51 protein-coding genes, 2 tRNA genes and 1 pseudogene (1 of these 54 running past the window's edge) are annotated in these 57,671 nt (G+C 43.5%); 10 read left to right on the forward strand and 44 right to left on the reverse strand.

From position 1 onward, the window contains the following. Positions 1-211 (forward strand): annotated as a pseudogene (locus E7204_RS04675) (peptidase M42); the annotation flags it as partial. A 688-nt stretch (positions 212-899) separates the two neighbouring features. Here the strand turns inward: E7204_RS04675 and E7204_RS04680 are convergent. From E7204_RS04680 to speC, 8 genes are all read right to left on the reverse strand, one after another. Then, positions 900-972: transfer RNA gene (locus tag E7204_RS04680), tRNA-Asn, on the reverse strand. A 347-nt stretch (positions 973-1,319) separates the two neighbouring features. Continuing rightward, positions 1,320-2,576, reverse strand: a complete 1,257-nt coding sequence (locus E7204_RS04685; RefSeq protein ID WP_295182097.1) for a Glu/Leu/Phe/Val dehydrogenase — start codon at positions 2,574-2,576, stop codon at positions 1,320-1,322. Positions 2,577-2,898: 322 nt separating this feature from the next. Beyond that, positions 2,899-3,654, reverse strand: coding sequence for an exodeoxyribonuclease III (locus E7204_RS04690; protein ID WP_295182099.1), 756 nt, complete (start codon positions 3,652-3,654; stop codon positions 2,899-2,901). A gap of 82 nt (positions 3,655-3,736) precedes the next feature. After that, on the reverse strand, positions 3,737-4,033 hold the full coding sequence (locus E7204_RS04695; protein ID WP_295182102.1) for a hypothetical protein: 297 nt from the start codon (positions 4,031-4,033) through the stop codon (positions 3,737-3,739). 117 nt (positions 4,034-4,150) lie between these two features. Next, on the reverse strand, positions 4,151-4,789 hold the full coding sequence (locus E7204_RS04700; RefSeq protein ID WP_295182105.1) for a DUF421 domain-containing protein: 639 nt from the start codon (positions 4,787-4,789) through the stop codon (positions 4,151-4,153). Between the two features lie 8 nt (positions 4,790-4,797). Next, a complete protein-coding gene (locus tag E7204_RS04705) occupies positions 4,798-5,253 on the reverse strand; it encodes a DUF3290 domain-containing protein (protein ID WP_295182107.1) in 456 nt (151 codons plus the stop codon). 15 nt (positions 5,254-5,268) lie between these two features. Then, positions 5,269-5,859 carry a TIGR01440 family protein gene (locus E7204_RS04710; protein ID WP_295182109.1) on the reverse strand — a complete coding sequence of 197 codons (591 nt, stop codon included), beginning with the start codon at positions 5,857-5,859 and terminating at the stop codon, positions 5,269-5,271. Beyond that, positions 5,859-8,072 (reverse strand): ornithine decarboxylase, encoded by a 2,214-nt coding sequence (gene speC / locus E7204_RS04715; RefSeq protein ID WP_295182149.1) that lies wholly within the window; start codon positions 8,070-8,072, stop codon positions 5,859-5,861. Before speC ends, E7204_RS04710 begins: the two co-directional genes overlap by 1 nt. Before the next feature lie 182 nt (positions 8,073-8,254). Between speC and hydA the strand changes: the two genes are divergently transcribed. Further along, on the forward strand, positions 8,255-9,703 hold the full coding sequence (hydA, locus tag E7204_RS04720) for a dihydropyrimidinase (RefSeq protein ID WP_295182152.1): 1,449 nt from the start codon (positions 8,255-8,257) through the stop codon (positions 9,701-9,703). Between the two features lie 220 nt (positions 9,704-9,923). On the opposite strand, the gene E7204_RS04725 is transcribed toward hydA, so the two are convergent. The 4 genes from E7204_RS04725 to E7204_RS04740 all read right to left on the reverse strand — a co-directional run bounded on the left by E7204_RS04725 (position 9,924) and on the right by E7204_RS04740 (position 14,648). After that, positions 9,924-10,727, reverse strand: a complete 804-nt coding sequence (locus E7204_RS04725) for a MetQ/NlpA family ABC transporter substrate-binding protein (RefSeq protein ID WP_295182156.1) — start codon at positions 10,725-10,727, stop codon at positions 9,924-9,926. 336 nt (positions 10,728-11,063) lie between these two features. Continuing rightward, a complete protein-coding gene (locus tag E7204_RS04730; RefSeq protein ID WP_295182159.1) occupies positions 11,064-12,524 on the reverse strand; it encodes an amino acid permease in 1,461 nt (486 codons plus the stop codon). 89 nt (positions 12,525-12,613) lie between these two features. Beyond that, entirely contained in the window at positions 12,614-13,828 is a 1,215-nt protein-coding gene (gene ilvA, locus E7204_RS04735; RefSeq protein WP_295182162.1) for a threonine ammonia-lyase, read from the reverse strand. 4 nt (positions 13,829-13,832) lie between these two features. Next, entirely contained in the window at positions 13,833-14,648 is an 816-nt protein-coding gene (locus tag E7204_RS04740) for a nitroreductase family protein (RefSeq protein WP_295182165.1), read from the reverse strand. A 637-nt stretch (positions 14,649-15,285) separates the two neighbouring features. On the opposite strand from E7204_RS04740, the gene E7204_RS04745 reads away from it, so the two are divergent. Together E7204_RS04745 and E7204_RS04750 are read left to right on the forward strand one after the other, a co-directional pair. Beyond that, on the forward strand, positions 15,286-15,915 hold the full coding sequence (locus E7204_RS04745; protein ID WP_295182168.1) for an ATP-binding cassette domain-containing protein: 630 nt from the start codon (positions 15,286-15,288) through the stop codon (positions 15,913-15,915). 69 nt (positions 15,916-15,984) lie between these two features. Next, on the forward strand, positions 15,985-16,752 hold the full coding sequence (locus E7204_RS04750; protein ID WP_295182171.1) for an ABC transporter permease: 768 nt from the start codon (positions 15,985-15,987) through the stop codon (positions 16,750-16,752). A gap of 285 nt (positions 16,753-17,037) precedes the next feature. On the opposite strand, the gene E7204_RS04755 is transcribed toward E7204_RS04750, so the two are convergent. The 3 genes from E7204_RS04755 to E7204_RS04765 all read right to left on the reverse strand — a co-directional run bounded on the left by E7204_RS04755 (position 17,038) and on the right by E7204_RS04765 (position 19,321). Further along, positions 17,038-17,691, reverse strand: a complete 654-nt coding sequence (locus E7204_RS04755; RefSeq protein WP_295182174.1) for a hypothetical protein — start codon at positions 17,689-17,691, stop codon at positions 17,038-17,040. Between the two features lie 13 nt (positions 17,692-17,704). Beyond that, complete coding sequence (locus tag E7204_RS04760) at positions 17,705-18,355, reverse strand: hypothetical protein (protein ID WP_295182177.1); 651 nt, start codon at positions 18,353-18,355, stop codon at positions 17,705-17,707. 288 nt (positions 18,356-18,643) lie between these two features. Then, positions 18,644-19,321 carry a Crp/Fnr family transcriptional regulator gene (locus E7204_RS04765; protein ID WP_295182180.1) on the reverse strand — a complete coding sequence of 226 codons (678 nt, stop codon included), beginning with the start codon at positions 19,319-19,321 and terminating at the stop codon, positions 18,644-18,646. 72 nt (positions 19,322-19,393) lie between these two features. Between E7204_RS04765 and E7204_RS04770 the strand changes: the two genes are divergently transcribed. Further along, on the forward strand, positions 19,394-20,284 hold the full coding sequence (locus tag E7204_RS04770; protein ID WP_295182182.1) for an arginase family protein: 891 nt from the start codon (positions 19,394-19,396) through the stop codon (positions 20,282-20,284). A gap of 138 nt (positions 20,285-20,422) precedes the next feature. Here the strand turns inward: E7204_RS04770 and E7204_RS04775 are convergent, their stop codons facing one another. From E7204_RS04775 to E7204_RS04800, 6 genes are all read right to left on the reverse strand, one after another. After that, on the reverse strand, positions 20,423-22,804 hold the full coding sequence (locus E7204_RS04775; RefSeq protein WP_295182185.1) for an autotransporter domain-containing protein: 2,382 nt from the start codon (positions 22,802-22,804) through the stop codon (positions 20,423-20,425). A gap of 125 nt (positions 22,805-22,929) precedes the next feature. Then, complete coding sequence (locus E7204_RS04780; protein ID WP_295182188.1) at positions 22,930-24,702, reverse strand: hypothetical protein; 1,773 nt, start codon at positions 24,700-24,702, stop codon at positions 22,930-22,932. A 328-nt stretch (positions 24,703-25,030) separates the two neighbouring features. Beyond that, positions 25,031-26,461, reverse strand: a complete 1,431-nt coding sequence (locus E7204_RS04785) for a cation:dicarboxylase symporter family transporter (protein WP_295182191.1) — start codon at positions 26,459-26,461, stop codon at positions 25,031-25,033. Positions 26,462-26,755: 294 nt separating this feature from the next. Then, complete coding sequence (locus E7204_RS04790; protein WP_295182193.1) at positions 26,756-27,466, reverse strand: lactate utilization protein C; 711 nt, start codon at positions 27,464-27,466, stop codon at positions 26,756-26,758. 12 nt (positions 27,467-27,478) lie between these two features. Continuing rightward, positions 27,479-28,915: a LutB/LldF family L-lactate oxidation iron-sulfur protein gene (locus E7204_RS04795; RefSeq protein ID WP_021841971.1), complete on the reverse strand. Its 1,437-nt coding sequence runs from the start codon at positions 28,913-28,915 to the stop codon at positions 27,479-27,481. Between the two features lie 19 nt (positions 28,916-28,934). Next, positions 28,935-29,672, reverse strand: a complete 738-nt coding sequence (locus tag E7204_RS04800) for a (Fe-S)-binding protein (protein ID WP_127058967.1) — start codon at positions 29,670-29,672, stop codon at positions 28,935-28,937. A gap of 434 nt (positions 29,673-30,106) precedes the next feature. Between E7204_RS04800 and E7204_RS04805 the strand changes: the two genes are divergently transcribed. The 3 genes from E7204_RS04805 to E7204_RS04815 all read left to right on the forward strand — a co-directional run bounded on the left by E7204_RS04805 (position 30,107) and on the right by E7204_RS04815 (position 34,945). Further along, positions 30,107-31,585, forward strand: coding sequence for an S-layer homology domain-containing protein (locus tag E7204_RS04805; protein ID WP_295182198.1), 1,479 nt, complete (start codon positions 30,107-30,109; stop codon positions 31,583-31,585). Positions 31,586-31,602: 17 nt separating this feature from the next. Further along, on the forward strand, positions 31,603-33,321 hold the full coding sequence (locus tag E7204_RS04810) for a glycosyltransferase family 39 protein (RefSeq protein WP_295182199.1): 1,719 nt from the start codon (positions 31,603-31,605) through the stop codon (positions 33,319-33,321). A gap of 142 nt (positions 33,322-33,463) precedes the next feature. After that, positions 33,464-34,945, forward strand: a complete 1,482-nt coding sequence (locus tag E7204_RS04815; RefSeq protein WP_295182202.1) for an S-layer homology domain-containing protein — start codon at positions 33,464-33,466, stop codon at positions 34,943-34,945. Between the two features lie 686 nt (positions 34,946-35,631). Here E7204_RS04815 and E7204_RS04820 read toward each other — a convergent pair. The 15 genes from E7204_RS04820 to E7204_RS04890 all read right to left on the reverse strand — a co-directional run bounded on the left by E7204_RS04820 (position 35,632) and on the right by E7204_RS04890 (position 50,932). Beyond that, positions 35,632-37,089: an ATP-binding cassette domain-containing protein gene (locus tag E7204_RS04820; RefSeq protein WP_295182205.1), complete on the reverse strand. Its 1,458-nt coding sequence runs from the start codon at positions 37,087-37,089 to the stop codon at positions 35,632-35,634. Between the two features lie 83 nt (positions 37,090-37,172). Continuing rightward, on the reverse strand, positions 37,173-38,108 hold the full coding sequence (locus tag E7204_RS04825) for a hypothetical protein (RefSeq protein ID WP_295182207.1): 936 nt from the start codon (positions 38,106-38,108) through the stop codon (positions 37,173-37,175). A gap of 461 nt (positions 38,109-38,569) precedes the next feature. Beyond that, entirely contained in the window at positions 38,570-39,745 is a 1,176-nt protein-coding gene (locus tag E7204_RS04830) for an NADP-dependent malic enzyme (RefSeq protein ID WP_295182210.1), read from the reverse strand. A 101-nt stretch (positions 39,746-39,846) separates the two neighbouring features. After that, positions 39,847-40,629 (reverse strand): adenosylmethionine decarboxylase, encoded by a 783-nt coding sequence (gene speD, locus E7204_RS04835; RefSeq protein ID WP_295182212.1) that lies wholly within the window; start codon positions 40,627-40,629, stop codon positions 39,847-39,849. Between the two features lie 142 nt (positions 40,630-40,771). Continuing rightward, entirely contained in the window at positions 40,772-41,290 is a 519-nt protein-coding gene (locus E7204_RS04840; protein ID WP_366483530.1) for a YfcE family phosphodiesterase, read from the reverse strand. Between the two features lie 154 nt (positions 41,291-41,444). Further along, a complete protein-coding gene (locus E7204_RS04845; protein WP_295182217.1) occupies positions 41,445-42,026 on the reverse strand; it encodes an XTP/dITP diphosphatase in 582 nt (193 codons plus the stop codon). Positions 42,027-42,070: 44 nt separating this feature from the next. Then, the gene (rph, locus tag E7204_RS04850) at positions 42,071-42,808 is read right to left on the reverse strand and encodes a ribonuclease PH (RefSeq protein WP_295182220.1); all 738 of its coding nucleotides are present in this window, start codon (positions 42,806-42,808) and stop codon (positions 42,071-42,073) included. 134 nt (positions 42,809-42,942) lie between these two features. Then, a complete protein-coding gene (locus tag E7204_RS04855) occupies positions 42,943-44,268 on the reverse strand; it encodes a histone deacetylase (RefSeq protein ID WP_295182223.1) in 1,326 nt (441 codons plus the stop codon). Continuing rightward, positions 44,258-45,970: a hydantoinase/oxoprolinase family protein gene (locus tag E7204_RS04860; RefSeq protein ID WP_295182225.1), complete on the reverse strand. Its 1,713-nt coding sequence runs from the start codon at positions 45,968-45,970 to the stop codon at positions 44,258-44,260. The genes E7204_RS04855 and E7204_RS04860 overlap by 11 nt, the downstream gene beginning before the upstream one ends. Before the next feature lie 172 nt (positions 45,971-46,142). After that, positions 46,143-46,796 (reverse strand): coenzyme F420-0:L-glutamate ligase, encoded by a 654-nt coding sequence (locus E7204_RS04865; protein ID WP_295182228.1) that lies wholly within the window; start codon positions 46,794-46,796, stop codon positions 46,143-46,145. A gap of 12 nt (positions 46,797-46,808) precedes the next feature. Beyond that, positions 46,809-47,348, reverse strand: coding sequence for a hypothetical protein (locus E7204_RS04870; RefSeq protein ID WP_295182321.1), 540 nt, complete (start codon positions 47,346-47,348; stop codon positions 46,809-46,811). A 25-nt stretch (positions 47,349-47,373) separates the two neighbouring features. Next, on the reverse strand, positions 47,374-48,192 hold the full coding sequence (murI, locus tag E7204_RS04875) for a glutamate racemase (protein WP_295182231.1): 819 nt from the start codon (positions 48,190-48,192) through the stop codon (positions 47,374-47,376). After that, positions 48,185-48,607: a thioesterase family protein gene (locus tag E7204_RS04880; RefSeq protein WP_295182233.1), complete on the reverse strand. Its 423-nt coding sequence runs from the start codon at positions 48,605-48,607 to the stop codon at positions 48,185-48,187. Before E7204_RS04880 ends, murI begins: the two co-directional genes overlap by 8 nt. A gap of 186 nt (positions 48,608-48,793) precedes the next feature. Then, positions 48,794-49,783, reverse strand: coding sequence for a molybdopterin-binding protein (locus E7204_RS04885; protein WP_295182235.1), 990 nt, complete (start codon positions 49,781-49,783; stop codon positions 48,794-48,796). Positions 49,784-50,236: 453 nt separating this feature from the next. Beyond that, complete coding sequence (locus tag E7204_RS04890) at positions 50,237-50,932, reverse strand: GntR family transcriptional regulator (protein ID WP_021841952.1); 696 nt, start codon at positions 50,930-50,932, stop codon at positions 50,237-50,239. 195 nt (positions 50,933-51,127) lie between these two features. Between E7204_RS04890 and E7204_RS04895 the strand changes: the two genes are divergently transcribed. Beyond that, the gene (locus tag E7204_RS04895) at positions 51,128-52,030 is read left to right on the forward strand and encodes a diacylglycerol kinase family protein (RefSeq protein WP_295182239.1); all 903 of its coding nucleotides are present in this window, start codon (positions 51,128-51,130) and stop codon (positions 52,028-52,030) included. 158 nt (positions 52,031-52,188) lie between these two features. Here E7204_RS04895 and E7204_RS04900 read toward each other — a convergent pair whose 3' ends face one another. From E7204_RS04900 to E7204_RS04915, 4 genes are all read right to left on the reverse strand, one after another. Then, positions 52,189-52,611, reverse strand: coding sequence for a GNAT family N-acetyltransferase (locus tag E7204_RS04900; RefSeq protein WP_295182242.1), 423 nt, complete (start codon positions 52,609-52,611; stop codon positions 52,189-52,191). Between the two features lie 12 nt (positions 52,612-52,623). Beyond that, positions 52,624-53,994 (reverse strand): MFS transporter, encoded by a 1,371-nt coding sequence (locus tag E7204_RS04905; RefSeq protein ID WP_295182244.1) that lies wholly within the window; start codon positions 53,992-53,994, stop codon positions 52,624-52,626. A 155-nt stretch (positions 53,995-54,149) separates the two neighbouring features. Continuing rightward, positions 54,150-54,755 carry a carbonic anhydrase gene (locus E7204_RS04910; protein ID WP_127058951.1) on the reverse strand — a complete coding sequence of 202 codons (606 nt, stop codon included), beginning with the start codon at positions 54,753-54,755 and terminating at the stop codon, positions 54,150-54,152. 146 nt (positions 54,756-54,901) lie between these two features. After that, positions 54,902-55,300, reverse strand: a complete 399-nt coding sequence (locus tag E7204_RS04915) for a hypothetical protein (protein ID WP_295182248.1) — start codon at positions 55,298-55,300, stop codon at positions 54,902-54,904. A 259-nt stretch (positions 55,301-55,559) separates the two neighbouring features. Here E7204_RS04915 and E7204_RS04920 point away from each other — a divergent pair. Beyond that, positions 55,560-55,633, forward strand: a tRNA-Gly gene (locus E7204_RS04920). A 285-nt stretch (positions 55,634-55,918) separates the two neighbouring features. Here the strand turns inward: E7204_RS04920 and E7204_RS04925 are convergent. The 4 genes in view from E7204_RS04925 to E7204_RS04940 are tightly spaced (each overlapping or abutting the next) and all read right to left on the reverse strand, a layout consistent with a single transcriptional unit that may run on beyond the window. After that, entirely contained in the window at positions 55,919-56,503 is a 585-nt protein-coding gene (locus E7204_RS04925) for a hypothetical protein (RefSeq protein WP_295182251.1), read from the reverse strand. After that, positions 56,481-57,044, reverse strand: coding sequence for an N-acetylmuramoyl-L-alanine amidase (locus tag E7204_RS04930; protein WP_295182255.1), 564 nt, complete (start codon positions 57,042-57,044; stop codon positions 56,481-56,483). Before E7204_RS04930 ends, E7204_RS04925 begins: the two co-directional genes overlap by 23 nt. Then, on the reverse strand, positions 57,041-57,370 hold the full coding sequence (locus E7204_RS04935; RefSeq protein WP_295182258.1) for a hypothetical protein: 330 nt from the start codon (positions 57,368-57,370) through the stop codon (positions 57,041-57,043). The genes E7204_RS04930 and E7204_RS04935 overlap by 4 nt, the downstream gene beginning before the upstream one ends. Then, positions 57,367-57,671, reverse strand: the 3' portion of a protein-coding gene (locus E7204_RS04940) for a hypothetical protein (RefSeq protein WP_295182261.1). It continues 238 nt past the right edge of the window; only the last 305 of its 543 coding nucleotides appear in the window; its start codon lies beyond the right edge, outside the window — the gene reads right to left on this strand; it ends in the stop codon at positions 57,367-57,369. The genes E7204_RS04935 and E7204_RS04940 overlap by 4 nt, the downstream gene beginning before the upstream one ends.

Genomic DNA, 57,671 nt, shown 5'->3' on the forward strand with positions numbered 1-57,671 from the left:
GTATCAGGTGTCAATATGTGCTAAGGATAGTGTCGGCCCATACCATTATGATATAGTAACCGGATTGATCGAAGCGGCTCAGAATGGTAATGTGGATTATGCCGTTGATATTTATCCCCATTATGCTTCTGATGTTGATTCCGCATTGACAGCTGGACATGAAGTGAGACATGGACTGATTGGGCCAGGGGTATATGCTACCCACGGATAAGAAAGAAGTCATAAAGATGCTATTCTAAATACTTTTTTGCTTTTAACAGAATATTTAAAATAAATTGCTTTTGTGAGAATCATTTTAAAATCCCCCGCCAACATATTGTTTGCGGGGGGATTGTTTACCAGGAACAGGTAAACATATCAATCCGATTTAACGATATTCCTGTGTATGACCAACCGAATCGTCTGTCCCAGCGGAAGCCTGACACGCTGTCACGCCAGATCTGAATTGGAAAGAACCAGAACTCCTGTCCGTTGCTCATCCATATATAGGTAAAACGTCCGATACAGTTTTGCATGGAACCTGGGCTGACCATTTTGGTAGCTGATCCAGAACGGGCCTGTGCGGGCTTTGGCGGCGCGGACGACGGTGGAGGACCCATAGGCATTGGACCGCCTGGAGGGTTGCCGTAAGGTGGGAATGGGGGCATATTCTACACCCTTTCGTTTTATGTTATTATTATTATATGAGATTTATGGATTGCAGTTAACAAAATCTGAAAAGGATAAAAAGGGGCGGAAGTCTACAGGAGATTGAGACTTCCGCCCGGAAATGCGGGTGCAAAAGAAGCACCTAAGTACCACCTTGACAGGTATGTACAGTAATATATATGACTGAATATGAAAAAATATGTTTTTCAAAAAAGACAATAAAAAAATCACACATAAAGTGTGATTAAAAACTCCCCGAGTAGGACTTGAACCTACGACCCAACGGTTAACAGCCGTTTGCTCTACCGACTGAGCTATCGAGGAATGGTACAAGAGATATTTTATACTAAATTCAAAGTAAAAGCAAGTACTTTTTTATTAAATTTTTACAAATTCCATACGAATTTTAAATCCGTCCACCCAAACCACGCGCAAAAAAAGCGGTCAGGCATTACTTACCTGACCGCTCTTACGCCGAGTATACTTCTTTCATTATATTATTTAGCAAGGTGGCTACGCATAGCCTGTTAGACAGTCATACTTAGCGTTGTATAAGTTGTACGGACTCAATCAGTACTCACTACTGTTTGGCCGTTAAAAGCAAGTGTAAAGTATTCTTAAAGCTGTAGTCAGCTGTTAGTTCATATTAAACGAGTTTGCTCTCGTTATTATCAGCCGTTGAAACCACGAAGTTTGCTGGCGTCAACCAAGCGTTTCAAAGCTACCATGTAAGCAGCTAAACGAGGATATACTTTGTATTGTTGTTGCATTTCCCAAACTTCTTCAAAGCTCATTTTCATGTTCTTTTCGAGGCGAGCATTTACTTCGTCTTCATCCCAGTAGAAGCCGGCTTTGTTCTGTACCCATTCATAGTAAGAAGTTACAACACCGCCGCCGTTAGCTAATACGTCAGGAATGATTTCGATGCCTTTTTCGAAGAAGTATAAGTCAGCTTCATTAGTTGTAGGGCCGTTAGCACCTTCCAAGATAGTTTTAGCTTTAACTTCTTTCATGTTGCTGCCGTTCAATTGGTTTTCCAAAGCAGCAAGATATAATACATCTACGTCGAGAAGTAATAATTCAGGGTTAGGAATACGAGTCATGCCGGCTTCTTCGTAGCCTTCCAAGGAACGGCCATGAGAGTTAGCATATTCGTATGCTTTTTCAACGTCGATACCGTTTTCATTGTAAATGGAGCCGTGTACGTCGCCGATAGCAACGATTTTAGCACCTTCACGATGCATCAGCAAAGCACCAACGCTACCTACGTTACCGAAGCCTTGAACGGCGATGGTTACGTCGGTCATTTTTTTACCTTTCTTTTCAAGGTAGCTCTTCAACGTGAACATGCAACCGCGACCGGTAGCTTCGTTACGGCCTTTAGAACCGCCAACGGCCAATGGTTTACCGGTTACAACGCCTGGGGACCATACGCCTTTTAATGTGGAGAATTCGTCCACAATCCAGGCCATGATTTGAGGATTAGTATTAACATCAGGAGCCGGTACGTCTGTATCAACACCGATGATTGGAGCGATTTTGCGAACAAATCCGCGAGTCAAGCGTTCTAATTCGCGCTGGCTTAATTTCTTAGGATCTACTTTAATCCCGCCTTTACCGCCGCCATATGGAAGATGAGCAATCGAGTTTTTGATTGTCATCCAAGCTGCCAAAGCACGTACTTCGTTTTCATCGGAATCAGGATGGAAACGGAGACCGCCTTTAGCGGCGCCCATAATTGTGCTGTGCTGCGTACGATAACCGCTAAATACTTCAATATGACCATCATCCATTTGTACCGGTACGGCTACTGTCATTTCACGTTCAGGGTGACGAATAACTTCATAGTCATTACGTGTTAAACCTAATTTTTCAGCCGCTTGATCAAGAGTGTTAAGCATGTTTTCGTAGGGATTATAATTTGCCATAATTATCGTGTCTCCTTTTGCGCATACACTATAAAATCAAAAGTTCAACATATCTAATCCATGTCTTGTATACACTATACCACAGCGACGCCATAATAACTATTTATTTTTCATGAGAGGCATTTTTACCATGACTTGCACGCATGATTTATGAAGGTAAGCAAATAAAAGAGTCCGCCTTGATTTTTCAAAGCGAACTCTTACTATTTTTATGCATATATGACAATTCAATATAGATAAAATTCCATAAATAGCCTTCTTTTTGGCCATTCTATAGAGTATAAATCAAAAATCTCTGTCAAAAACTATACTTCGACGGTGATTAAAGGTTAATTTCCAATTCAACCGGGCAATGATCGCTACCGAAAATATCCGGATGGATTTTAGCTTCCACGATGTCGTTATCGAGGCGAGCCGACGTAATGAAGTAGTCAATTCTCCACCCTACGTTCCTATCGCGCGCTTTGCCCATATAGGACCACCAGCTGTATGCATCGGTTACATCCGGATAGAGCTTACGGAAGGTATCGGTAAAGCCGGCGCCCAATAATTCCGTCATTTTTTCACGCTCTTCGTCGGTAAAACCGGCGTTTTTACGGTTTGTCTTCGGATTTTTCAAGTCGATTTCCTGATGGGCCACGTTAAGGTCACCACAGAGAATGACCGGCTTCTTCGCATCCAATTCCAATAAATACGCGCGGAACGCATCTTCCCAAGTCATGCGGTATTCCAAGCGCGCCAATTCACGTTGGCTGTTCGGCGTGTAGCATGTTACAAGGTAAAATTTATCATATTCCGCCGTAATAACACGGCCTTCCTGGTCGTGTTCTTCAATGCCGATACCGTACGTCACATTAAGCGGTTTAATGCGGGTGAAAATAGCCGTACCGCTGTACCCTTTTTTCACCGCACTGTTCCAATATTGCTCATAGCCCGGTAATTCCAATTCAATCTGGTGCGGTTGCAGTTTAGTTTCCTGCAAACAAAACATATCCGCATCAAGTTTTTCAAAACTTTCCATAAAACCTTTAGTTACCGCGGCGCGCAGGCCGTTAACATTCCAAGAAATTAATTTCATCAAAGACTCCTTTCATAAGAAGCTGAGAGCTTCCTTAATAAGCATCCTGTAAGTACAGACTTTAGCTTATTCTTAACATCTATCATTTAACTTTATGTTCAACATCAACCGTATTTTCTGTATTCGAATCAACTGTTTCGCCCCGTGCAGCCGCTGCTTTGGCTGCTTCGGCCGCTTCTTTAGCTTCAATTTCCGCCTCTTTACGGGCAAAATAAGCTTCCAATTTAGCCTTGCGCGCCTTACGAGTCACTTCGAAAGCAAGGGAGAATAACAATAATACAACGGCAATTATATTCGTTGTAGTAAATCCGTGAGTATAAATGTGATACAAAATATAGAGAAATGCAATTATCAATAAAGCTCGCTGTAGTCCTACCATGACTAGCTCCTTTCATCGCCCCAAGCGGGATTAATCTATTAATACCTAAGTTTGCAACATTAAAGTTTTCAACAGTAAAGTTTCACCCTTTAATGTTTTAGCCCTTAAGTTTTCAAATTAATCTTTCGCATACGGGGTTATAACCAACTCACCATGCACGAGCTCGGCCATATATATATCCGACGGTTGATAGCCTTGCTCTGCTACGCTTGTTTCCAACCATTCTCTATCTTTTTCTACCAAGGATAATACTCTTTCATCCACCTGGCCATCCGCAATCAGCGGATAGTGTACTGAATCTTCCCCAAACTTAACTACCGTCAATTGGCCGTTTTGTTCCAAAACAGCCCATTTCACTTCCCCTACGCGCGTTACCCCGTTGGCGCGCAGTTTTAAATGTAAGTCACCGGCACTGATGCCGTTGCGCATACATTCTTCTATTTGAATTTTACCATAATCCACCACAATTGTGGGACTGCCGTCAATAATTCGTTTCACATGACGATTGTAGGCCGATAAAAAACGCAGCCCCATAACAACGATAGTCCAGCCGGTGAGCACCAGCAAAAATTGCAGCACCCCGATGGCCTCATTATAAATAACACCCCCGATAATACCGCCCAATACATAGTTTTGTACCTGATCGATGGCTGAGTTCGGCGCCAAATTGCCCTTGCCCATCAAATTGATTTGCAGTACCAAACATAATATGCCCAGCACCAGCTTTATCATAATCAACGTATAACCCGTTATCATGCTCTATGCTACTCCTTCGCTATATCAATCACTTTAATTTGCGTTTCTACTACATGAACTTGTGTCAACGAGTAGGCGCCATAGCCTTTGGTAAAATGGGCCCGATAAAAGCGGTTGTCCGCATTAACTATAACATCGTCATCAAGACGCGTGGAATTCACCTTCACGTTTTCTTTATTCGTTCCCAACCGCTCCGAAACGGATACGATAAAGCTGGCCATACGGCTGCTTTCTTCCGAGTTTCGCATAGATGAGTCATATTCACTCCAACGAATCCCCAGAATAAACACGATTAACAGGGATAATAAGATTGTCAAGTCGCGGTAGCGGCTGTTCAAGCGGTGACGCATGAATAAAATGCTGACCCCCAACAGCGCCACCAACAGCAGGAAGGATACACCATATTGTAACAGCGCATTAAACTGCCCTTGTTGCACGATATAAGCATAAGTATAGAAATTCAAACGTTCTCACCTCGACTACATTAATGATTCATCATAAACGGCTCTGCCCCCGCCGATATATTTAGGGCGCACGCGAGCCGCCGTAACATGGGCTTCACCAATAGCTTTAACGGCTAAGCGAACCGGCACGGCTACGCGTTTTAAATGCATGCCGATAAAGGTATCGCCAATATCAATGCCCGCATCAGCCTCTATGGCTTCTACCACGACCGGTTCTGAAAAATGCTTGTACGCCGCCATTGACGCCGCCCCGCCGGCATGAAGTTGCGGTACGGCATTGCAAATCGGCCAATTATGTTTGACCGCCACGGACTTCTCTACTACCAAGGCTCGATTCAAATGTTCACAGCATTGTACGGCCAACGCGATATTTAGTAGCTCTAATACGGCCGTAGCAGCCTCAATAATTGTCTCCCCAACTTCGGTGGCCGAATCGGTACCGATGCGACTGCCGCGCACTTCACTGGTGGAACAACCGATAACAAACACATCACCGGCTTCCAGCTTGGCAACGGTCACCAATTCCTTCACCGCCGCTGTCACCGCGTCACCGATAGGCCCCAGCAATTGTGCTTCATCTACCGAGGTTAATTCATCCTTTGCCATTATACCCCTTCTTTCTGTGCGGACTCTTTTAACACATACGCATAAGCCCGCTTATAACCGGTTTCATCCGCTTCAATGTAAACGCCTTGAAGTTCCGGTGCAAAGCCCGGCAATTCATTAATACCTTCTTCGAGGGCTACGAAATAATCGCGTGCCGGTTCCGACCAAAGTTCGCCCGGTTGCACACAAATTACGCCCGGCGGATACGGCAAGGCCCCTTCTAAAGCCATTCGTCCCACGCAATCAGCAATAGGAATCAATTCCCCTTCACCGCGGACAAAATCAATATTGGCCGCCTGCGGTGTTTTCACATAGGTCGGGAAATACTCCCGTTTAAATAATTGCTGTTGCAACTCGCTCACCTGACGATTTTTATAAAAATCATGCATTTCCTGACAGAGCTGACGAATCGTATAACCGCGATAGCGATCAATATTCTGAGCAAACACGCTTGGGAGCACATCTTGGAGCGGCGCATCTTCTTCGATTAATTGCTCAAAGCGCAATAATTTAGCGATGAGGGCATCCATTTTCGTAAAGGACTCCGCCGGTGTGAGCAGGAATAAAATTGTGTTCAAGTCACATTTCTCCGGCACAACCTGATGTTCACGCAGGTAATTGGCTAAAATAGTAGCCGGGATACCGAAGTCTTCGTATTCACCGGTTTCCATATCGATGCCCGGTGTTATGAGCTGGAATTTGCAAGGATCAATAAAATATTGACCTTCTCCATAACCACTGAAGGAATGCCATTTAGCATCCGGTTCAAAAGCAAAGTAGGATACATCGTCGGCCATAACTTCTGTTTCACCGTCTTCCCACGCTTTGCCGTGAACCATCGGCGGCACGAGGGGCCGTAAATATTTACAATTGCGAAGCACCGTTTTGCGCGCTTCAATGCCTACTGTGACACAATCACGCCAGAGAGCCCTGCCGCCTTCGCCGGCATGAATTTTAGCATTCACGTCGAGAGCCGCAAAGAGCGGATAGAACGGTGACGTAGAGGCATGCATCATAAAGGCGTTGTTAAAACGCTTCTGATTCACATAACGGGCTTGCCCACGGATATGCGAATCCTTCTTGTGGATTTGCGATGTTTGTGAAAAACCCGCCATTTGTTTGTGCACCGACTGGGTTACCAAAATCCCCGGATCGTCCGGCCCCAATTCCAACAAGAGAGGCGAGCAATCTTTCATCATCGGAATAAATTGTTCATAGCCTACCCAAGCGGAATCGAAGAGGATGTAATCGCATAAGTGCCCGATTTTATCGACCACCTGGCGGGCGTTATAAATCGTCCCGTCATAGGTACCGAGCTGAATTACGGCTAAGCGAATCGGACGCTGCGCTTTGGCTTTTTCAGGATCACGCTCCGCAATGCGCTGCCGAAGTTCTTTTTCATCAAAACAAGCTTCCGGAATGCCGCCGATGGAGCCGAACGGATTGCGAGCCGTTTCCAAATACACCGGAATGGCACCGGCCTGCACCAAAGCACCGTGGGACACGGATTTATGATTATTGCGATCGTAAAGCACGATGTCACCGGGCGCCAACAAGGCATTCAAAACCACTTTATTGGAAGATGATGTACCATTGAGTACGAAGTACGTTTTGTCCGCATTAAATACTTGCGCCGCATGTTCCTGGGCCTCTAAGGCATAACCCTCATGAATCAATAAATCGCCTAATTGCACATCCGCATTACATAAATCACTGCGGAAAATGTGTTCCCCGAAGTAATCGTAAAAAGCCCGTCCCGCCGGATGTTTGCGGAAAAATTGACCACCTTGATGGCCCGGACAGTCAAATTGGGAATTGCCCATTTCCACATAACGGCGTAAGGAGCGGAAAAACGGCGGCAGCGAACGATGCTCATAGTTTTGAACGGCCGTTTCCAAGCGGCGTATGTAAAACTCACGATCCGACGGCTCATTATCGAGCACCGCATAGGCATCGCGCAGCACCGTATCTTCCGCCTGCGACACTTGGTTTGGGCTAAGCCCTTCCATACCGGTCCCGGTGCGCACTACGAAAACGGGAATATCAAAGACTTTAACGGGCGTACTTTTTAATATATCTATTTCACAGTCACAAACGAGGACTGCTCCCACATCGGTAAAATCGGTTTGATTCGGCCGAATAACGTTGCGTTTCGTCAATATGCCGACTACTGCTTCCGCCTGCTCTGATACTACTACTTTTAACCCGGTCATACAAAACCTCCTTTATCGCTATTACCTTATAAATATTTTTTAAAAAGCTTATATTCAAAAAACTCTTACTATTTATTATACCCTATTTTTCTCGAATCGGTATATTTAATGGTAGAAACAAATCAACAAAAAGAGTATCATAGTATTAACGATTACTGAAACTAAAGAAAGGATTTCATTTTATGAATAGCATCATCGAAAACGGCCTGATTTGTACCTCCACAGAGCATTTCAAAGGCGATATTGTTATTACGGATGGCAAAATTAGTGCTATTACGGGGCCTAAAGAGGCGCGGCAACTTATTGCTGCCTCCGCCTCCACTGATTGGGGCACCGCATCAAACCAAGAGCGTACTACCGTAGCCTCCGATTATAAAATCATTGACGCCACCGACCACTATGTCGTACCCGGCGGCATCGATCCGCATACCCATTTTGACCTGCAACAATCGCCGAAACACCGAGCGTGCGATGATTTTCTGCACGGCGGCATAGCAGCCGCTTGCGGCGGCACTACTACGATTATCGATCACATGGCGTTCGGACCTACCGGTTGTACCTTGCATCATCAATTTGATATATATCGCCACTTAGCTAAAGATTGCCCCATTGACTACAGTTTTCACGGCGTGTTCCAGCATGTGGACGCCTCTATCTTAGACGAAGCGAAGAACCTCGTCCAAAAAGAGGGCTTTCCGTCCTTTAAGGCCTATACCACGTACGGTGCGCCCATGCATGAACCGGAACTCTTTGCCTTGTTGGAGCGTTTAAAGGAATGCGGTGGTCTTTTGACCGTCCATGCGGAAGACGACACGGTAACCAACCTGCTGCGCAATCGCTTAACCAAAGAAGAACTGGTACCTATAGGCCACGCCCTAACACGGCCAAACGCAGCCGAATCAATGAGCGTCAATACGGTTATCAGCCTTGCTCATGTAGCCGGTGATGCGCCGGTCTATCTGGTGCATATGTCAGCGCATGAAAGTTTGAACGAAATCCGCCTGGCCCGCCAAGAAGGACAAACGAATATTTTTGCGGAAACTTGCCCACAGTATCTCTTCTTAACAGATGATAAATTTAAAGACGGCGGACCGCTGGAAGGCATTAAGTACATGCTGGCCCCACCACTACGGAAGAAAGAAGATCAAGACGCCCTGTGGCAAGGTCTCGAAGACGGCACAATTCAAGTGGTAGCCACCGACCATTGCCCATTTACCATCGAAGAAAAGCAAGCCTATGTGGATGATTTCAGGAATTGTCCCGGTGGCATCAGCGGCGTGGAAGAACGGATGCCACTCCTCTTTAGCGAAAGTGTTTTGAAAAAAAGACTCACCCCGGAACAATTCGTCCAGGTGACGGCCACTAACGCGGCGCGCATCTTCGGAATCCCAAACAAAGGGGATATTAAGGTCGGTTACGATGCAGATCTAGTTCTCTTTAATCCCAACGAATCACGGACATTCCGTGCCGATAATTTGAAAACTACCTGCGGTTACTCCGCCTACGAAGGCATGACGGTCAATGCCACGGTGGCCAAGGTATTCCTGCGCGGTGAACTCATCGCGGCGAACAATACATTCTGCGGTGAAAAAGGCTTTGGACGACTCATCGAGCGTCACATTGAGAGATAGACCATCGGCTTATAGATAAACCATTAGCTTATAGATAAATCATTGGCTATCTGAATTTAACAAATGGTTATAGGCCTTATAGTCAAAATTAATTATCTTACACACAAAAGCCCTGTTGCGATTTCAACATCACAACAGGGCTTACTTTATGAGTATGGGCTAATTATCTCCCACAACAGTGCCGATTACTCTGGGATTAACCGGTACATGGAGTATTCAATTATTCAGCCGGTTCAATGGTGCCTTTAAATTTATCGGCAATGAACTGCTTAATAGCCGCCGAGTGATAAATGTCGGCGATTTTTTTATACGTAGGATTGTCTTTATCCTTTTCACGAGCCGCTAAGACCATGACTGCCAACGGTTCATTCTTAGGCTCTAAGAAAATCCCCTGTTTAGCTACATCAATACCGGCACTCATTACATAGTTCATCGGAATAGCGGCTACCGTTACATCAGCCAAGCTACGTGGCAATTGAGCTGCTTCCAATTCTCTGATTTCCAAATTCTTAGGATTAGCTACGATATCCGCCGGCGTTGCTTTGAAGCCCACACCTTCTTTTAAGGTAATGAGGCCTGCTTTAGCCAATAAAGCTAAGCCGCGACCACCGTTAGTCGGATCGTTTGGAATGGCCACAACGGCACCATCCGGAATTTCGTCAACGCTTTTCACCGTATTGCTGTATAAGCCCATGCGCATCAAAATCGTTTTACCGATAGATACTAAATTGGCATTATTATTTTTGTTAAAGTTTTCCATGAATGGTACGTGTTGGTAGCTATTTAAGTCCAAATCACCTTCCGCCAAGGCTTTATCCGGTGTTACATAATCGGAGAATTCCACCAATTTAACATTGATACCTTCTTTAGCTGCTTCTTTGGCCACCGCTTCCACAACTTCCGCATGCGGACCGGCGGTCGCACCGATTCGGATTTCTTTTGAATCGGAATCTGTACCGCAACCGGCAATACCGATTGCCAAAATACCCACCAATACAGGTGCTAACCATTTTTTTAAATTCATTTGTAAGACCTCTCTCTCATTGACACTGCCCTATGGGCCCCTCAAAAATCCACTCAACGCAGCCCCGGTTTCTCAATCCGGATGCAAGTTTTATAACCCCAACATCGTTAAGCTTATTTATTATCCTATCACATACAGAGGAAATAAAAAAGACTTTCGTGTAAAAAATTTAGTACAAAATTATCTAAAACTGAATCGCCAAAACTTAATTACCTAAAACTTAATCACTAAAAACTGAATCGCCAAATACAACCGACAAGAAGACTATAAAGCGTAAATACAAAAGAAGCCCCACGATAACGAATTATCGCGAGACTTCTTCACACGTCAACTATATTATTTAATGGCCGTTACCGAACCTTCCGCTGCCGTATCCGCTTCAGCAGCCGGACCGCCGGCGCCGAGACCGTCTTCATGGACGAATTCTTCATGGACAACCGGGCGTTTGTTCATGCCGAGACCATAATAGAACGCCGTAATAATGGCGATGAACAACCAACCTACTACTAAGGAAATACGAGTATCTTCATTCCAAATCATACCGATAGTAACGAGTACCAAGAACCCTAAACAGAAATAATTGGAATATGGATACAATGGCGATTTAAACGGATGTTGATCCATAATTTCCTTGCCCCAACGTGCTCTGAATTTGCGCTGTGCCCCGGCTAATACAAACCAGGATACCATGGCAGGGAAAACGCTGGCACTGTAAATATATAAGAACAATTTGGAGTCCGGAATTAAATAATTCAACACTACCCCGAATACTAAGGAAAGCATGGACACGTAAATGCCGTTGCGCGGTACGCCGGATTTAGATAATTTCGCAAACATTTTTGGCGCCTGGCCGTTTTTAGCCAACGTATATAACATACGACCGCAGCTATAAATACCACTGTTACAGCCCGATAAAGCAGCTGTCAAAACTACGAAGTTAATGATACCGGCTGCACTGGCAATCCCGACTTTAGAGAATGTCGTTACGAACGGACTGCCTACAAAACCCAATTCATTCCAAGGATAAATACAAAGAATAACAAAAATAGCACCAACATAGAAAATCAAGATACGCCAAACAATGCCTTTAACCGCTTTAACTAAGGTATGGCGCGGATTTTGCGCTTCACCGGCTGTAATGCCTACCAATTCAACCCCTTGGAAGGCTGCTGCTACAACACACATAGCTGCCAACATACCGCCGAAACCGTGCGGTGCAAAACCGCCATGTTCCCACAAGTTGGAGAACCCGATGGCTACACCACCATTACCGAAACCAAATAAAATCATCATGGCCCCGATAACGAGCATGAATACGATGGTCCCTACTTTAATCAAAGCAAACCAGAACTCAAACTCGCCGTAGTATTTAACGGACGCAAGATTGGCTGCCACAATAATTGCCATAGCTACAAAGGCCGATACCCAGTGAGGCAGTTCAGGGAACCAATAACTCATGTAAATCCCCACCGCCGTTACTTCCGCAAGCCCTACGGATATCCACATAAACCAATAGCACCAAGCCGTTATATAGCCGATATACGGTGAAATATAGCGATAGCCATAGGCTGCAAATGAACCCGGTACCGGTTCCAAGTACAACATTTCACCCATAATACGCATAATTAAAAACATTACGACCCCGGATAAAGCATAACACAATAATACGGCCGGCCCGGCTGTTTGTATCGTGCTCGCAGAACCCATGAATAAGCCTACCCCAATCGTACCGCCCAGGGCGATCATTTCCACGTGACGGGGTTTTAAATTACGCTCTAAGTTTTTTCCCGATTCCATATTTTTACTCCTACTCTATGTGTTTAATCTGTTTCCTCTATATGTGTCATCTCCCTAAAAACACTCTCCCTTTAACGCATGGCTCTATACTATCGCAAAATAGCCGGGAAGCCGTTTTCCGACAAGGTAGCCAAAAGGCTGGTAACATGTTTTTCATTCATGGTTTCAATTTCCAGTGCTACATGCACATAACCGACTTCAATGTCGCGCTGACTGCGATCGTGATAAATACTCAAAATATTAGCATTACTGTCAGAGATTATGGTCGTAATTTTAGATAATACATGCGGTTTATCTTGTACCACAACATCAAAATAAGCACGGCGCCAAGTTTTTACAAGGCCGTTGTTGATGATGCGGTCAATCATGTTCACGTCAATATTACCGCCGCTTACTAAGGCAACTACGTTTTTGCCTTCAACGCCGGCAATTTTATGATTCATCAACGCTGCCACAGGACAAGCGCCGGCTCCTTCAGACGCGGTTTTCACGCGTTCTAAAAGGAACAAAATAGCTTCCGCAATTTCCGATTCACTAACGGTAACAATTTCATCCACATATTTTGACACGATGTCAAACGTCAAAGTACCCGGTGTGCCTACGGTAATCCCGTCGGCCAAGCTCTTTAAAGCCGGTACGGTTGTAATTTTATGAAGTTCTACCGATTCTTTCATAGATGGCATGTTCTGTGTCTGCACACCGACAATGCGAATGCTCGGTTTTAATTCCTTAGCAGCCACAGCAATGCCGGAAATTAAACCGCCGCCACCGATTGGTACCACGATAACATCCGTTTCCGGTAGTTTTTCAAGAATTTCCAAACCGATTGTACCTTGACCGGCAATAACCAACGGATCATCAAAAGGATGACAGAAAGTATAGCCCTTTTCTTTTTGCAATTGACATGCTTTTTCATAACAATCGGCGTAAAAATCCCCGGCCAACACTACGTCCGCACCGTAACTTTTAGTCGCATCGATTTTAGCAATCGGTGCATTCGTCGGCATACAAATCGTTGCTTTACAGCCGTATTCTTTAGCGGCCAAAGCCACGCCTTGGGCGTGATTACCGGCGGACGAAGCCACGATACCGCGAGCTCGTTCTTCCGGCGTCAACGACGCTACCTTATTATACGCACCGCGCAATTTGAACGAACCGGTACGCTGGAAGTTTTCCATTTTCAAATGGACTTCACAACCGCATTGTTCACTCAAAGAAGTAGAATGCATCATAGATGTTCGTTGTGCTACCCCTTTCAGATGTTCTTGCGCTTCCCTAATCATTTCCAGTGTTACTAATGCCATGCGTTTAATCCTCCTCATCAAAGAAAACTCTCAGTGATTCTCTCTCAGGCATATAGCGGTACTTAAATTTAGGATATCCCACCATAATAGCTCCGGCAACCCTATACCCGTCCGGTAAATTTAATAATTTCAGTAGTGGTTCATAGCCTACTTGTGCACAAAATTCGACAAAGCCGGACCAGCAACTTCCCAGGCCTAAGGAAGGGGCCATTAATTCCGCATAAGTAAGAGCAAAATGACCATTATCGCGGCCGCGTTCAATCAATTTATCCTTGCTTATTGCCAATACCAAGGCAGGGGCTTTATGTAAAATAAAATCACGCCCTGTCCGGTTATAACGCTTTGCATTATGCGCATAAATTCGCATACGACTATTTTCTTTCCCCAATCCGGTCATCCAGTCCATAACAGCTTCGCTAATAGCAGTTAATGTTTCCTTCTTTTGAATTACTCGGTAAGAAATACCTTGGCTATTGGAACCTGTAGGGGCCATACGAGCTATGTTTAATAATCTCGTAAGTGCCTCTTTCGGAACCGGTGTATCACGGAATGTACGAATAGAACGGCGATACCGTAAAAACTTCTCTGCCTCTTCAGGACTTGGTACTTGGTAATCCCCAACCGGAATTTGTTCGGCCCGCGGTGTTACTGTATAATCAATCGCATTCGTCGGACAAACTGCTACACAATGTCCACAAGAAATACAGCTGCCAAAACCGGCGGCCGGACCGTTTTCTTTCATAACCAACAAACCTGTCGGGCACTCTGCCACACACATTTTACACCGGATACATACATCTGTACGCACCGAAAAGCTCATCGTAAAGCCCTCCATTCGTAATATCACGACTAAATTATACTCCTAAATTTCAAATCTGTATATTCTACATGTACATCCCTCTAATACAAAAGCATTTATATCTCAAAGTTATTCCATGTATGAGTTTTTAGGATAGTTCATTAAATATAGTCTCTGTCAAATTGAATAAATATAGATTTTGCCAAATGTAAAAAAATAGCTTCAATTATATAAATTGAGAATACTTAAGTAATGCTAATAATCGACTCAGAGGAAATCGAATAAATTCGTTCGTCATCGGTATTTACGGCACTGCAACGAAGCCACGCCTGATTTTGATGATGACTTTTTTTTAAAGCATGTACGGCATCTCAAAATATTACTATAGCACGATTTGCAAAAAAATAAAAGGGTAAAGTCATCTAATAAACCCCATAATTCAAATTCAGTTTTCTAAATTAAAAACTCTTCTTATTTAATCCTTTTTCTGTACAACGGTTTTCTCATGTCCCGTATTCGCCCATCAATAAAAACATGAACTTTTTCAACGAAAACCTGAAACATATTCTCAATTTAAAATTGTGAATGATAAATTTATAATTTTTAACTAGGTAATTCCCCTAAAATCAATTAAAATAGAGAGGAAAGGAGTATCCCCATGAACTTAATAACAACTAAAGACTTAGTTTTTTACAATATGATTCAATACCCCGATATGGCCATTGAAAAAGGTAAAATGACCTTCATTCAAGGGGCCAGCGGATCCGGCAAAAGCACCCTATTTCGCTTATTTAACGCCACTATTAACCCTTCGCAAGGGGCCATCTATTACAACAATGTAGATATCAGCACAATCAATGCGTTGGAATTACGCCGTCAAATTTTACTGATTAATCAGCAAGTATATCTCTTCCCCGGCACCATTGCCGATAATTTTCGCCAATTTCATGCCTATCGCGGGTCTACCCCACCGACCGAGGCAAATATGAAGGAATTTCTCCATTTGGCGGCCGCCCCATTCACACCGGAACAAGAGATTGCGAGATTATCCGGCGGTGAAAAACAGCGCGTCTTTAACGCCATTATGCTCTCCTTTAATGCAGATGTCTATATGTGGGACGAACCGAGTGCCGCTCTCGACTCACCGACAGCCATGACCTTTTTCACGCGCATGAAAGAATATATGACCAAACACGATAAAACTACGCTGGTCATTTCCCATGACGATACGCTCTATCCTAAGTTCAGCGATGCTTTGATTGAGCTACAAAGTCGCCATGAGGTATAAGTCTAGCCCGGCTTATTGTTCATCCGTTAGTACGCAATACATTTACTTCATAAGATTGGAGTTTTTAACATGACTGAATCTATTTCTATGCAGCTCGGTGGCTTCTTATCCATCTATTTGTTGCTCCTCGTCATCGCCGGGATTTTCACGTACTGTAAAATTCCGCAAACTAAATTTCTCTTGCTGGGCACCTTGCAAATGACGGTACAATTAATCATTGCCGGTTACGTGTTGCTCTATATTTTTCAAAACCCGTCACCGATTTTTGTCTTAACCTATCTATCCTTGATGGTCGGTTTTGCCGTGACGCGAACGCTTCGCAAAAATCCTTGGCTTAACCGCAAATTCAAGTGGATTACGGCCTTGTCCGTTATCGGCACCTGCATCAGTATTACGAGCTTCATGCTCCTTATTGTTATTCGCAAGGATATTTTTACACCCCAATATGTAATCCCAATCAGCGGTATGCTCGTAAGTGCTACCATGAACGGCGCTACCTTGGCGTTAAAATCGTTTAAGGAAAATCTCGACTCTCATCAGCAACAAATCGAGGTGCTCTTAAATATCGGCACACCGCCGTCTAAGATATTACATCCGTTTGTGGTACAATCCTTGGAAACGGCCTTCTTACCGACTATGAATTCCATGGTGGGCATGGGGATTATCGCACTCCCCGGTATGATGACCGGTCAGATTTTGGCCGGTGCCATGCCGAATGAAGCGGTACTGTACCAGATTACCATCATGGTTGCCAACTGTACCACCGTGTGCTTGTCGTCGTTTTGCCTATTATATTTTGGTGCCCGCACCCTCTGGAACGATAGGTATCAGTTATAACTAAGCACATCGGGGCATTCTAAAAAAGGCGCAAGGCCTTACTCTCGGACTCCTGGTTCTACAAGAACAAAGTCGTCTACGAGTAAGGCCTTGCGTCTTTTCTACGTTACGCCGTTCCCTCAGTACGTTATTTATGTCTGATTACTATAAAGACTGTGCGGAATTAACTCGGAGTCCTTACGAGTAAAGCTTGTTCTTTTTACGTTAGCCTGCGCCCTCCGTGCATTAGTTATAACTTAAGGTGGGGAGGATAAATAAGGACTCTGGGTCCATATTCATTTCTTTTTATTTTTGCGTTAGAACATCGTCGTTAAAGTTATACTGAGTAATGTTCCATTTATTCGTATCAACATATTTTTTTTGATAATCATCTTTTATCTGCTTTTGCACTGCTTCTTTCAACGGAGTTATGTCACCGTCTTTTAAACGCTGTAAAACGATGCTCCCACTTACCAGAGTATCATTTTTACTATCATAGGTATATTCAAGGCCATTTTTATCTACATATAAAACATTATCCCGTTCCGTCATAGTTAATGGCGCATTCTTACCCGTTACATCCATCAATTTATAATTAATAGCTATATTTGGCAATACTCCCTTACTATCCGGCCCTTCCGGTAAAGATATAATATAACTCATATAAGGATTAACCGGTACATACGCATCACGATTCAAAAAGCTTTTGCCTTCCGTTCTATACTGATAATCTTTACTGTCAATCGTGTAGGTATGTTCTGTCTTTTTCTCGATAGTAATTACATAGAAGGTATCGCTAAAGTCATTATTAAATAAGTTATTTTTTTGAGGAGCTCCGATATATCCCCATGTGCCCGAAAAGTCTTGAGAGCTGCCCAAACCGCCGCAGCCACTGAGGACGAACATCAAAGCCGTAGCCAAAGCCAGCAACATATAGGTTACATATCGTTTCGTTTTCATAACAATCCCTCCCCTATACCGTGGTTTGACGGCGACGATAAATCACATAGCCGATGCCTGCCAAAATAACTATCACCAGGGCGCCTCCGATAAGAAGACCGGAGTTACCGCCTTTTTTGAATTGGAAATAGATTGGATCGCCGGCGGCATAAATTACCGTGTCATCATCTTTCATAATACCCTTGCCAATGCTTTCCTTGACGATTTTGCCATCCACTTCAATGGTCGTAGCACCGGATGCTTTACCTAAATTAAAGGTATACATATCCGGGTCATCGCCGTACGGATAAATAACATTTGTTTTTGCATCAGCATTGCGCCCGAACACGGCGGCACTCATCTTAGCCAGTTCATCCTTATTGGCAAACTTTGCTTCCAATTTCCACATTTGCGACTGCACTGTCGCGCTGTCCCCTTTTAGTTCCTTACCATCGGGACCGATGGCTTCAAGTTCTACTTTACTAATATCAATCGGCGTCTGCCCGTTTGAATTTTGCGTCACCGCACTCAACAAATCGCCCTTACTGATAGGTACCGGTGATTGAATCGTAGCCTTCCATTCCCCGCTGAAATCTGAGTTAACCTCAATCTCAGAAGTTACTTGTGCACAACCTGCCGCCAGTAACAGGCACAAGGCTAAACATAAAAACACTAACCGCTTCATACGCTCCACTCCTTACTTACCTAACATCTAGCCATAACCATATTAAGCTAAATACAAATGCACTTCTCTATACAGCTGTACTTCTCCATACAGCTACACTTCTCCCCGAATGTACATTTGTGCGCCAAAGTTACTTTCATTATATCAGTTTTATCCGTTATTTTGTATCATATGTAGCAGAATTAATATGAATGTTAATTATATAATATATTTGTGAGCAGGTTATTTTGAAAAAACTATATCATGTTATTCGTTTCCGATGTTTTATTCTAAAAAAGCAACCGTCGTTCACTCTTGTCTCGTTTCACCGGAACAATACCGCATCAAGGTTTCTAAATCAAGGATTCGAATTTGTTTACGGGCCGTATCAATAACCCCTTCTTCACGAAGGCGCCCGATATGGCGCGTCAAATTGACACGACTCATGCCGACAAGTTCTGCCAGCTCCTCTTGGGATAAAAGCAGTATTTGTTCACCCATTTCATGCTGTGCATTATGAAGCAATAGAAGCACATTGCACACCTTAATGAAACCCGAATTATATTCTTGATGGGCCGTTTCAAAAAGCAGCAGATTAATGTAACGAACGTAAGAATCGACCAGATAGCGATAAATCTGAGGATTTACTTCTATCATCTGCCGAAAATCATCCCGTGTGAAGCGCCATATTTTCATGGGCGTAATCGCTTCGGTCACCAAAGTATGTTCAATTTTAAACTCTAATTCGTGAAACCCCGGATAGATTGTGCCAGCACCATGATAAGAGATGATCTTACGTCGCCCCGTTTCATGGACTAAATACGTGCTGGCCACGCCGGAAATGATGTAGTTAATAACATGGGCAAACTCATCCGGCTGCCATAAAAAATCACCCGCTTTGAGTTCCATTTCAACATGATGGGACGCCGCAAATATATCCTTTAAATCGACAAAATCATTGGTAAAAATATAGCGTGGGATTAACATGGTGTCACCTCGAATAAAATCTACTATAATTTACCCTCATTATACCATATCAACTCTTAAGGAGGCTTTATTATGAAACCCAAAAATAATCAACAGAACAAAACGTTACAACTCGTCTACCCGCAGTGGCAGGGCGGTGCCAATCCGAATTACCAAATCGGAGCCCGCGTATTGGACGCTTTATTACCTACATCAACAGCTACTGAAAAAGCATATATCCCGGTAGCTGACGAAGAAGCCACGGCAGCCGCTTATGAAGCACAACCTAACAAAGACGTCTTCGCCGAAGAAATCCTATTAAGCCAGCAGGCGGCAGCGCGTGAAATTTTGAACGTAAAACAACCAAGTAAGATTATCACCATCGGCGGTGACTGCTCCATTTCGCAAGTGCCTTTTGATTATTTACATCAGCAATATCCGAATAATACGGCGATTCTATGGCTCGATGCCCATCCCGATATTATGACGCCAAAAGAGTATCCCAACGAACACGCCATGGTATTGGGCAACTTATTGGGACATGGTGCCCCTAGTTTTGCAAAAACAGTACAAGCACCGTTTAAACCGAGCCAAGTCCTCTATGCCGGACTCATCGATACCGGTCTTTTACCTCATGAAAAACAGTTCCTTGCCGACCATTCCATGGCATATCTGCCACCACGTGAGTTAAATACAAGCAAACCGATTTTAGAATGGCTCAAAAATAATAAGATTGAACATGTTATGGTTCATTTGGATTTAGATGTTTTGAGCCCTACCGATTTTCGCAGTCTCCTCTGCAACAAACCGCATCAAGGCCCGGTTGAATACGCCGTTGGTGAAATGACATTAGCTAAAATTTTCCAAATTCTTCAAGATGTAAGCAAAGAAACCAATCTCGTAGGTCTTTCTATCGCCGAATACTTGCCATGGGATATTATCAACCTTCGCAATGGCTTCTCAAAACTGGATATTTTTAAGTAAAAGTTATTTTAATAACTAAATATACAAACCAAAAACCACTCTCCACAAAATGGCCCGGTTCTTAAGAACGTAAGCCACTTTAAGAGAGTGGTTTCCTTTTTACTTAACTATTAACAATTAAACTATAAAGTTCAACTATTAAAATTTAAGATTTACGCCGCCACGGAAGCGATTAGCTTTCACGCTGCTGCCTTTTTGATATTCATAACCTAAGCTGTAGGTAACATCGCCGTTAGATGCTTCAAGACCTAATTTACCGATGAAGCTGCCACGGTCGGTTAAGTCATAGGTGAAGCCATTAGATACGCCGCCAAAGCTTACAGTCTGATCAACACTGCGACCGGAGTTCCAAACATAACCTAATTCAGCAATCGGTAAAACATTCCAGTTACCACGTTGGAAATTAGCACTGTATTTAACGCCCAATGGTACTAAGAACATATTCTTATCCGATTGATCATAGTTAAAACCGAAGTTATTTGCATAATCATCAGTCTGAATACGTAAGAAACGAGCGCCTACATATGGTACCAACGTAGCTGATTCACCGCGAGCAATGCGTTTTTCAGCACGTATACCAATGCTGAAGGCTTTTGTATCCGGCGAACCTTCAATACGGTTACCACTGTTATATTGGGTTACATCGTTGCTACCGCTCAAGTAGGAGATATCGCCGATTAAAGCATAATCATCACGTTCCATACCGCCATACAAGCTAAGGCCGTAGAACTTGGAATCAGTTTTAGTAGTTGTAGCTAATGTATGAGCATCAACATCACCTTTCACATATGTGAAAGCTGCACCTAAAGTACGACCTTCTTTATGATAGAAGTCAGCACCGACTACAACACCGTTCAATTTGCTGTCATAATCAGCATCCATACCGCCCATAGCTAAGCCGGAAACAGAATTTTTAGTATGAATTAACTGTGCCCATACGTCTTTATCATGGGTAAGATTATTCGCTAAAGACATATGGTCCGTAATAGCTTCATGAGTAATACCGGAAACAGTATACGTATTATGTGTAGCACCACTCAAGGCTGTTAAATTCCCCAAGCTGTTGAAAGCATCAATTTGCGCTGCTTCGGTTGTATTCACTTTATCATCAGCAATCGCATTAACTAACTGATAAGCTTTAGAATCTGTATCACCGGAGAAAGCTTCATCAACAACATCACCAATAATAACTTTGCCGTCATAAATATCTTTAACGGAACTGGAAGTTGCTACGATATTATACGTTGTATTATCATCGCTTACCACACCGATTAAGGAAACTAAGCGTTTATTGGTCAATAAGTTATCATCTGTCCAGCTGTCTGTATCTACGCCGTCGATTTCTGCTTCACCATCATTAATTAAAATGTGGTACGTATTACCTGCTACGGCATCGTCTACATATAATTTAGCACCTTCACCAATGGCTACTGTTTGTACACCACTTAACGCAGCTGTTTCAGTAATGGCACTACCGTCAACCATGGTAACAGAGTTATCTGCCGCACTAAATGTACCGGCTGCCAAAGTAGCTGCTGTAGCTTGCAATTCTGCATCAGTCATAGCGCCATCCATGTAAACAGCACCGGCATCACCTAAGGATTGATTGCCTTTAATATAAAGAGCTGCCGTAATAGCATCTTCGCCAAATGTTAAGCCGGTTTTAGCAAACATAGCTTTCGCATCGTTACCATCACCAATAGTTGCATAGGTATTTTGGCCAACTAATAATTTACCGTCAATAACATTGGTACCCTCTTCAGCATCAGTGAAATCAACTGCTACTTCATTAGCCACTACATCCCAAGACGGATCAAGAATGAGACTACCACCGTTTAATTTTACGTTGGTAAATTTAGCGATTGCATTCTTATCTTCAGAGCCCACAGTTAAAGCGGCATCTTCGTCTTCAAGACTTAATGCACCTGTTACATTACCGATAATTGAAGAATCCGTACCTGTTACTGCTACACTTGCATTTAATTGACCGGCAGTAGCATCAATCGAACCGTTGTTTAAGGTTACCCCTTCAGAGACTGTAGCGTTACTTGCAACACCTAAGGTACTGCCACTATTGACAGCCACAGCGCCTGTTAAGTTTACACTTGTAGTTGCACTCGCACTGCTATTACCCAATACTAATTTAGCCGTTGTATCTGCAGAACCATCTAAACCTACAATTACGTTAAGGTCTTTACTAGTTTTGCCGTCAACTAAAATTACATCACCACCGTCTTGGCCACCTAGTGCTAAACTTTCATTGCCTGTAATAATTACACCTTCAGAACCAGCTTGTAAGTTGATTACACCTGCTGAGAAGCCTTGTTTATTATTACTGGAATCAGTAGCAACAATACCATCTTGACCGATTGTATTAACAGGAACTTTACCATAGATAACGAGGTTTTTATTACCATCAACATTAATAGTTGTATTATCATAGGACAAGTCCAAACTAGAGTTTTGAGCTTCTCTTACGTCAGAAAGAGTTAAAGATTTATCAACTAAAGATCCTGCCATTGTTAATGTGGTTGTCTCATAATCATCCGCAGTTTTTAAAGCTTTTAAAGCTTCTTTTGCATAAGCTAACGAATATTTATCTGTAGTAATCTCTACTGTACCACTTTTAAAGATAACTTTATCATCTACAACATCTCTGATTGTCGTTGGTAATACTTTATCCCCATTTGTAGTAATTGTAGTATCATCAGCACTACTACCAAAAAGTTGATCTGCCGTTGTAACGAGTATGCCTTTTCACCTAGAGTAAACTGTCCCTGTCCAACAATATTTTTTTCAAAATCAACAACATTAACTCGAGCTTGATCTTCAATATAAATATGTCCGTCCTCAGGATTATTTAATTTATACGTTCCTGTATAGTTACCATATAGGAAGGCTACATCAGAACCTGCAATATTCAACTTATCTGTAAAGTTCATATTTCCTTTGAAATTAATATCACCATCACCTGATACAGTACCTTCAATAGAATTTACATTTTCAAAATGAATAGCGCCACCTTCATGCGAAACAAAATTACCAACAGCCGATTGCGTGTCTTTAATGTATACTTCACCTTTATTAAAAACTTCTAAATCGCCATTATAATTTTTTAAATTATTTAAATTCAATGTGGCCGATTTAGCGGAAGAATAATCTACATCATTATTAACAGCAACAGTTGCATCTAGAGAATATTGACCTTGACCATCTATGGTCATTTCATTAGAATCATAATCCATGCCCGGACGCGCCCCATTTACTAATTCTAAAGCGTAGTTTCCGTCTGATTCTATTTCTAAGTCTTTATATAGATTTATTTGATCCTTTTTAGTCCCATTAGCCATTAATTCGCCAATAGTTCCACCATAATAATTAACTGTCGCATTATCTACATTTCCATGTATTTTATTTGTAAAATGCGTATTGTTATTCGAAGAATATGCATTCAAAGATAAATACTCTACATTACCACCGTACAAGTTAATAGTACTATTTTTTACATTAGAAGTTGTATTTACATTATCAACTTCTGCTATATTTTCAAAAGAACTGTCAACCGGTATAGCCTCCTGAAGATTTTCTTTATCCGGCACCGTTAATTGACCACCCACAACATAACCGCCGGCAATAATTTCTAATTCACCGCCGGAATAAACATTGATAGTCGAGTCTGAAACATTAACTGTACCACCTGCTTGCGCCAAGCCACCTCCAAAAACAGCACCTATATATGTGTCATTGCCTCCATCAATGGTAATGTTAACTTTATCAATCGTTGATTCTGTATTACCACCTATAGCTGCGCCGGCAAAAACGGCATCGGTGGCATAATTAAATGGATTTGCATCATCATCTTCTTCAGAAAAATTATCCGGCAAGTAATTATCAATAAACTTTCCGCCTTTTACTGTTAAATTCACATTTTTATCTGTAACAGACAATTTCCCCTCATCTGTATACACTCCGGTCCGCTGAGCTACTGATCCACCAAATACCAAGGCCGTAATATCGCCACCGGATATCGTAACATTTGTATTTTCAGTAGTGCCTGTTACGTCTCCTTCAAAAGTATGAAACGCCGTAATATAATGCCCACCAATCACAGATCGGCTCAATTCAACACCATCAGCTTCTTTAATTTCCTTGGCTAGAGTTCCTCCGGAAATAGCAATCGTTGTATTTACCGGTGCTTGAATACTCTTATTTTCATTACCTGTGAAATGCTCTTTTATTCCTCCTACAACACCATAATGCGTACCACTAGTAATCGTTGTAACTTTACTTGCATCAGCTGCCAATACCGGCTGACTATAGCTAAAGTACACGCCCCCTGTTAAACTAACTGCCATCAATGCCAACATAATTTTCTTGCTAAGTTTTAAATGTTTCTTGCCCGTTTTTGATTTCCCCACAGGACACATCCTTTCTGTCTATATGGCCTCCTATACCTAATCCCAGCCAATATAAACAAACAACAAAATATGTTCATGAAAAGCTCATGCATACTAAAATTTTATCATAATAAAGTATGCTATACAATAAGATAAATAATGCGTTTTTTGAATTTTAACTCCTATTGATTGTAAAGGGATTTATAGCGTCGAATTTCATATCGAAAATTTTCCTCATCGTTTATTAATCTATATTTTTACACAGCAAAAAACCTCGACAGATATCTCTGCCGAGGTTTTCTTTGTATGCTTATAACATTTTGTCGATGCTACAATTTACTTCTTTTGCTTAAGCAACTTCTGTGTCGCCACCGGTTTTATTGCTTACCGGGCGGTCGATGGTGGAAGTATCATTAAATGCTTCCTGGTCGAAAGTGCCCATAAGTTTATCTACAACGATGGCATTGGTCATAGAACCACTTACGTTAAGCATGGTACGACCCATATCGATGATTGGGTCGATAGCCAATACTGGGGAGATGGAGCTGAAGAACGCGCCAAGGCCGGTACCGGACAAGGATACGGATGCAGCCATAGTGGCTGTACCAGGTACACCGGCAATACCGATGGAACCTAAAGCGATTACGATAACACTCATAACATACATGGTCATATCAAGCGGTACACCGGCTACGTTCGCAATGTATACGATACATAAAGCCGGGAATACACCGGCACAACCCTGCATGCCGGCAGTAGTACCGAAGCTGCCTACTGTATTAGCAGTAGCGGCGTTAACGCCTAAACGTTTAGTCAAGGTATCTACCGTTAACGGCAATACACCCATACTGGAACGGGATGTGAAAGCTAAGAACAATGGTGCTCTTGCTTTACGGAAGTACATAATTGGGCTTACGCCGAAGATTGTCAAAAGTACAGCCTGTACAATCAACATAATCACGACACCAACGTAGATCAATACGATGAAAAGACCCATGTCGGCAATCGCTTGGAAGCCTTTTTGAGCCAATGTTGTTGCCAACAAGCCCAATACGCCGTAAGGCATAAGACCGATGATGAAATCTGCCACCCAAGAAATAATGAGGTGTAATTCATCAAATAATTTAGTAACCAATTCAAGTTTGTCGGTACCGGTTTGTTTAATCAAACGAGCAATACCGCCAATGATAACGCCAAATACTACAACGGCGATAACGTTAGTTTCCGCCATAGCGCTGATTGGGTTATTCGGAATCAAGGCACGCAAGGTATCAACAACAGGTTTTACTTCACGCATCTTGGCAGGGGCACCGCCGGCAGCAATACCTTCACCCAAATGAGTTACGGAACCAAGCACAAGACCTACAACAGCAGCGATAGCTACCATTACTAAGGCTACGAAAGCTGTGGAGCTAACTAATTTTTTCAAGTCAGCGCCGCGTTCCATGTGCAAAATAACATGAATAATGGAAATAAATACCAATGGAATAACGAGCATACGGATTAAATCAATAAACCCGCCACCGATTAAGGAGAACCATTTAGTACTTTCCTTAATGTATACGACCTTCATTGGATCGTCCGGGAATTGTGCAATGAACTGCACGATGAAGCCCAAAACGGCCCCTAATAAAGTACCGATGATAACAAGGTTACCAAAGGCTGTTTGGCGACGTTGTAAGTAATATACAAACCCCAACATTGCAACAAACAAGATTAGAATACCGATTGTCATCGGATTGCTAACCATTAAAAACTCTTGGAAAAATGGAATATCCACTTTATTTCCTCCTTACTGTATTCAATTGTGAATGTGACACTGATATTATATCATAACTCTTTTTAAATTCCTACTTTTTTAATAGAAAAACGTTCAAATTTTTTCGATATATTATCAATCACACTTCACCCAATGAGTATCCATATAAAATGCGTATTGACGAATATAGCCAAAAATTCTTATCAACATATTTAATAATATCAAAATATAAAATGTTTTGACTAATATTAGTCTGTAAAAAAGTCCGACGTCATAGGGCACAGTGTGTGCTTTTGGCGTCGGACATTTCCTTACCTAGTCAACGAGAATAAACGTTACATTGATAGGACCATGAACCCCTACTACACGAACCAATTCGATATCGGCTGTGTTGGAAGGACCTGAAATGTGAACCACATTGGATGGGAACCCTTCAGGATTTTCTTTATATACTTTGGTAAGAGCACGCATAGACTGCGTCATGCGAGGCACGATGTCAGAAGTGCGGATAACCGCAATGTGACAAAGTGGCAATAAACCGATGGAACGGCCACTGGCTTCAAAGCTTGGTTGAATAACAGTTGCTGTTTCGGCAATCCCCAAGATTGGGAATGTAACACCGATTTCAGCTACTTTAGCTTCGTCGATATTAGCTTGACGACCGGCCGACGGATTCCATTGATAGAAGGTGGTACCTTCTTTATTTACCTTATCAAAGTTTTCTTTCAATTGGAATTTTTCAGCTTCTTCGCAGCAAGGATAAATTACTTTACCGCCGCCGCGTGCTTCAATTTCATTTAAGATTGTTTCGACTACATGCGCTTCATCAGTAGTTACAAATTTAGTACCTACTTTTTCACATTCCACTTTGAACATATCTACAACTTGTTCGTGGGAAAGGTCGGAGTACATTGCCTCTTGAGGTCCTTTTTCATAAGGATACGGTGCTACGAAAGTAGGAATCTCTTTACGACCCAACGCATGAGAAATACGGCTAAAAAATGCTTTACGTTTTACATCATCCATTGTCTTGTCTCCTTACTTACGTTTGCTAGCTTCATATTCAGCATATACATCGCGGAATTTCTTGAGTTTTAATGTACCCATTTCTTTCGCTTTCATCCAGCCGCCAACAACCGGCAATAATTTAGTCCAATCGGCCATGTTACCGTTTTTACTCATAAGTTTCATGCCGATGGCACCTAACTTAGTACCATAGTCGAAGAGGAAGGAATTACTGAATACAGTAGCCACTGTTTTGAAAATAGCTTCTTCTGCTGCCGGACGAAGATGAGCTTTGTCGGCAATGTTTACGCGATGTTTCAAAAGTAATTCATGGAGCGGAATCTTAACCGGACAATGTTCCCAACATTCGCCGCACAAAGTGGAAGCGTATGGCAAATCGCCCGCTTTTTCATAACCAACCAATAATGGAGTCAATACCGCACCCATTGGCCCCGGATAGATGGAGCCGTATGCATGACCGGTGATATGACGATATACCGGACAGATATTCATACAAGCGCCGCAACGGATACAACGAAGCATGGAGTTGAATTCGCCGCCCAAAATATTGGAACGACCATTATCGATAATAATGATGTGAAGTTCTTCAGGACCGTCTGCTTCACCAGGTTTAGCAGGACCGGTAATCATGGAGAAGTAGTTGGAAATCTTAGCACCTACGGAGGAGCGAATTAAGAGTTCCATCATAATATCAAGACCGGCAAAGTCAGGTACAAGACGTTCCATACCCATGAGACAAATCATAGTCTTAGGCATGGAGCTACTCATACGACCGTTACCTTCATTGGATACGATAGTAATAGTACCGGTTTCGGCTACGGCGAAGTTACAGCCGGTGAAGCCGATGTCGGCGCGCAAGAAACGGTCGCGAATACGTTTACGTACGAAACGAGTCATTTCTTCCGGATCTTCGGTACCTTCATAGCCTAATTTGTCGTGGAACGTTTCACGAATACGACCACGAGCAAAGTGCAATGCCGGTACTACGATATGGGATGGTGGATTCCAGTCAGCTGTCTGCAAAATGAATTCGGCCAAGTCAGTTTCGTTAACTTCCACGCCTTCTTTCATCAATGCTTCGTTAAGGCTGATTTCTTCGGACACCATAGTTTTACCTTTTACGACCATTTTGGCGTTTTTGGCACGAACTACTTCCATAACATATTCATTTGCTTCTTCCGCTGTATGAGCAAAGTGCACTTTTGCACCGGCTTTAGTAGCGTTTTCAGCAAACTGATTCAAATAATAGTCGAGGTTGCTTAATACATGATCGCGAAGTTCAGCCGCTTCTTCACGGAAGTCTTCCCATTCAGGTACTTGATCAACCAACGCTTTACGTTTTGCATAGAATACATCTTGCGCTTTTTGGATGGCCTTTACCTTAAAGTCATTGGCAAGAACATCCTCAACACGTTTTTTAAACGGGCGTTCATCGTATAAAATAGCCATGTTCAGTTCCTCCTAACGACTAGCGGGAATTCAATAATTCCGCAATGTGCATTACTTTAATGCGACGGTCGATTTCGCCGTCTTTATAAAGGCGATCAAGCATACCTTCAATATTCATGAGACAAGCTTGGTCACCACCGGCTACTACATTAGCGCCGGAATTGTAAATATTCATTGCTTTTTCGCGAGTCATAACAGCAGAAATTTCAGGCTGTTTTACGGTAAACGTACCACCGAAACCACAGCAGCCTTCCGCGCGATTCATTGGTAAATATTCTAGACCTTTAATATTTTCCAATAATTTCATAGGTGGTTCTTTGATACCCATGAGACGAGTTACGTGACAAGATTTGTGGTACGTAACTTTGTCGTTAAATGTAGCTCCTACGTCAGTTACGCCTAATACATTCACGATAAATTCGGTGAATTCATAGATGCGTTCGCTGACTTTGGCGGCACGGGCCATCCATTCAGGTTCGTCGGCCAAAATATGACGGTATTCGTCACGAATGGCAAAGGCACAAGAACCGGACATACTCACGATATACTCTGCGTTTTCGAAGACTTCAATAGTATTCTTGATAGCCCCTTTAGCCGCATCGTTATACCCGGAGTTCACGAACATCTGTCCGCAGCATACTTGCTTTTTAGGTACGGTAATATCGCAACCTAAACGTTCTAATACCTGTACGCCGGCCATCCCCACGTGGGGATAAAACATGTCAATCAAACATTGTGAAAATAAATGAATTTTCATTTCCTCACATCCTCAACTTTCCTACGTACTTACACTTACTAGATTACCCACACTTGCGTATACTTCCCATTTTTTTCAACATTAAACGGTCTATATTGTATATTCGCACGGAAATCATCACCCTTATTATATAGAATAACAAATGTATTGTCCAAAGAATTGCGATATTGGCAAACGCCCTATGTCATATGCATTTTACGAATGCTTGAAATAGGATTTAGTAAAATATTTGTATACAGAACGTAATTATTTGAATAGTGAATCTCATTAACGCTAAACCGCCCCTTTATCTCTTTAAAGGCCCCGTGGTTCGTGATATAATCAATGTATTAAGGGTATTTTTTTTAGTATTCGTAAAATCAATAATAAAGTACATACTTTATCAAGGTGAAAACCGTTATTTTAACAACCTGTATCAGAAAGGGGTCTCACTTATGACATCACGTTCTTTACGTTTAGCCGTTCTCGTGGCTACACTTTTAACAACAACTACCTACACCGGCTTGGCCGCCGATGCGGACAGCACTACCGCGTCTACCGCCACAACGGCTGCCGTAACAACAACCGCAACGGATAGCGATTCCATTGACACGGTAACGACTGCCACTACTTCGACCGTTCAAACTAAAGCATTAACCGAAGCGGATAAAGAAAAGGCGCAATTAGTTGAAACGATGAATGAAAAAGCCGCCGCCAATGCTGCTGCGGAAGAAGCCAAAGGTTTTAAAGATGTAAAAAATCATTGGGCTGCCGTACCAATCAACGTGATGCTTGAGGATGGTATCTTATCCGGCAACGGTCAAGGCGAATTCAAACCGGATGATGCTTTAAAAACTGCCGATGCAGCCGCGCTTTACAACAAGCTCATCGCTTATGACAAAGCACAGCAAGCTGCCAAAGCAGCTAAAAGCAGCCAAAACAAAAAGAACACTAAAAACACCACTACTGTTAAAGATGTGACCGGCGAAGAATTGCTCGCGCCTTTCAAAAATCAGGAGACTTTAACTCGTGAAGAATTCGCTCAGACCGCCGCTGAATATTTAGCTTACAAAGACGAACTGACCGTGGCTTCCATTAAGAGCAAAACGAAAGCTAAAGAATATAAACCAAATATCGTGGTAGCGCCTGACGAAGTGAACTTCCCGGATGAAAAGAAAATCGACAGCGATTATAAATCCTCCGTTACCACGTTGGCCAGCCGTGGCATCATCGCTTCCGGCGGTGACGACAACTACTTCCGTCCAACGGAAGACATCACCCGTGCCGAAGCAGTGGCCATGTTATTCCGCATTGAAAAAGGTATGACCGTCTCTCCGGCAACAAGCACTAAAGCGATCGATACCAATGCTAAAACTGTGAGCAGCGCAACCGGCGACAAAACAGCTACCACCACCAAAAACACTACCACCGGTAATGTAACCGCCAAAAAGACCAGCGAATTAGAAGCACAGTCTGATCTTGAAAATAAAGTTTTCAAAAAATTAAACAACCTCTACAAAACACCGGGCAATTTCCAAAACTACGGCGTAATGTATTGGCAAAATGATGTATTGCATGTAGCCTTCAAGAGCGATGACGATCTTGCTCAATTCGAAGACATTTTAGCTAAAAACGACAAAGATAAACTGGCTAGCGAAACATTGGCTAATCGTGTTCATTTAGAAACAACCCAATACAGCCAGGCTGAATATGACCGTATTGAAAACAACTTCCGTACGTTCTACGCTCAAAAACAGCCGGCCGGCACTATCTTGGGTGCTTATCCGAGCGTAGCTCACAATCAGCTTATTGTCCGCGTCGACAAAGGTTTTGATTATATGAATGATTCCATCCGTAATGCGTTCGGCAACAAGGTTCACGTTTTCTTGGTTACCGACAATGCCGACTCCACTACTGATACTGCTAAGAATTAATTAAGGAGTCTTCAGCCATGTTTGCAACACCTTTCACGCGCCGAGATTATCTCTACCTATCGGCCATCGGAATCTGGCTCTTATTCGCCTACGGGCTCTTCGCCTGGAACTTTCCGATTACCGACACGGTAGAATCCAATTATGCCTTAAGTGCCGTCAATATGCTGCAACATCAAAGCTATCTGTCTCCCATGATTTACGATGAGTACTGGTATGACAAACCGATTTTCACCTACTGGCTCTTAATGGCCTCCTTCAGCCTCTTCGGCATATCGGATTTTGCGGCGCGCCTGCCGTTCATCCTTTGTGCCGCCCTGAACGGCATGTTTATGTATTATGGCATGCGCCTCATTGCTAAGCGTCGCGATTTAGCGTTGTGGTGTGCCATTATGCTGGGCACTTCGTTAGAATTTTGGTATATCAGTCATGCCATTTTGACGGATGGTTATTTATTTCTATTCACCCAAGGAATTCTCTACTTTGCTTATTTAGGTCTCAGAGGCCGGCAAGTGCGTCGTCATATGATACTGGCCTACGCCTCCGCGGGCCTTGCCGTTTTGACAAAAGGGCCGGTCGGCCTCGTCCTACCCGGCATTATTCTCATAGCCTATGTCGCTCTTTTCCAGCGTGATACACTCACGTGGCAACGCTTGTTCCACCCATTGGGCCTGCTCGCCTTTGCGGTCGTCGCGTTGCCTTGGTACATCCTGATGTACAGCTACCACGGCATGGCCTTCATCGAAGAGTTCTTGGGCCTCCATAATGTAGTTCGTGCCACAATACCGGAACATCCGGAGCAAAACTGGTGGTTTATGTACTTTGTGCTTTGGCCCGTGTCCCTATTACCGTGGACAGGCCTCACGATTTACGAACTCATCTATGGTGAACGCAATTCTTGGTTCAAATATCTCCTAACTTGGGGGCTCGGCGTATTTATTTTTTACAATCTCATGGCCACCAAGTATATTACCTACACATTCTTGTGTATCATTCCGTTTATCATCTTGACGGCGCAAGGCTATATTCGTTTAAAAGGCCATCTTTTGCGAAATATCCCACCCCGCGAAGTTAAGGTTATCGCCATGGCACCGGACAGCGATTTCTGTTGGCTCCCGCAGCAAACAAAATCGTATAGCAAAAACCTGCTCGTCCTATTGCCGGCCTTGTTCTTAGTGGCTATCGCCATCATCGGTGTTTGGTTTGGTATTCGCACCCAACCGGATGTGGATCCGTCACAACTTAGCATGGCCTTAAGTATCGGTGCCGTGCTCTGTGCCTTGCCTCTTTTATACGCTCTTATCAGGCCCCATATCTGCCGAAGTATAAAAGCCGTGGCCATAAGCACCAGCATTCTCTATGTATTATTGCTCTGTGCTTTACCGCCGATTGTGGACGATGCTTCTACTGAAAAACTGGCCGATACCTTAGCCTTACGGCCAACTACGCAGATGTACTACTATCGCGATTATCGCACATCCCTCGTGTATTACACGGGCCATTCGGTAACGCAAATCATACCGGATCCGGACGAGGAAACCATCTGGGATAAGGGCAAAAATGTAATGCCCGTGCTGTCTGAAGCGGATACGGTAAAAGCCACTCAAGGTCAAACGGATTACTTTATCTTCGTGCCGAAGAAATATAAAGCGGACTTTTTAAAAACACCGCTCAGCCAACATACCACTGAATTCTATCAAGTGGAAAATATTATAGTTTTCAAACCGAAAGCACAATAATTACATAAATATATTTCAACTTACAATTTTTAACATACACTAAAACAGCTAGGTAACCTAACTTCCAGGGTACCTAGCTACGTTTTAATCCGTTTAAAGTAAATCTAAAGTAATTTATAAAACCCAATTTTGGAGGAGTACCATGTCTAAATTTTTTACCACAAAGTCTCTTGCCGTACTTTGTGCCCTCGTGCTCACCGGCGCTGTGGCTCAGGCCGGCACCGTAACGGTAACCGGTCCCGATGATGCCGTAAGCGACGATTATACCCCTGTTCGTGTTGTCAAAGAATCCGCGAGCAACGAAACAACATTCAGCCCATTGGCCTTAAAATATTACACCACGAACAACACGGCTCAAGCGGTGGGTGAGGCCGCTAAAGCAGCGGAAGCTGAAAAAGCCGCCGAGGTTAAAGCAGACTCTGTTGTAACCGCCACGGCTACCCCCGAAGAAGTACCTGTCACTAAAGCTTCTGCTAACCAAACTGCAGCTGCAAAATCTAATCAAGCAACCGCTAATACAAAAGCGTCTGCCAACTCACAAGTCACTCCCGGCACCTATAAACCGTTTAAATTTGACATGGCCACAACTGCTCCTACTGTTTTTGAAGAGGCTCGTAAATATACCTTTAAAGACATTCCGGCAGATTATTGGGCTGCCAAGGCCATTGCGGTTATGACTAACCAGCAGTTGATTTCCGGTTACAACGATAATACCTTCCGCCCCGAAAAACCAATCAGTCGTGAAGAAGTGGCCTCCTTATTCAGTAATTTAATTTCCGGCGAGTCCTCCGTCATGCTCTCCAGTTCCTTCAAAGACATTACCTCCGACCGCTGGTCCGCCAATGCCATTGAACGAGTGGCTCAGCTGAACCTTATCAGCGGCTATGGCGATAATACCTATCGTCCGGAACAATTCATGTCGCGCCAGGAATTCGCTGTGGTGGCGGATAATTATATTCACTACTTAGGCTATACCACCGACGACCAGACTGCTATTGACGCCGTTCATTACAACGACCAGAAATTCATTGCCCCTTGGGCGCAAACCGCCGTTCGTGAACTGGCGGCCTTGGGTTTTCTCCATTACCAGCCGCGTTTATTGTTTAATCCTGAAAAATACATTACCCGCGCGGAAGCAACAGAAATCATGTATCGCGTAACCAACAGTGATGCTGCCGTAGCTTTGCGTGAAAAAATTCTCCATCAACAGGTAGAAAATAAAATGCTCACTTTGATTGAGCAAACCTTCGGCAAAGAATACGTATTCCGCACCCACGGTGCCATGTACTGGCAGGACAATAAACTGGTAGCCGCCTTAAAAGACGAAAATGATGTTAAAAAATTAGGCGCCGCCCTTGCGTTCTCTAAAGATAGCGATTTGCGTAGCAATACCCAAGTAACAACAGGCGTTATGAACGAAATTGAACTGGGCAAACTGCAAACCGAAGCGGCTTACTACTATAACCAGCAGGAGCCGACCGGATCCATATTATCCGCCGTGCCAAATAAAAATGCGTCGGGGTTAATTTTGGTGGTTGATCAATTAAACCCAGGAAGTAATAAAGCGATGGCAAAAAAATTCGGTTCCAAAGTAACGATAACGGTTGCCGAAGAAGCAAACTAAGTGTACTGCTCGAAAAAGGATTGGCTCGACGAGCTAATAAAGAGACTATATTTAAGCGAGTGAGCTAAATAAACCCTTTAATATAAAGAAGGTTTACGCTTTCCAATACCCGCTCTCCTATTTGAGCGAGAATTAATCAATGTAACACATTACTAACATGAAAAAGAAGGTCTACTCCCTTCCCCGCTGTTTCACATCAAGGGGACCCCTTTGGAGTAGACCTTCTTTTTCATTGTTTATATCACAGTACCTATTATTATATGTTATCTCGCTCAAATATCACCAACGCCATAAACGCCAATAACGTAAACCTTCTTTTTAATTTCATAGAGCCTCTACCCCAGCCTCACTCGCTTAAATAACATAACTTCAATTAAAGCTATTCGAGCCAATCTTTTTTTCATCGCCCAAACACTTAACTCGCCATCTTCGGCAACGGTTATCTACTAGATGGAATCCGAATTTTTCTGCCGGTTAACGCAATTAAATACTTGTTCTGCGAGATAATTTGCTCAATTCACCAAAATTATTGTGTATTGAGGGAGAATACTACCATAAACACTTTATAACATAAAAAGAACGTCTACTCCTTCGCCATTGCTTTTGGCGGTGGGGAGAAGAGGAGGATTGAATGTATTTGTAATTAGTTTTTACCGTTTTTAGGGCATCAGATTGTTTGATTAACTTCAGATGTATTGGCCGGTGATGCTGTTTTGGTTGTTTTTGATGTCTGAAGGCGTGCCTTCAGCAACGATTTGGCCGCCTGCTTCACCACCGCCCGGGCCCATGTCGATTATGTAATCCGCATTTCGGATTACGTCGAGGTCGTGTTCGATGACGATAACGGTGGCCCCATTGTCCAGAAGGGCCTCAAATACGCCCAGTAGGACTTGTACATCCAATGGATGTAAGCCAATTGAAGGTTCATCAAAGACAAAGACGGAGTCTGATTGTGTTTTGCCAATTTCACTGGCTAATTTTAAACGCTGCGCTTCACCACCGGACAGACTTGGTGTTTCCTCAGCCAAGGTCAGATAACCAAGACCTAGTTGTTTCAAAATGTTCAACTTTTGATGAACACTTTTCATATCTTTACAAAACTCGATGGCTCTGTTTACATCCATTGCCATTAGTTCCGGCAAAGAAATGGCCGCACCGGATTTATTTTCGATTTTTATATCATAGGCTTCCTTGGCATAGCGCGAACCGCGACAATCGGGGCAAGGTATATTCACATCAGGCAAAAATTGCACATCGAGGCTTACCTGCCCGGTCCCATCACAGCCGGGGCAACGCAGGGAGCCGGTGTTATAGGAAAAGGCCCCCGCCTTATAGCCTTTTTCTTTTGCCGCGTCAGTTTTGGCAAATTGCTTACGCAATTCATCATGTACGCCGGCATAGGTAGCAACGGTGGAACGCACATTAATTCCGATTGGGGTCGCATCAATGAGTTTTACATGGGCAATCCCCTCCGCTTCAATCGCGCGAATATGATTCGGCAACACATTGCCGTTAGTAGAGGCCTCCAAGGCAGGCACCAGGCTTTCCAACACCATGGTAGTTTTACCGGAACCGGACACACCGGTAATAACCGTAAGTCGCCCCTTGGGAATAGTCACTTCAAGCGGTTTTACAGTATGAATCGCTGACGTTGACAGATGAATCGAGCCATGAACAAACATATCTTTTGGGGCAGCCTGACTGCGAACCTTCGTGTCAATTTTACCGGCAAGAAACGGCCCGATTTGGGACTTTGGATTTTTTTCAATAGCAGAAATATCCCCTTCGGCAATTACATACCCACCGTTAGCTCCAGCCTCCGGTCCCATTTCAACAACCCAATCGGCTTCTTTTAAAATCTGGGTATCATGGTCAACGAGAATGACAGAATTGCCATCCGCCACAAGATCGTGCATTACGCCGTTCAAGCCCACTATATTTGACGGATGCAAACCGATAGACGGTTCATCCAGCACATAGAGAACGCCCGTCGTGCGATTACGCACGGCGCGAGCGAGTTGCATACGCTGGCGTTCACCCGTCGACAGGGTAGCCGATGCTCGGTCTAAGCTCAGATACCCCAGACCTAAATCTATGAGTCGTTTGGCCGTACTCTGAAAAGCCTCACAAATACTATCCGCCATAGGCTTCATTTCTTTTGGCAAACTACCGGGCACAGCCTGTACCCAAGTAACCAGTTTGGAAAGGGTCCAGGTACAAGCGACATCTAACGAAATTCCTTGGATTTTGGGTGCCCGAGCCGCTTCTGAAAGGCGTGTGCCGTGACAGGTCGGACTATATCCTCTTTTAAAAACTTCGCCACCCGCTTCATGCCTTTTTCGTCCTTAACTTTTGCCAGGGCATTTTCAACAGTGTAAACCGCGTTATAATAGGTAAAATCCACCTCACCAGCTTCATTCGAGCTCTTTGATTTATAAAAAATATGCTTTTTCTCAGCCGGACCGTGATAGACAATTTCTTTTTCGGCATCCGTCAAATCTCGAAATGGTACATCCGTACGGACGCCCATGGCACGGCACACGTCGGTCATTAACGACCACATCAAGCTATTCCACGGTGCCACAGCTCCGTCGTCAATGCTAAGCGATTCATCCGGCACCAAACTCGCCATATTCACCGTCCGAACACTGCCCGTACCGCTACAAGTTTCACAAGCGCCTTGTGAATTAAAAGCCAACTCTTCTGCGGATGGCGCATAGAAATGAACACCACATTCAGGGCAAATAAGTTCTTTTTCAGCAGCCACAGCTAAAATCGGCGCCAAATAATGACCGTTCGGACAGCGATGACTGGCCAGCCTCGAGTACATGAGACGCAGACTGTTTAACAACTCCGTACCTGTCCCAAAAGTACTGCGGATTCCCGGCACACCGGGCCGCTGATGCAAAGCCAACGCCGCCGGCACATATAAAACCTCATCCACACTTGCTTTCGCAGCCTGCGTCATGCGCCGCCGCGTATACGTTGACAACGCCTCCAAATAACGACGAGACCCTTCCGTATACAAAACGCCAAGTGCCAGCGAAGACTTGCCGGAACCCGATACCCCTGCAATCCCGACAATCTTCCCCAACGGAATATCTACATCAACATTTTTAAGATTGTGAACCCTTGCGCCACGAACCAATATCTTATCAATCATAAAATCACTCCAAACTCTTTCCCCTTACACATCATTATATATCTAACTATCTAATTGAAAATATCATCTCACATTAAAATACACTTTTAATCAAGCTAATCATTCCATTAAAACTAACCATCTGCCCTCAGTATAATAAACTCACCCAAGTAAATCAATCCAACAGATAATTTCCTCCTCCCCACCCTTTTGGCGGAAGGGCGGCGAGAAATAAAAAGGCCGTATCTATACGAGCGCTTTAGCTATTCGAGATTGGAAGTGCGCTGTGAGATGAGGGTGTTGCTCTGAATTACACTAACACAAACAAAAGACCGCCTATCTCTTATGAAGCGACTTTTGCTGCGTGCAGCCCAGGAGCAAATAAGAGATAGGCGGTCTTTATTTAGTTGTAATAAGAAAATCCCTCATCTCACAGGAGCACTTCACTAACGATAGCTCTGCGCCGATAAGATACAACCTTTTTATTTTTTACGCGCTACGCCCGTTTTCACGGCCACTTCTGCAACGGCTTTAGATACTGCGAGCGGAACGCGTTCGTCGAATGCGTCAGCCACTACATAGTCTTCACGAAGGTCTTCGTCAGCTACGAGGTTAGCCAAAGCATCGGCAGCAGCCAATTTCATTTCATCATTGATTTTGGATGCGTGAACATCGATGGCACCGCGGAATAAACCAGGGAATACGTTAACGTTGTTAATCTGGTTTGGCGCGTCACTGCGGCCCGTACCCATAACGCGTACGCCGGCAGCTTTCGCATCGTCATACATAGCTTCCGGATTAGGGTTAGCCATGGCAAATACGATAGAGTCTTTTGCCAAGTTTTTCAAAATTTCAGGTGTGAAGGCACCGGCTGCGGATACGCCGAGTAATACGTCTGCGCCTTTAGCCACTTCAGCAAGGGTACCGGTCTTTTCTTCCTGACCTAACAATTGGATTAATTCAGCCTGCAAAGAGTCAAGGCGTTTATAGTTTTTGTTGAGTACGCCGGAGCTTACCATCAAGGTAATGTCGCGAGCGCCTGCAAGGTATAAAAGACGGGCAATGTTAGCACCGGCTGCACCGGCACCGTTTACAACGATTTTAACTTTGCTCAAATCTTTTTTCACAAAACGAAGAGCCGCTTTAACGCCTGCAAGGCAAGCAATGGCTGTACCGTGTTGGTCGTCATGGAATACAGGAATTTCCAATTCTTCTTTCAAGCGGTTTTCAATTTCGTAGCATTTAGGCGAGGAAATGTCTTCTAAGTTAATGCCGGCAAAGTTCTTCTGTAATAATTTAACCGTGCGGATGATTTCTTCCGTATCTTCCGAATCAATTACGATTGGCACGCAGTCTACATTACCGAAACGTTTGAAAAGTAAGGATTTACCTTCCATTACCGGCATAGCAGCGGCTGCCCCGATATTGCCAAGCCCGAGTACACGAGTCCCGTCAGATACAACTGCCACCATATTACCGCGGCAAGTTAAGTCGAAAGACAATTCTTCATTGTCTTTAATGCGAAGGCAAGGTTCAGCAACACCCGGTGTATAAGCTACGGATAAATCGTGAGCATCCTTCAAAGGATATTTTGTGCCGGTTGTCAAAAAGCCGCCTAATTCTAATTTCTTTTGTACTGCTTCTTCGCGTACGTCCATGAGTATTCCCCTCCTGTTATAGTTTACAATCGGTAGTTTGCTTTCGCAAAAATTGATTTCACGGCTTGCATGAAGTCAATTTCTACCACAAAACAGCTACATTACTGTTTTAATGTCGGTAGATTTCTACCATAAAAAATTTCTGCCATTTCCTGTTTCAATAATTGGTTAATGTGTTTACGTTCTTTTGGTGTCAAATCGTCTTCCGTAATACCGAAAAGGTAATTATTGATGTCATATTCTTTGAGCATCATTTTTGTATGGAAGATGTTTTCCTGGTACACATTCACATCAATCATGTTATACAAGTTTTTGGTTTTTGCATCAATATAATTCTGGATTGAGTTGATGCGGTGATCAATATAAAGTTTTTTGCCTTGTACATCGCGTGTAAAGCCACGAACTCGGTAGTCAAGGCTGATAATGTCCGAATCAAAACTGCCAATCAAGTAATTTAAAGCTTTGAGTGGCGAGATTTGGCCGCAAGTGGACACGTCAATATCCGCACGGAACGTGCTGATACCGCGGTACGGATGACTTTCCGGATAGGTGTGAACCGTCAAATGGCTTTTGTCCAAATGGCAAACCACATCTTCCTTCTGAATTTCTTCTTCAGAAATCAAAATCGTCACACTGGCGCCCTGCGGATCATAATCCTGCTTGGCCACGTTAAGTACGTTAGCACCAATAATATGAGACACTTCTGTCAAAATATCCGTTAGCCGTTGTGCATTATACACTTCATCAATGTATTCAATATACTGCCGTTTTTCAGCTTCGGTATTCGTATAGCAAATATCATAAATGTTAAAGCTCAATGTTTTCGTTAAGTTGTTAAAACCGTATAATTTCATCTTCTTAATCGGTTTCACGGATGTCTCCATAATATTTTGTACACCTTCCTCATTCAATACTTAATCCTATATTTTATTATATCGAAACTCTTCGTCGCATTCAATACTTTCGATATCTTATTTTATAATATTCATGTAAAAATCTAATTGATAATCGGCCTCTATGTAAATTCTACTTAATAACCGGCGGTTCCCAAGGTTGTTCTTTTAGGTAATAGAATTGGCCTGTGAAAAAACCGTCTTCATAGGTGGCTACCGCAAAGGTGCCGCCCGATTTATCCCGCGGCAAGGCGGGACTTCCCGGATTGATAAAAAGCCCATGTCCGTCACTATATTGAGCGTGGTAATGACTATGTCCCGCAACACACAAGGTGGCCCCCATACTTTCACCCAGTGACAAAACTTCTTGAATGCGGTTATAGGGCAAAAACTGGTCGCCGTGGATCATATAAATATAGGTATCCTTAAAAGGGATAAGTTGTTCCCGTGGTTCCAACGGTTTTTGTCGGTCATTATTACCGCGCACGGCAATAACCGGCACCTTAGTTTGCTGCGCCATATAGCGCGCATCATCACCATAGTCGCCGGCATGTAGCCATAGTTCGATAGGCCAATCGGCAGTAGCTTCCAAAATTTCATCAATCTTGTTCAAATAGCCGTGAGTATCGCTTAGAATTCCTACATGACTTATTGACTCTGCACTCATACAGCCTCTCTTTCCTTTTTCTTTATTTCTATCCTTTTTTATCTCATGTTTTTTATTTTTTGTTTTTAGCTTTTTATAGATTTTATGTTTCTAGCTTTTATGTTTCTATGCTTTTTCTATGTTTAGTTATTTATGGTTATTACTTTAACTTTTCCAATAGGTCTTTAAGGGCCAAACCACGATGGCTGATGGCATTTTTCTCTTCCATGGAGAGCTGAGCCATCGTCTTTTTAAATTGTGGTAAGTAAAAATACGGATCGTAACCGAAACCACCGTCACCTACCGCATCAGTCTGTATTAAACCTTCACAATAGCCGGTCGCATTTAGCTCACGGCCATCGGGATAAGCCAACACGAGCTCACATACGTAACGAGCCGTTCTTTTTTCAAAAGGAACATCCTTAACCGATTCAACGAGTTTCTGATTATTCGCTTCATCATCGCATTGAGGCCCCGCATAGCGCGCGGAATATACACCGGGCGCACCATCCAATGCATCAACGGCCAGACCGCTGTCATCAGCCAAACAAGGCAGGCCGCAAGCCTTCATGTAATATTGGGCCTTAATGCGCGCGTTTTCTAAAAAAGTGGTCCCCGTTTCTTCCGGTTCCGGCACGCTCACCACTTCGCCAATGCTGACCGCTTCAATGCCAACGGTTTGAAGAGCTGCCTTAAATTCACGCAACTTCCCCTTATTATGGGTTGCCACAACGATTTTCATATATGACTCCTACCAAAATCTCATACTTTGATACGTTTTATAACTTATGCGCCGGTTCCGATATATTTGGCTTCCTCACCGAGTGCTTCTTTTTGAGCTGCCATCAACGTATCGGTAGCCGCTTCGGCCAAATCGAGCAACGTATTGAGCTCGATGCGGCTGAAGGTGCCGTGTTCACCGGTGCCCTGCACTTCGATTAAATTGCCGGAGCCCGTACGAACTACGTTCATGTCCACGATAGCTTGGCTGTCTTCTTCATAGCACAAATCGGTAACCGGACCTTCTTGACCGATACCTACGGAAATAGCCGCGCAATAATCGCGAATCGGGTACATGCCTTCACCGCTATACATGGTGTTCACCGCATCAACCATGGCTACAAAAGCGCCCGTAATAGCAGCTGTACGCGTACCGCCGTCAGCCTGCAACACATCACAGTCGAGGGTAATTGTTTTTTCACCAAGAGCTTCAAGGTCTACAACGGCGCGCAAAGCACGACCGATAAGACGCTGAATTTCTACGGTACGACCGGTCTGTTTGCCTTTGGCCGCTTCACGGCTGTTACGGGTTTGCGTAGCACGTGGCAACAACGAGTATTCCGCCGTTACCCAACCGCGACCTTCTCCCTTCATAAAACGAGGCACTTTTTCTTCGATAGTGGCATTACAAAGCACCTTCGTATTGCCAAATTCAATTAACACCGAACCTTCTGCATAGGCCGTAAAATGGCGTGTAATTTTAATCGGCCGAACAGCCTTTGGATTTCTTCCGTCAATTCTCATGTTTGTCACTCCTAGCGGTTTTGTCATTCCTATTTATATTCATTTTCTATTATATCATATATTAAGGCTCTCTCATTATAGGCTTTTTACCTATATAATATCCAAATATTCTGCACGTCAACAGTCATAGTACCTTACAAGTCCTCCTGCACATCCTTCATAGGATCCACCACCACATAACGGTCCGCGTTACCGGCTTTCTTAGCGGCGAGGGTTGCGTCATAAGCATCTTTACGGCATTCCTCATCGGCCTGCCATGGAATGAACGTAGCATACACATGTTGTGAACCGAATGGGCCGCCATCGCTGCGAGAATCAATGCTCATATACCCCACCTTGTCCGGATAGAGGCGGATTTTTTCATCGCGGTATTCGGAGATGCCCGTTTCATCATAATAAATCTGACGGCGATCCTGCCAATAATCGCCTAAGCCTAATAAAGCATCCACTTGCATTTCATGGCGGCGATGCCACTGGTCCGCCCATTTTCGGATAATATCATCAATGCGGCGCGTTACATCCGGACGCTGACGGTTCGTATCTTCGTCAAAAGCCGGTTCCACTACTTGGCTGTAATCAAGGCCCGCCATGGACAAAACAATCCCTGTATTTACATAAGGCAACGCTTCCTGCACGGAATAGCCGCCTTCGAGAACAGCAATATCGGCTTTCAAAATATCCGTAAGTCGTGCATAGCCTTTAGCGGTAACCATCATATTCGCCAGAGGATCGCTGAAGTGATTGTCCTGACCGGCTGAGTTAATAACAATATCCGGTTTAAAATCATTGAGCATAGGCATAACCAGATTCTGTAATACTTTGAGCATGCCTTCATCGCCCGTGCCCGGTGGGAGCGGAATATTTACGGTTGCCCCGACCGCTTGAGGCCCGCCGTATTCATACATGAAGCCTGTCCCCGGATATAAGGTACGACCGTCTTGATGGAAGGAGATAAATAAAGTGTCAGGATCATGATAAAAAATATCCTGTGTCCCGTCACCATGATGCACGTCCGTATCGACGATGGCGATGCGACGCACGCCGTAATGACGACGAAGGTAAGCAATCATAATGGCTTCCACATTGACCGTACAGAAGCCGCGAATGCCGTGCACCATTTTCATCGCATGATGTCCCGGCGGACGTACCAGCGAAAAGGCCCGCGTTACTTCACCGCGCATAACCGCTTCAGCGGCGGCAATGGCACCGCCAACCGATACACGATGCGCTTCGGTGACCCATTTTTTGAGTGAAGGTGCCCCCACATGGACCCGTTCTATGTCCTGCCACGAAGCTAATAACGGATTATATTCTTTAATAGCCGGATGTTCCAAAAGGCCTTCTTCCAAGAGTTGATCGCGCGTATATAACAAGCGTTCCTGCCGTTCCGGATGGGTCGGCGAAATTTTCCAGTCAAAGGCCGGGAAAAATACGAGGCCCAAAGTATTCTTATTGTACATATTCACTCACCCCCGGTTCCAATTGAGCTTTCACGGTAATTAAACGATGCATGGACTGCCAACCTTCAATAATCGGCACGTCCTCCACCGAAATAATATGTCCTGACGGCGCATTCGTAAGGCCTAAGTCGCCTGCCGCCTTTTGCAAATAGTCTAACGCTAACGACTCCGCTTGCGCCGCTGTCTGTACCGATCTTTGTTTTTCGTGAATGCCTAATTCCGGTACCACTAAAATTCCTTTAGCCGTGTCCACATGAACCGTAAGCATCAAGGTTTCACGAGCCACCGCGGCACCTACCGCATTGGCTACCGGTGCGTTCTGCGGAATCTGAACCGGCAAGGCTAAGCGTTCACTTACAAATGGAGCCAGCGTTACGGCTGTACCGCCTACGGCTACCAGTTTTTCCGGTTTGAAAACCTTCGGTTCTACAATATCCCGAACTACATAGATAGGGAGCTTATTTTCCCGTTGCACCGAAGCGGATATGCCGTCAGTAATTACCGTAACAGCTGCCGCTACAATATCTTTGGCCAACGCCATAACAGCATCTTTATCGGTACTTACAGTCGAATTGCCTGCACCGGCCACCGACCCGGCTACGTATTCTTGAGGTGCTTTTTTCAACAAATCAGCCAACCCTTGCCAAGCCTTAGCCGAGTCGCCATAATCAGCTTTGCCTAACACGATGAGGGCGTCCCCTAACGTCGGCACGGTACCGCCCAACACGAGGGATGGGCCCAATCTCTCAGGGCCTACAATCAATTGGCCGTTTTCATCAAAAGCAACGGCCGATTCGCCGCCGATGCCTACGGAGCTTACCGCAAAGGAGCGTACGGCGCTTGGATAATTACGTATCATCGCACCGCCGCGAGCCATCATAGGCACACCGTTTTCCCACAACGAAATATCGGTAGTAGTACCGCCCATATCGAGGGCCACGGTCATATCTTTAGGCATAGAGCGAAGGGCCGCCATTCCCAAAACACTGGCAGCCGGTCCCGTAAAGGCCGTTTCAACAGGGCTTGCCTTCATTCGTTCTAACGGCAACGAACCGCCATCGGCTTTTAATATGTATATCGGTGCCGTCAAACCATAGCGCGCCAAGGCTGCTTTAACGGCTTCACTGAAGTCTTCAAAGGTTCCCTGCACGGCACTGTTAAAATACGCACTGACGGTACGGCGCGGGAAGTTTAAGGAACCGCTTAATTCGGCACCCGCCGACACTGTTTCATAGCCGGCTGCCAATAATTCTTCTTTTAAGGCTTGTTCCAATTTTGGATTACGCACACTGAATTTAGCCGATACAGCGGCTCGTGCATTTTGTTTTTCACCGGGAATTTGGTCCAATTCACGCTGTCGCAAAGGCGCTGCCAAGGAACCACGATGGTCCGTATAACCGCTAAGTACAATCGGTGTTACCGGCAGCATGGAGCGAATATCCATGCCCGGCCCCGGAATCACATATAAATCAACCGGATCAACTTGATTCATAACGAGTGCATTCGTTACAATCGTCGTGGACAAAGTCACCCGTGTCACCTTTGAAGGCTCAATAGCAGTCGCTACACCGGCCAAAGCGGCTTCAATACCTTCCATCAAATTTGGTTTGGTGGTGCGGCATTTATGACTTTTCAAAATCCGTCCCTCAGCTACGACTACGGCATCCGTAAAGGTACCGCCTACGTCAAGACCTACTAACATAGGAACAACTCCTTTCCCTAAGCTCCGCCATTTAATAGCAATAATACGTTAACTATATCATTGATACATCAAATATATATCTAAAAACTCTCAGAATTGCTTACAAAAAAACTCTCTATCTATAGTTTAACAAGGTTTTTAACAAACAAAAAGAGGCCCTAAGGCCTCCTTTTTATTTTCGCTCCGAAATGGAGGCGAAGTTTTTAATAATAACGATTGGCGTCATCTGATCATCATTACCAAACGGATTGTCAATCAAAATGCGCGCAATGCGTTTAGGGTCCATACCGCGACTGTGACCGAGGACGGCAGCGCGTTTCAAGTCATTAACGTCGGCTACTACCGCACCGTAACTGCCGGTACGTTGTACAATGCGTTCCGCCACTTTATCCGCATCTTTCGGACCATACACAATGTGTTTATCGAACGGCGGCATTGTGCCTGTTACGTCATCCGTAAGGGCCGCAGCGCGGGAAATTTGGTAAAAAACGCCGTCTTTGCGGAATACTTTAGCGATGGCCCCCAAAATAAAGGCACCAAATACCTTCCATTTACCGTCAAGTTCCATTGCGGACTGCATGCCGTATACGGAGCTCATAGAGCCTTCAGCCGGTACAAAACGGCATAACAAGCGAGCCTGCCAAGTAGGACGAAGCTCTTCCGGACGGGTGATGCGGCCCTGCGTAATTGCTACTACAGATTCCGCCACACATACAATATCTTCCGGCCCGATATCTTTGCCGGCATAATGCATAATTGCTTCTACAATATCATCTCGATGGGTCAGTATACGAGTATGAACCGGTACTAATTCTAAATTTGCCATGGTTACTACCTCCTACTGCCGCATAGCATGCTGTAATTCTTCAGCGGTCAAAATTAAACGATTTTTAGAAATATGCCAATCACTGCGACCGACAACCTGGTATACAATATCAATATTCATATCAGGGAAGCCTACCAAATCTTTACGAATATTGCCCGTTTTGGCAGTCAAAATAAGACGCAAGCGAACAGTGCCGCCTTTGCGCGGTTCGATAATAACAGATTTCCAATACCCGTCATGACGTTCTTCCGCTGCATCGGTCGTCCAAGATGTAATGGATACCTGATCAAACTGTTCCTGCGGCAACAAATGACGTGGATATAAATCCATGATAGTGCCGTTTTGACGGCCTTTATTGACGAATGGAATATCCGATACCAAGGTTACCTGATTAAAACTGATGTCTTCCACTTCAAATTGAGTACGACGTTTAGGTAACATGACAATTTCTTCATTCCCCTGTTTCCAGGCAAAAATACGAAACGCCACAAATAGGACGGCAACGATGAAAACAATCGTTACGATTATGTTAACTAATGTGTAAAAATACATATCCATATACTGCTCCCTTATAGTTTTATAGTGTAATAATCCGAACGTTGAAATCTTCCGGCGGAATCAATATTGAAGTCATGCGCTCAGCCAATTCTTTGTCTTTGGTAAAACAAATATCCAGCTTGCCTTTAGCTTGCTGCGGATTCAAGAGTTGCTGCGCCGCCAATATATCTTTCACTTCTTCAGCTGTTTCGTAGGCCGGGTCGATAAATGTCTTATCCCCGCCCGACATGTGCTGCATCAAATCCATCAAAAACGGAAAATGTGTACAGCCCAAAACAACGGTATCGGAACCACTCTTTATAATCGGATCCAAATACTCTTGAAGCGATGAATGAACAATATGGTCATCCAAGTGACCCTGTTCAATCAGATGGGCCAAATCAGGGCAAGCCTGTTCCCATACAGCAACAGCAGGCTGTAACACATGCGCTTCTTCAATATGTTTGTGACTATCAATAGTAGCCTTGGTAGCCATGACGGCAATCTTCTGAGTCTGACTCGTATCAATAGCGGTCCGCACACCTTTGGCCATACCTACCACGGGAAAGTCAAAGGTAGCTTGTAATTCATCCAAGGCCACCACGGAAAAGGTGTTGCACGCAACTACCGCCATTTTCACAGGCACCTTGGCTAAAAAATGACCGATATTCATAGCAATCTGACTGATTTCTTCCTTAGGTCGATTGCCAACCGGATTATTCATATTATCGCCAACAAAAATAAAGTCTTCATGGGGAAACATCCGTCGCAATACGGCTAATACGGTTAATCCCCCGACCCCGGAGTCAAATACTCCGATAGGTCTTTTAGAGGCCTCGGTTGCGGCTGCTTTACTCATGACTCTTTCTCTCCTTTATGGTGCGGCTGATTGGCTCATAATAGGTATCGCTTAAGCGAATTACCTTCCCCGTCGCCTTGTCGGTAAACACATTCTGCGTCTCACCGGTTGCTATCAAAGCACCATCCGCTTCACGCACTATACGATACGTAAAAACACATTGCGCTCGTGTTACTTTAGCAGGCGTTACTTCAACGGTCAACACATCATCAAAGCGAGCCGGCAGCTTATATTCACAAGCCACTTTTGTAATCGGGAAAACAATCCCGTTATCCATCATATCCCACAGGGAAATGCCACAGGTTCTGAAAAATTCCACCCGGCCTAACTCAAACCATCGCAAGTGATTGGTATGGTGAGCTACTTCCATCATATCAGTTTCATAAAATCGTACCTGCAATGATGTGGTAAACATATACTCATTTCACCTCTCATTACTATAAAATAATTCACCCTTCATTGTACGCCACCAATAGGTGGCTGTCAAACTATTGTAAACGCCATGACCTAATACCATTCACTCAGCTTGGTTAATCAAGGCAGCCTATTGCAAGCCGCCGTGACCTAATGCCATGCACTCAGCTTGGTTAATCAAGTCAGCCTATTGCAGGCCGCCATGCCCCAAAGCAATGCAGTCGGCTTTCGTAATCGGATCATCCGATGCCAACCGTGGTAAAAAGACATCAAAGGCCGTCGGTTTGCTGAATAAAACACCGCCCGGTAGGCCTACAAGCGGTGTGCCGTCACTCATATAGGCTATACATACCATGGAGCCCGGTAAAACCGGCAAGCCATATGTCACCACATGAGCCGCACTCTTGGCAATCGCGCCCGGCGTCAAATCATCGGGATCCACACTCATGCCACCGGTGCAGAAAATAATATCCGCCCCTGCGTCTTTTACCGATTTAATGGCGGCCATAATTTTATCCGTATCATCAATAACAATCTCATGCGCTACGATTTTCATACCAAACGGTTCTGTCCGTTCTTCAATAATCGGGCGGAACGCATCTTGAATGCGACCTCTGGCCACTTCCGAGCCGGTCGTTACAAGACCGATACGTTTTCTCACGAAAGGTTTTACCGTAAGGAGCGGTTGACCTTGCCAAATAGCCTTAGCCTGTTCAAGTTGCACTTTAGGGAGCCACAAAGGGATGCAACGCATACCGGCTAATTTATCACCACGCTTAACCGCCGTATTAGTGAATTTGGTAACGATTGTAAGGTCGCCTATACTGTTAACCGCCTGCAATCGGGCCACATCAATTTTGAGCATCCCATCCCAGGTTGCAAACGCTTCAATTTTGCCTTCGCGGACCTCGGATGCATAAATACTGTCATTATCTAATAAGGCGTATAAGCCCACCGCTACATCTTCTTCATGCAATGTATCGGCCAATACCTTCTCATCACCCGGCTCCTGCACAAAGATGTGCTCCTTGCCTAATGCTAATAAAGCCGGAATATCTTCTTCACGAATGACGTGACCGCGACGAAATGGCGTATCTTTAACTTCGCCAATAACTATACGCGCTATATCATGACATAAAACTTGGCCGACAGCTTCCTCAACGGCTACTTTTTTCATGAAAACCTCCTCTATAAATCATATGTTACAACAAAACCCAAGCTACTTGAATCTCATTAAAACATAATCTATACAAAACTAGATATTTTAATTAAAAACAGGCTTACTTTGTCCTCTCCTCAAAAACTTTTATGCATTTAATTAAGTGTTTAGGCGTAAAGCCTTTTTAAACGCACAAAAGCCTCGGCATATGCCGAGGCTTTTGTGCTTGAGAAAAAAGAGAGAGAGAACATTTGAATCACATTCAAATGTTAAGGGGCTTGGGGAGGTGCCCCGAGATATGACTCTGCGGTCACATCCTGAAATGATTATAGCAAACTGTAAGAAAAAAGTAAACAGTTGTTATGCAAATTTTGCACTTTTTTCATGCAAATTTTTTAAATTTGTCTATCCGGTGCAAACTTCATCTTACAAAACGCTTCTATCAAGTTCCCAACTCCGGCATCAAAAGTCTTATAAACCAAATTTCTTGGCTCGTAAATCGGCATGTGCTTTTTTAAATACAAAAGCATTGCGAATATGTTTACGCATCGCCTGTTCGGCTGCTTCACCATCGTGATTGCGAATCGCCGCCATAATTTCATCATGCTCCCGATTACAAGAGTCGGTACGGGCTTGATCCATGGTACTGATGTACATGTCACGATTTACCATTTCACGGAACTCGCCCAAATAATCCATAACCCGTTCATTTTGTGAAAAGAAAGAGATTAACGTATGCAAACGACTGTTGATTTGAACACGCTCTTCCGCATCCGTCGTAGCAGAACCGGCATCGCAAAGAGCCTGTAATTCTTCAATCTGTTCATCCGTGCACAATTCGGCACACAAACGAGCTCCCAAACCTTCCATCACTTCACGGCACTGATACATGCCGATAATTTCTTCCGGTGTATACCCTTTAACCGTTACACCTTTCCAAGGTTTGATGACTACCAAATTATCTTTAGCCAATTTACGAAACGCTTCGCGAACCGGTGTGGCACTTACATTAAGCTGTTCCGCAATTTTCACTTCGTTCAGCTTCACCTGTGGTTTCAACGCGCCCGTCAAAATGGCTTGCTTCAATGTAACATATACCTGTTCGCTCAATGGCAAACGGCCAATGGAATCAATAGAATTAAGATGATATTCTTCTTGTTTACCCATAGTAAATCCTCTACTTTCGCGAATAGCACTCAGCCTACTCTTTGTAGTAACAGTCAATCTTTAGTATACTATAATGCATAAATACTTTATAATAGATAGTACAAGGCTGTATGCTTATTTTCTGCAGACTATATTAATCTAATTATAAAGGTAAGATCTGCAAAGCGTCAACTAAAATACAACGGGAGAACATACATGAGTCGCTGTTTAGTTATAATAAATCCTGTCTCAGGCGGAGGTCGTGCTACCCAGTATGCCATGGAGCTGCAATGGCAACTAAGCACCCTCTTTGATCATATGGAAATTAAATTTACCACCAAGGCCGGCGATGCTACGCAGTTTGCCAAATATGCCACGGAGAACGGCTACGATTCCGTATTCTGTATGGGCGGCGACGGCACTATTAATGAAACGGTGAATGGTATTGCTCAAGGTGGCGGTAAAGCCAAGTTTGGCTTTGTGCCGGTCGGTACGGTCAACGATATGTCGCGCGCCCTCGGCATTCCCCTAGAGCCCTTAGCCGCCATTCGCGCGTTAAAAAACAGTAAAATCCGCAGCGTCGATATCGGCCGTTGCAACGATCAATATTTTTGCAACAACATCGCCGCCGGCGTTATTCCTAAAGTAGTAGAAGAAGTCACCCCTAAAGAAAAACAACTCCTTGGCCCTTTGGCCTATTTTGTTAAAGGGGGGCAAGCCCTTTTCACCACCAAGGATTACAGTTTTCACATTCAAACGGATGACCACGATTTTACCATCCGCTCGCCATTGGTAATCGCATTGCTTACCAATGTAGTGTCCAGTTTTGAAAAATTCATGCCTCAAGCTTCGGTTGATGACGGCTATATGCGCATCATCATCTTCAAAGAGTACTTCATCATGGACATATTGCGTATCTTACCGCTTATCTTGCGTGGATCGATTTACACGTCAAAATATGTAACGATTTTAAAAGTGCGCAAAGCCAAAATCACCTTGCTCGACGACATCGAATTGCCTACCAATATGGATGGCAACAAGGGCCCGCTCATGCCGGTTGATTTAGAAGTATTGCCGGGCTTCTTACAAGTGTATGTGCCGAATAAAAAAGACAAATAAACGCTAACCTATAGCAAACTCGCATTAAAACTTCAATCAATGCATGTAAAAACGCCGTTCAACTCGTACTGAACGGCGTTTATTTATTTCCATATTAGTTTGAACGCTACACGTTACATCTCCCGTAGCGGCTCTGTAGTGATTTATTGCCAAGGGGCTTATTTATACATCCAAACATGGGGACAACCTTCTTCGTCGAATTCTTCCCCGGCCGCCGTATAACCAAGCGTTTCATAGAATCCTTTAGCCCGCACTTGAGCCGCTAACTTAGTCTTTTGACCACCCATAACGCGGATAAAATCTTCCGCCGCCAAGAGAATCTTAGCCCCCAGTTGCTGACCGCGGTGCGTTTTCATAACAGCCACTCGGCCGATGATAAACGTGGCTTCATCTTCTTTATCTCTGAAAAATCGACAGGTACAAACCGGTTCATTTTCAACAAAACCTACCAAATGAGCGGCTTCCGTATTATCTATTTCGTCAAACTCTTCTTGAAAACCCTGTTCCTCTACGAATACGGCTTGGCGAATCGCGCGCGCCTCAGCCGGCAATTCAGAATAAATTTCTACTTTCCACGTCATACTGTAACTCCTTTATTTATTCCGAATCATAGACGGAATAATGCCTACTACACAAAAGGCCATAAATACCATTAAACTGTATTGAATATTAGCCAACAATACGGCCTTATCTACATTAGCAATAGCCGTTCCGGCTGCCCCGGTATTACGGGCCAAAATAGATGCCACAATCGCCATACTAAGCACCTGTCCCAACAGGCGAACCGTGCTGATGACAGAACTGGCCATGCCAAAATAAGCGGGCGGCACCGAGCCCATGATAGCGTTATTATTCGGTGCCGAGAACATGGCAAACCCGATACCTACAATAATCAAGGCTGTAATAATAAGAGCTGTCGATGAGAGATTCATGGCCGTCCACATCACGAGGAGCCCTACGGCAATAACGCCCATCCCGGTAGATGCCAAAACGGCGGAGCCGTAGCGATCGGATAAGGACCCCATAACCGGTGACAAGGCAGCCATTACAATGGATTGAACCAAGAGGAACCAACCGGCCGTTTCCGAATCATAGCCCATAATCATCTGCAAATATAGGGATAATAAAAAACCAATCGCAAAGGTTGCGCTATAATTCAGCATGGATGCCAAATTAGAAAACGCAAACGTCTTGTTTTCCAGAAAAATACGTACCGGTAAGAGCGGTTTAGCCACACGGGCTTCGTGCCAAATATATATAATCGTCGTCACAATACCGGCTCCGAAAATATACTTAGCCACCGGCATTTTTACAATCTCCGATAGGCCGTAAAGCCCCATAACCAACGATGCGGCGTACAGCAAAATGCTAACCGGATTCATATTGCCCTGCTCTTTATTTACCCAATCTTCTTTCATAAAAAGGATTGTCATTATGGTCGCAATCATACCGAGAAACGCGATAAAGTAAAAAATACTTTGCCAGCCGAAGCGATAGTTCAAAAAACCGCCGATAACCGGTCCCACCGCCAAGCCGATATACACTACCGCTACATTCATACCCATAGCCCAGCCGCGCCGTTCCGGCGGAAACACTAAGGCAATAATCGCGGTCCCCGTAGAGAACAGCATAGCTGCCGCAATTCCCTGCAGCCCGCGCAAAACCATGAGCCAATGAATAGTCGGCGCAAAATGGATAACCAACGAGCTCAATGTAAATAATATGGTGCCGATTAAAAATACCTTCTTTTTGCCGATGCGATTTCCCAATTGACCCATGGGCACCGTAAAAATGGCGCAGGTCAATAGGAATGTTTCAATAACCCAGCTGAGCTCCGACGTACCGGCGTGAAATTCCCGACCGATATCCGGCAGCGACATATTCAAGGAACTGCCGCAGAACGGCGTCAAAAACGACGCAATCATGACGATGATTAATATTTGATTACTTCTGTTGACAGCCAAATTAAAACCTCCCAATCGTACTGTTTCACTGCCAAAACAAAAACCTATACCCTAATCCTATTATCTTGCCGGACACCCCGGCAAAACTATACAGCTTCGAACCGAATCTTAATTTTTTAAATTAACAACAGGTGCAAACCGTCATATTATGAACATTAACAACAGCTGCAAACTGCCATAGAGTCAAGTTCCGCATGGGGCTTATTACCGTCTACCAATAAAGTCAGCTTACTGGTGTAAGGATTTAACATGAGACCATGGATTTTAACATCATTTGGAATAAGTGGATTCTGACGAAGCTGTGCTACCGCTTTAATTACATTCTGTTCAGAATGACAGAAGTTATTAGCCCAGCGATCCATTTCACAACGAATCATGGTAATCGCTTCCGGCGAAATACCGCGGTCAATCATGCGCTTAGAAAGTTCATCGGGACAAGTTTTTTCCATGCCGCAGTCTTCATGACCGACAATGAAAATTTCTTTGGCGCCCAATTCGTAAATACTTACCACAAGACTGCGAATAACATCACTAAACACATCGGTAATGCAGTTGCCGGCTACACGAATGACGTTAGCATCGCCACGGTCAATGCCCATCGTGCGTTCCAATAAATCAACAAGACGCGTATCCATGCAAGTCAAAATGGCAATATGACGTTGCGGTGTCTTAGGGGACGGCATCCCCGCTTCACCGTATTCTTTAATAATATCAGCCACATAAGCTTCATTTGCTTTTAAAACTTCTTCTAATAATGACATGTCAGCCACCTCCATAACGGAATACTACTTTCACTATAACTATATCACAGTTTTTCGATGTTGGTATCTAAAAAATTTTAATAAATACAAAAAGAGCAGGTCAGACCACCCTGAACCCGCTCTATTAACACCCTTACAGTATATAATTAAATGAACGCATGTATAAACCAGCTAATCCGTAAGAAAAACATGATAAGCATCAAAAAGCTAACCTCAATGACGAACAGTAACGGGGCTAACATATACAAGCCGCCAATGCTTAATAAACTAAAGAGAATAAATTTTGACCTTTGAAACCCTTCACTTTGATTAACTATACGCCAAATTGTAGCAAGTCCCCAGCCGCTAAGCGTAAAAATAATCATAGTATCAATATGCGGTGCATTTTCGGTACTAAACCATAATGAAGTGCCCAAGGGCATGCCTGCCATGTTAAGTGTCGCCAAAAATAAAAATATAATCCCTAATGCACTGTTAATGACCGTTCGTTTACTTGGCACCGTTTTAAATTGATCAACATAAAAGAAACATCGTAATAATTCCATAGTAGACTCCTCCTTACATTCGCCTATATTGCTAATCACTTTGTACTTTACAATAATAATAGCAAAGCTGACGGACATAGGATTGTCCCGGTAAACAGACTTTTAATTTTTATCCTATTTTATGCGTTCTTTTATACGTTAAAAATATTATGTAATGAAAAATAAAAATTTTGCCATTACCAGCCCGACAAGAGGCGATTAAGAGCACAAACTATTTACAAACCTTTACAAACTTGATAAAATGAACGAGTACAAACATGCGGCCGTAGTTCATCGGTAGAACGACGGCTTCCCAAGCCGTAGAGGTGGGTTCGATTCCCATCGGCCGCTCCAACCTTAAAATATTATTTTTGAAATATTGCACTATATTGCAAAGTGTTGCAAAGGCATATAAAATAAGTCTTCTTTGAAAACTTGATATATTATAGTATTGCATAATATTGAAAGCATTTGCCCCCATTTTGCCCCCACAAGTGCCCCCTTGAGGTTTTTGAATAATAACTTTACATTAAATAAAAAAAGTGCCCACAAAGCTAGATTAATTCTAACTCTGTGGTCTTTTCTTTTTCTATGTATGATTAACGATTCATACACCGAGATAATGGATCACTCTACCTTTCACCATTGCTTAACCGTATACAAAATTGTTGTGCCTTTTACTTTACTACCTTCTAATTGTACCATTCCTTCAATCCTCCCTGATTGATACGCAACAGTAGGGTATATCTTTTCATCTATATATGTAACCCCTACTTTTATTTTATGCTCTTTGGCCAAATTAATCTTATAGACATCTACAGCTTGCTTTGTTTCATTTGGTGTTACTATTGTTCTGTCTGTTTTTTCTAATGCAACTTTTGGTAATTTACCATTATCTTCTTGTATTGCTTGCTCTGTAGCAATAGCAGCTTTATCTAAATTTGGTGCTATTACTACAAATTGTGCATCCGGACTTCTTTTTTCTGTATTTAAAATTTCATGCCTAATATCACTAGCTGTATCAGGACTTACATTAATACTTCTTGCAAAATCATCTACCGGTGCATATCTTACTACATAATTTGTAATTACCTTTGGTTCTGTTTTTACCGCTTGCTTATTCTTTCCTATAGCAAAACATACAATAGCCACTATTAATATAATAGTTATATATATAATAGGTTTCCAATGCTGCTTAATTTTAGTCCATAAATTGTACCACATAATCAGTTACACCCCTTGCCAATGCTTTGGCTGCTTCATCTTGATTGTTTTCATTTCGTAACCACGCTTCTTCTGCCGGATTGCTAATAAACGGCAATTCAAATAGTGCTGCCGGCATTGCCGTATTATTAAGCACATATAATCCGGCTTCCTTGTCTACATCACCGTCAGACCAATCTGCACGCACATCAAGGCTTGGGAATGTATTGGCCATTTGATTCATCAGACATGTAGCAAAATTATCTGAATTAGTCCATCCTCTACTTGTATATACTTCAATACCTCTAGCCGATTCATTAAAGCTATTGCAATGAATAGAAAGGAATAAATCATAATTACCTTGATTAGCTGTTTGGCAAATAAATTCTAGTGAATCATTTTGAATATAATCTGCTTGTACGCCTGCTGTAATTAGATATTGCTGTACTAACGCTCCAACATTAGCAACAACATCACACTCTCTTAATCCTGTCGGGCCAATTGCTCCCGGATCTGGATTACCATTTGGTGCATGCCCAGCATTTACTAATACTCTAATCATTTTTTATCATCCTTTCCTTCAAATTCATCCGGTATACCGTTATGGTCTACATCAACAATAGCTTTGGCCAATGCTATAACGGCACCAATTACACCGGCTGATAACATACTTGAACCTAAACTTATACCTAATGGCATAAACTTATAGATAACATCCGGTTTATAATCAAAAAAAACTGCCATAATATACATCATGGCAGTAAAGAAATACGGCATTACGGCAATTACAAAGAAAATAATAATTGCCCATGTTAGCTTTATATTCTTAATCAGACTTATAGGCATTCCTTTAATTGTAGCCCATACATCACTAAGCATCTTATTCAATTTTTTATCACCTTTTCAATAATTCCAAGTAGTCTTTCAATGATAACAATATTTCTTGCATCCAATGCCCTTAATTTTTCAACAATGCTACTCAATTCATATACAATAGGGCAATACATAAAAAACTGTGATAATAATATATCTGTCCTAAATCCTAATGTTTCAGTATCCGGTGCAAGCATCATCAGAATTGAGAGGATAAAGAACCAAGGGTACTGTTTTACAAACTTTTGGAATGTAGCCATTCTTAGGCCTTTACTTGCTAAAAAGCGTCTTGGTCTTCCATTTACGATTACAACGC

This window comes from Veillonella sp. (assembly GCF_015058545.1).
Lineage (GTDB): Bacteria > Bacillota > Negativicutes > Veillonellales > Veillonellaceae > Veillonella_A.

Coding starts and splice junctions, on each gene's coding strand:
- hydA (WP_295182152.1), top strand. CDS start 8,255: ATGAATAGCATCATCGAAAACGGCCTGATTTGTACCTCCACAGAGCAT.
- E7204_RS04885 (WP_295182235.1), bottom strand. CDS start 49,783: ATGAAAAAAGTAGCCGTTGAGGAAGCTGTCGGCCAAGTTTTATGTCAT.
- E7204_RS04925 (WP_295182251.1), bottom strand. CDS start 56,503: ATGTGGTACAATTTATGGACTAAAATTAAGCAGCATTGGAAACCTATT.
- E7204_RS04700 (WP_295182105.1), bottom strand. CDS start 4,789: ATGATAACGGGTTATACGTTGATTATGATAAAGCTGGTGCTGGGCATA.
- E7204_RS04775 (WP_295182185.1), bottom strand. CDS start 22,804: ATGGCAGGATCTTTAGTTGATAAATCTTTAACTCTTTCTGACGTAAGA.
- E7204_RS04755 (WP_295182174.1), bottom strand. CDS start 17,691: ATGAAAACGAAACGATATGTAACCTATATGTTGCTGGCTTTGGCTACG.
- E7204_RS04745 (WP_295182168.1), top strand. CDS start 15,286: ATGAACTTAATAACAACTAAAGACTTAGTTTTTTACAATATGATTCAA.
- E7204_RS04825 (WP_295182207.1), bottom strand. CDS start 38,108: ATGATTGATAAGATATTGGTTCGTGGCGCAAGGGTTCACAATCTTAAA.
- E7204_RS04765 (WP_295182180.1), bottom strand. CDS start 19,321: ATGTTAATCCCACGCTATATTTTTACCAATGATTTTGTCGATTTAAAG.
- E7204_RS04870 (WP_295182321.1), bottom strand. CDS start 47,348: ATGTATTTTTACACATTAGTTAACATAATCGTAACGATTGTTTTCATC.
- E7204_RS04810 (WP_295182199.1), top strand. CDS start 31,603: ATGTTTGCAACACCTTTCACGCGCCGAGATTATCTCTACCTATCGGCC.
- E7204_RS04725 (WP_295182156.1), bottom strand. CDS start 10,727: ATGAATTTAAAAAAATGGTTAGCACCTGTATTGGTGGGTATTTTGGCA.
- E7204_RS04910 (WP_127058951.1), bottom strand. CDS start 54,755: ATGTCATTATTAGAAGAAGTTTTAAAAGCAAATGAAGCTTATGTGGCT.
- E7204_RS04710 (WP_295182109.1), bottom strand. CDS start 5,859: ATGGCAAAGGATGAATTAACCTCGGTAGATGAAGCACAATTGCTGGGG.
- E7204_RS04690 (WP_295182099.1), bottom strand. CDS start 3,654: ATGAAATTAATTTCTTGGAATGTTAACGGCCTGCGCGCCGCGGTAACT.
- E7204_RS04880 (WP_295182233.1), bottom strand. CDS start 48,607: ATGTTTACCACATCATTGCAGGTACGATTTTATGAAACTGATATGATG.
- E7204_RS04895 (WP_295182239.1), top strand. CDS start 51,128: ATGAGTCGCTGTTTAGTTATAATAAATCCTGTCTCAGGCGGAGGTCGT.
- speD (WP_295182212.1), bottom strand. CDS start 40,629: ATGGAGACATCCGTGAAACCGATTAAGAAGATGAAATTATACGGTTTT.
- E7204_RS04845 (WP_295182217.1), bottom strand. CDS start 42,026: ATGAAAATCGTTGTGGCAACCCATAATAAGGGGAAGTTGCGTGAATTT.
- E7204_RS04790 (WP_295182193.1), bottom strand. CDS start 27,466: ATGGATGATGTAAAACGTAAAGCATTTTTTAGCCGTATTTCTCATGCG.
- E7204_RS04730 (WP_295182159.1), bottom strand. CDS start 12,524: ATGGAATCGGGAAAAAACTTAGAGCGTAATTTAAAACCCCGTCACGTG.
- E7204_RS04915 (WP_295182248.1), bottom strand. CDS start 55,300: ATGGAATTATTACGATGTTTCTTTTATGTTGATCAATTTAAAACGGTG.
- E7204_RS04900 (WP_295182242.1), bottom strand. CDS start 52,611: ATGACGTGGAAAGTAGAAATTTATTCTGAATTGCCGGCTGAGGCGCGC.
- E7204_RS04685 (WP_295182097.1), bottom strand. CDS start 2,576: ATGGCAAATTATAATCCCTACGAAAACATGCTTAACACTCTTGATCAA.
- E7204_RS04750 (WP_295182171.1), top strand. CDS start 15,985: ATGACTGAATCTATTTCTATGCAGCTCGGTGGCTTCTTATCCATCTAT.
- E7204_RS04770 (WP_295182182.1), top strand. CDS start 19,394: ATGAAACCCAAAAATAATCAACAGAACAAAACGTTACAACTCGTCTAC.
- E7204_RS04695 (WP_295182102.1), bottom strand. CDS start 4,033: ATGGTAGGACTACAGCGAGCTTTATTGATAATTGCATTTCTCTATATT.
- E7204_RS04815 (WP_295182202.1), top strand. CDS start 33,464: ATGTCTAAATTTTTTACCACAAAGTCTCTTGCCGTACTTTGTGCCCTC.
- murI (WP_295182231.1), bottom strand. CDS start 48,192: ATGAGTAAAGCAGCCGCAACCGAGGCCTCTAAAAGACCTATCGGAGTA.
- E7204_RS04800 (WP_127058967.1), bottom strand. CDS start 29,672: ATGAAAATTCATTTATTTTCACAATGTTTGATTGACATGTTTTATCCC.
- E7204_RS04760 (WP_295182177.1), bottom strand. CDS start 18,355: ATGAAGCGGTTAGTGTTTTTATGTTTAGCCTTGTGCCTGTTACTGGCG.
- E7204_RS04930 (WP_295182255.1), bottom strand. CDS start 57,044: ATGATTAGAGTATTAGTAAATGCTGGGCATGCACCAAATGGTAATCCA.
- E7204_RS04830 (WP_295182210.1), bottom strand. CDS start 39,745: ATGGACGTACGCGAAGAAGCAGTACAAAAGAAATTAGAATTAGGCGGC.
- rph (WP_295182220.1), bottom strand. CDS start 42,808: ATGAGAATTGACGGAAGAAATCCAAAGGCTGTTCGGCCGATTAAAATT.
- E7204_RS04805 (WP_295182198.1), top strand. CDS start 30,107: ATGACATCACGTTCTTTACGTTTAGCCGTTCTCGTGGCTACACTTTTA.
- E7204_RS04890 (WP_021841952.1), bottom strand. CDS start 50,932: ATGGGTAAACAAGAAGAATATCATCTTAATTCTATTGATTCCATTGGC.
- E7204_RS04795 (WP_021841971.1), bottom strand. CDS start 28,915: ATGGCTATTTTATACGATGAACGCCCGTTTAAAAAACGTGTTGAGGAT.
- E7204_RS04820 (WP_295182205.1), bottom strand. CDS start 37,089: ATGGCGGATAGTATTTGTGAGGCTTTTCAGAGTACGGCCAAACGACTC.
- E7204_RS04855 (WP_295182223.1), bottom strand. CDS start 44,268: ATGTACAATAAGAATACTTTGGGCCTCGTATTTTTCCCGGCCTTTGAC.
- E7204_RS04740 (WP_295182165.1), bottom strand. CDS start 14,648: ATGAGCTTTTCGGTGCGTACAGATGTATGTATCCGGTGTAAAATGTGT.
- E7204_RS04865 (WP_295182228.1), bottom strand. CDS start 46,796: ATGGCAAATTTAGAATTAGTACCGGTTCATACTCGTATACTGACCCAT.
- E7204_RS04860 (WP_295182225.1), bottom strand. CDS start 45,970: ATGTTAGTAGGTCTTGACGTAGGCGGTACCTTTACGGATGCCGTAGTC.
- ilvA (WP_295182162.1), bottom strand. CDS start 13,828: ATGGCATTAGTAACACTGGAAATGATTAGGGAAGCGCAAGAACATCTG.
- speC (WP_295182149.1), bottom strand. CDS start 8,072: ATGACCGGGTTAAAAGTAGTAGTATCAGAGCAGGCGGAAGCAGTAGTC.